29 protein-coding genes, 1 tRNA gene and 2 pseudogenes (2 of these 32 cut by a window edge) are annotated in these 57671 nt (G+C 63.5%); 18 read left to right on the forward strand and 14 right to left on the reverse strand.

Annotated elements, in window-relative coordinates; genetic code table 11:
* Positions 1–333, reverse strand: partial view of an aldehyde dehydrogenase gene (locus AADZ55_RS20575; protein ID WP_085326741.1) — the 5' portion only. The gene continues 1137 nt to the left of window position 1, outside the view; only the first 333 of its 1470 coding nucleotides appear in the window; the start codon lies at positions 331–333; its stop codon lies off the left edge, out of view.
* A 201-nt stretch (positions 334–534) separates the two neighbouring features.
* On the opposite strand from AADZ55_RS20575, the gene AADZ55_RS20580 reads away from it, so the two are divergent.
* From AADZ55_RS20580 to AADZ55_RS20620, 9 genes are all read left to right on the forward strand, one after another.
* Positions 535–1176 carry a TetR/AcrR family transcriptional regulator gene (locus AADZ55_RS20580; RefSeq protein ID WP_085326742.1) on the forward strand — a complete coding sequence of 214 codons (642 nt, stop codon included), beginning with the start codon at positions 535–537 and terminating at the stop codon, positions 1174–1176.
* Positions 1173–2378, forward strand: a complete 1206-nt coding sequence (locus AADZ55_RS20585; protein WP_085326743.1) for a cytochrome P450 — start codon at positions 1173–1175, stop codon at positions 2376–2378. Before AADZ55_RS20580 ends, AADZ55_RS20585 begins: the two co-directional genes overlap by 4 nt.
* A 3-nt stretch (positions 2379–2381) precedes the next feature.
* Positions 2382–3212 (forward strand): SDR family oxidoreductase, encoded by an 831-nt coding sequence (locus AADZ55_RS20590; RefSeq protein ID WP_085326744.1) that lies wholly within the window; start codon positions 2382–2384, stop codon positions 3210–3212.
* On the forward strand, positions 3209–4582 hold the full coding sequence (locus tag AADZ55_RS20595) for a cytochrome P450 (RefSeq protein WP_085326745.1): 1374 nt from the start codon (positions 3209–3211) through the stop codon (positions 4580–4582). Before AADZ55_RS20590 ends, AADZ55_RS20595 begins: the two co-directional genes overlap by 4 nt.
* Positions 4583–4584: 2 nt before the next feature.
* Positions 4585–4791: a ferredoxin gene (locus AADZ55_RS20600; protein ID WP_085326746.1), complete on the forward strand. Its 207-nt coding sequence runs from the start codon at positions 4585–4587 to the stop codon at positions 4789–4791.
* Between the two features lie 2 nt (positions 4792–4793).
* Entirely contained in the window at positions 4794–5351 is a 558-nt protein-coding gene (locus AADZ55_RS20605; RefSeq protein ID WP_085326747.1) for a nuclear transport factor 2 family protein, read from the forward strand.
* A gap of 98 nt (positions 5352–5449) precedes the next feature.
* The gene (locus tag AADZ55_RS20610) at positions 5450–6577 is read left to right on the forward strand and encodes an NDMA-dependent alcohol dehydrogenase (protein ID WP_085326748.1); all 1128 of its coding nucleotides are present in this window, start codon (positions 5450–5452) and stop codon (positions 6575–6577) included.
* Positions 6578–6653: 76 nt separating this feature from the next.
* A complete protein-coding gene (locus tag AADZ55_RS20615; RefSeq protein ID WP_085326749.1) occupies positions 6654–8663 on the forward strand; it encodes an FAD-dependent oxidoreductase in 2010 nt (669 codons plus the stop codon).
* Between the two features lie 20 nt (positions 8664–8683).
* Complete coding sequence (locus AADZ55_RS20620) at positions 8684–9103, forward strand: ketosteroid isomerase family protein (protein ID WP_085326750.1); 420 nt, start codon at positions 8684–8686, stop codon at positions 9101–9103.
* A gap of 6 nt (positions 9104–9109) precedes the next feature.
* Here the strand turns inward: AADZ55_RS20620 and AADZ55_RS20625 are convergent, their stop codons facing one another.
* Entirely contained in the window at positions 9110–10555 is a 1446-nt protein-coding gene (locus AADZ55_RS20625) for a hypothetical protein (RefSeq protein WP_085326751.1), read from the reverse strand.
* Between the two features lie 108 nt (positions 10556–10663).
* Between AADZ55_RS20625 and AADZ55_RS20630 the strand changes: the two genes are divergently transcribed.
* Positions 10664–11122 carry an HIT family protein gene (locus AADZ55_RS20630; protein ID WP_119185058.1) on the forward strand — a complete coding sequence of 153 codons (459 nt, stop codon included), beginning with the start codon at positions 10664–10666 and terminating at the stop codon, positions 11120–11122.
* On the opposite strand, the gene AADZ55_RS20635 is transcribed toward AADZ55_RS20630, so the two are convergent.
* The gene (locus tag AADZ55_RS20635; RefSeq protein ID WP_085326752.1) at positions 11094–12551 is read right to left on the reverse strand and encodes a sensor histidine kinase; all 1458 of its coding nucleotides are present in this window, start codon (positions 12549–12551) and stop codon (positions 11094–11096) included. The two genes, AADZ55_RS20630 and AADZ55_RS20635, sit on opposite strands and share 29 nt — an antisense overlap.
* A 40-nt stretch (positions 12552–12591) precedes the next feature.
* A complete protein-coding gene (phoP, locus tag AADZ55_RS20640) occupies positions 12592–13314 on the reverse strand; it encodes a two-component system response regulator PhoP (RefSeq protein WP_085326753.1) in 723 nt (240 codons plus the stop codon).
* Between the two features lie 159 nt (positions 13315–13473).
* On the opposite strand from phoP, the gene AADZ55_RS20645 reads away from it, so the two are divergent.
* Together AADZ55_RS20645 and AADZ55_RS20650 are read left to right on the forward strand one after the other, a co-directional pair.
* The gene (locus tag AADZ55_RS20645; protein ID WP_085326754.1) at positions 13474–14205 is read left to right on the forward strand and encodes a hypothetical protein; all 732 of its coding nucleotides are present in this window, start codon (positions 13474–13476) and stop codon (positions 14203–14205) included.
* Between the two features lie 27 nt (positions 14206–14232).
* Positions 14233–14307: transfer RNA gene (locus AADZ55_RS20650), tRNA-Thr, on the forward strand.
* An 80-nt stretch (positions 14308–14387) separates the two neighbouring features.
* Here the strand turns inward: AADZ55_RS20650 and AADZ55_RS20655 are convergent.
* The 8 genes and pseudogenes from AADZ55_RS20655 to AADZ55_RS20690 form a co-directional block, all read right to left on the reverse strand.
* A complete protein-coding gene (locus AADZ55_RS20655) occupies positions 14388–14510 on the reverse strand; it encodes a hypothetical protein (RefSeq protein WP_341286234.1) in 123 nt (40 codons plus the stop codon).
* A gap of 71 nt (positions 14511–14581) precedes the next feature.
* Positions 14582–15532 (reverse strand): 3-oxoacyl-[acyl-carrier-protein] synthase III C-terminal domain-containing protein, encoded by a 951-nt coding sequence (locus AADZ55_RS20660; RefSeq protein ID WP_085326755.1) that lies wholly within the window; start codon positions 15530–15532, stop codon positions 14582–14584.
* A gap of 30 nt (positions 15533–15562) precedes the next feature.
* Positions 15563–21655 (reverse strand): annotated as a pseudogene (locus AADZ55_RS20665) (type I polyketide synthase); the annotation flags it as partial.
* Entirely contained in the window at positions 21645–38117 is a 16473-nt protein-coding gene (locus tag AADZ55_RS20670) for a type I polyketide synthase (protein WP_341286236.1), read from the reverse strand. The pseudogene AADZ55_RS20665 and the gene AADZ55_RS20670, both read right to left, overlap by 11 nt.
* Before the next feature lie 34 nt (positions 38118–38151).
* A complete protein-coding gene (locus AADZ55_RS20675) occupies positions 38152–43761 on the reverse strand; it encodes a type I polyketide synthase (RefSeq protein WP_085327473.1) in 5610 nt (1869 codons plus the stop codon).
* A gap of 15 nt (positions 43762–43776) precedes the next feature.
* On the reverse strand, positions 43777–49299 hold the full coding sequence (locus tag AADZ55_RS20680) for a type I polyketide synthase (protein WP_423202408.1): 5523 nt from the start codon (positions 49297–49299) through the stop codon (positions 43777–43779).
* An 8-nt stretch (positions 49300–49307) separates the two neighbouring features.
* Entirely contained in the window at positions 49308–49595 is a 288-nt protein-coding gene (locus tag AADZ55_RS20685) for a hypothetical protein (RefSeq protein ID WP_085327472.1), read from the reverse strand.
* Between the two features lie 1166 nt (positions 49596–50761).
* On the reverse strand, positions 50762–52540 hold the full coding sequence (locus AADZ55_RS20690) for a PE domain-containing protein (RefSeq protein ID WP_085327471.1): 1779 nt from the start codon (positions 52538–52540) through the stop codon (positions 50762–50764).
* 239 nt (positions 52541–52779) lie between these two features.
* On the opposite strand from AADZ55_RS20690, the gene AADZ55_RS20695 reads away from it, so the two are divergent.
* Positions 52780–53088, forward strand: a complete 309-nt coding sequence (locus AADZ55_RS20695) for a hypothetical protein (RefSeq protein WP_085327476.1) — start codon at positions 52780–52782, stop codon at positions 53086–53088.
* 46 nt (positions 53089–53134) lie between these two features.
* Complete coding sequence (locus AADZ55_RS20700) at positions 53135–53890, forward strand: MBL fold metallo-hydrolase (RefSeq protein ID WP_165759470.1); 756 nt, start codon at positions 53135–53137, stop codon at positions 53888–53890.
* On the opposite strand, the gene AADZ55_RS20705 is transcribed toward AADZ55_RS20700, so the two are convergent.
* Positions 53887–54294, reverse strand: a complete 408-nt coding sequence (locus AADZ55_RS20705) for a hypothetical protein (protein ID WP_242670371.1) — start codon at positions 54292–54294, stop codon at positions 53887–53889. The two genes, AADZ55_RS20700 and AADZ55_RS20705, sit on opposite strands and share 4 nt — an antisense overlap.
* Positions 54295–54527: 233 nt before the next feature.
* Between AADZ55_RS20705 and AADZ55_RS20710 the strand changes: the two genes are divergently transcribed.
* On the forward strand, positions 54528–54911 hold the full coding sequence (locus AADZ55_RS20710; protein ID WP_085327469.1) for a hypothetical protein: 384 nt from the start codon (positions 54528–54530) through the stop codon (positions 54909–54911).
* A 137-nt stretch (positions 54912–55048) separates the two neighbouring features.
* On the forward strand, positions 55049–55312 hold the full coding sequence (locus AADZ55_RS20715) for a hypothetical protein (RefSeq protein WP_085327475.1): 264 nt from the start codon (positions 55049–55051) through the stop codon (positions 55310–55312).
* A gap of 5 nt (positions 55313–55317) precedes the next feature.
* On the opposite strand, the gene AADZ55_RS20720 is transcribed toward AADZ55_RS20715, so the two are convergent.
* The gene (locus AADZ55_RS20720; protein WP_207569179.1) at positions 55318–56187 is read right to left on the reverse strand and encodes an alpha/beta fold hydrolase; all 870 of its coding nucleotides are present in this window, start codon (positions 56185–56187) and stop codon (positions 55318–55320) included.
* 317 nt (positions 56188–56504) lie between these two features.
* Here AADZ55_RS20720 and AADZ55_RS20725 point away from each other — a divergent pair, with 317 nt between their 5' ends.
* On the forward strand, positions 56505–57173 hold the full coding sequence (locus AADZ55_RS20725; protein WP_207569178.1) for a hypothetical protein: 669 nt from the start codon (positions 56505–56507) through the stop codon (positions 57171–57173).
* A 209-nt stretch (positions 57174–57382) separates the two neighbouring features.
* Positions 57383–57671: pseudogene (locus tag AADZ55_RS20730) on the forward strand (MFS transporter); its annotated part runs 968 nt beyond the window's last position; the annotation flags it as partial.

Consider the following 57671-nt stretch of genomic DNA (forward strand, 5'->3'; position numbering starts at 1 on the left):
CGGGCCCTGAAGCGCAGCACTGGCGGTGAGCATCCGCGGCGCACCCACCTCCGAAATGGTCAGTTCCCGCAGTTCTTCAATGTGTTGTTGCAATCCGTCGCGCAACTGCCGCACGCACCGCACCCGAAGTTCGGTATTGCGGGACCAGTCGGTGTCGTCGAACGCCCGACGCGCGGCCTCGATGGCGCGACTCATGTCCTCGGCGTCGGCATTGGCGGCGACTCCCAGCACTTCCTCGGTGGCCGGATTGACCGTCGGAAACCTGCCCGCACGTCCATCCGCCAGCTTGCCGTCGATGAACAGCGCGCTAACACCGTTGGCCAGCAGCACCATCTACCGCTCCCAACCTATCCGAGGATCACGAATCGAATGGACACTTGTCTGATATTGCCTCATCGAGGCCGGCTCTGCAAGGTAGGTACGCGGCACCCGCCGATCCATGCGCGACCACATCCGGCCGAAAGAATGCCTTATTAGCTGCACGTATATCAGTGGAGCTTGCTTCGCATCGTCACCATCCGATAGCTTGGACATGTGTCCAGCGATGCACTGGTTGCGGCCCAGGCCCAGCGCCAGACCGGACTGCAAACCGGAGCAGCGCCACGTAACCGCCGCCAGGAGGAGACCTTCCGCAAGGTGCTGACTGCCGCCATGGCGACCCTGCGGGAGAAGTCGTACGCCGACCTGACGGTGCGCCTGGTGGCGGCCCGCGCCAAGGTGGCCCCGGCAACGGCCTACACGTACTTCTCGTCGAAAAACCATCTGATCGCCGAGGTCTACCTCGACCTGGTCCGCCAGGTCCCGTACTTCACCGACGTCAACGACCCGATGCCCGCCCGCGTGAAGAGCGTGCTGCGGCATCTGGCGCTGGTGGTTGCCGACGAGCCCGAAGTGGGCGCGGCGTGCACGGCGGCGTTGCTCGGTGGCGGCGCCGATACCGCGGTGCGTGGCGTGCGCGACCGAATCGGCGCCGAGATCCACCGCCGCATCACCTCGGCGATCGGGCCCGGCGCCGAGCCCGGCACCGTGTCCGCGCTCGAGATGGCGTTCTTCGGCGCGCTCGTGCAGGCCGGCAGCGGCGCCTTCACCTACCGCGAGATCGCCGACCGGCTCGGCTACGTGGTGGGCCTGATCCTGGCCGGAGCCGGGGATCCGCGTGGTGGTGGCAACCCATGACCGTCCACGTCGGTGATCCCCAACTGGTCCTAGACCCGTACGACTACGACTTCCACGAGGACCCGTACCCGTATTACAAACGGCTACGCGACGAGGCCCCGTTGTACCGCAACGAGAAACTGAATTTCTGGGCGGTTTCGCGCCACCACGACGTGCTGCAATGCTTCCGCGACAGTGCGGCGTTGTCGAATGTCTATGGCGTATCGCTGGATCCGTCCTCACGCACATCCGAGGCGTATCGGGTGATGTCGATGCTCGCCATGGACGACCCCGCACATCTGCGGATGCGAACGCTGGTGTCAAAGGGTTTTACCCCGCGGCGGATTCGCGAACTCGAGCCGCAGGTCCTCGAACTCGCCCGCATTCACCTGGATTCGGCCCTGCAGACCGAAAGCTTCGACTTCGTCGCAGAATTCGCCGGCAAGCTGCCGATGGATGTCATTTCGGAGCTGATGGGTGTGCCCAGCGCCGACCGGTCCCGCATCCGCGTGCTGGCCGATGGTGTGCTCCACCGCGAGGACGGCGTTGCCGACGTGCCACCGTCGGCAATGCAGGCATCGATCGAGCTAATGAGGTACTACGTCGATCTGATCGCAGAGTTCCGGAAATGTCCCGCGAACAATCTGACGTCGGCACTGCTGGAAGCCGAGCTCGACGGCGACCGGCTTACCGACCAGGAAATCATGGCGTTCCTGTTCCTCATGGTGATCGCCGGCAACGAGACCACCACCAAGCTACTGGCCAACGCCGTCTACTGGGGCGCCCACAACCCGGACCAGCTGGCCGGGGTATTCGCCGACCACTCCCGGATCCCGCTGTGGGTGGAGGAAACCCTGCGCTACGACACCTCCAGCCAGATTCTGGCCCGCACCGTCGCGCACGATCTCACGCTGTATGACACCACGATCCCCGAGGGCGCGGTGCTGTTGTTGCTGCCGGGATCGGCCAACCGTGACAACCGGGTGTTCGACCACCCCGACGAGTTTCGCATCGGCCGCGAAATCGGCTCCAAGCTAGTCAGTTTCGGCAGCGGCGCACACTTCTGCCTGGGAGCTCACCTGGCCCGGATGGAAGCCCGGGTGGCGCTGGGCGAGCTGCTGCGCCGGATCGGCGGCTACGAAATCGACGAAGACAATGCCGTGCGCGTTCATTCCAGCAACGTGCGCGGATTTGCCCATCTACCGATCACCGTGAAGGCATAGGCAATGCCACGCTTCGAACCGCATCCCGCCCGCCGGCCGGCGATCGTCGCCGGTGCATCGTCGGGCATCGGCGCGGCCACCGCATCCGAACTCGCCGGCCGCGGGTTTCCGGTCGCCTTGGGGGCCCGCCGCATTGACAAGCTGGCCGAGCTGGTCGACAAGATCCGTTCCGACGGTGGCGAGGCGGTGGCGTTTCACCTGGACGTCACCGATCCCGAGTCGGTGAAATCGTTTGTGGCGCAAGCGATCGATGCGCTCGGCGAGGTCGAGCTGCTGGTGTCCGGTGCCGGCGACATGCTCCCCGGACGGCTGCACGAGACCAGCACCGACGCCTTCGCGCAGCAGGTTCACACACATCTGGTCGGCGCCAACCGGCTGGCCACCGCGGTGCTGCCGGACATGGTGGCACGCCGGCGGGGCGACCTCATCTTCGTGGGCTCCGATGTGGCGCTGCGCCAACGCCCGCATATGGGTGCCTACGGCGCGGCGAAGGCCGGCCTGACCGCCATGGTCACCAACCTGCAGATGGAGTTGGAAGGCACCGGTGTTCGCGCATCGATCGTGCACCCGGGACCCACGCTGACCGGTATGGGCTGGCAGCTGTCCGCCGAACAGGTCGGCCCCATGCTGCAGGACTGGGCGAAGTGGGGTCAGGCCCGGCACAACTACTTCCTGCGCCCCCGCGACCTGGCGCGGGCCATCGCGTTCGTCGCCGAAACCCCGCGGGGTTCAGTCGTGGTGAACATGGAGATCCAGCCCGAGGCCCCGCTGATGGACGCACCGGCGGATCGTCAGGAACTTTCATTGCGCGAAGAGGGGATGCCGAAGCAATGAGTGTTGTTGCAGTTCCACGAGTGTCCGGTGGCCAAGACGAACACGGCCACCTCGAGGAGTTCCGCACTGATCCGATCGGGCTGATGCAACGGGTCCGCGACGAGTGCGGAGACGTCGGCACCTTCCAACTGGCCGGAAAGCACGTCGTGTTCCTGTCCGGCGCGCAAGCCAACGAGTTCTTCTTCCGGGCTGGCGACGACGACCTGGACCAGGCCGAGGCCTACCCGTTCATGACGCCGATCTTCGGCAAAGGCGTGGTTTTCGACGCCAGCCCCCAGCGCCGCAAGGAGATGCTGCACAATGCCGCGTTACGCGGCGAGCAGATGAAGGGCCACGCCGTCACCATCGAAGACCAGGTCCGGCGGATGATCGCCGACTGGGGCCAGGCCGGTGAGATCGATCTGCTGGACTTCTTCGCCGAGCTGACCATCTACACCTCCTCGGCCTGCCTGATCGGCAGGAAGTTCCGCGACCAACTCGACGGGCGATTCGCCAAGCTCTATCACGAGCTGGAACGCGGCACCGATCCGTTGGCCTACGTCGACCCGTATCTGCCGATCGAGAGCTTCCGCCGCCGTGACGAAGCCCGTAGCGGGCTGGTGGCGTTGGTCGGAGGCATCATGAACAACCGGATCGCCAACCCACCGCCGGACAAGAGCGACCGGGACATGCTCGACGTCCTGATCACCGTCAAGGACGAGGACGGCAATCCCCGGTTCTCGGCCGACGAGATCACCGGCATGTTCATCTCGATGATGTTCGCCGGGCATCACACCAGCTCGGGCACGGCTTCGTGGACGCTGATCGAGTTGATGCGCCATCGCGACACCTACGACGCGGTAATCCACGAGCTCGACGAGCTGTACGCCGACGGCCAGTCGGTGAGTTTCCATGCGCTGCGCCAGATTCCGCGGCTGGAGAATGTGCTGAAGGAGACGCTGCGGCTGCACCCGCCGCTGATCATCCTGATGCGGGTGGCAAAGGGCGAGTTCGAGGTGAAGAACCATCCGATCCACGCGGGCGATCTGGTGGCGGCCTCTCCGGCGATCTCCAACCGGATCCCCGAAGACTTTCCCGATCCCGACGAGTTCGTGCCCGAGCGCTACGAGGAGCCTCGTCAGGAAGACCTGATCAACCGTTGGACGTGGATTCCGTTCGGCGCCGGCCGGCATCGTTGCGTCGGCGCAGCGTTCGCGACCATGCAGATCAAGGCGATTTTCTCGGTGTTGTTGCGCGAGTATGAGTTTGAGATGGCGCAACCACCAGACAGCTATCGCAACGACCATTCCAAGATGGTGGTGCAGCTGGCCCAGCCCGCCCGCGTGCGCTACCGCCTTAGAAGAGGTACGGGCGGGAAGACGGGAGGCTGACGATGAGCTACCGGGTGCAGGTCGACCTGGATTTGTGCCAAGGACATGCGATGTGCGAGCTGGAGGCACCCGACTATTTCCGGGTGCCCAAGCGCGGCCGGGTGGAAATCCTGGACGCCGAGCCGCCCGAGGAAGCCCGCACCGAAATCAAGCGAGCCGTGTGGGCCTGTCCCACGCAGGCATTGTCCATCCGAGAAATGGGAGAGTAGCCGTGGCCGCATATCCTCGCGACGAACTCGAAGATGTGGTCAAGCGCTGGTTGGCGGCCAACCGTGCGGCGGAGCAGCGCGGCGACTGGACCTTGCTCGCCGATTTCTATACCGACGACGCCACCTACGGGTGGAACATCGGGCCCAAAGAGGACGTCATGTGCGTCGGGATCGACGAGATCCGCGACATTGCGCTGGGCCAGGAGATGGAAGGCCTGCAGGGCTGGCGCTACCCCTACCAGCGGGTCGTCATCGACGACAAGCAGGGCGAGGTGGTCGGGTTCTGGAAGCAGGTTGCCGGCCAAAACGGGGCGGCCCCGGACGACCACGAGTTCGAGGTGTACGGCATCGGCGGCAGCTGGTTCCGCTATGCCGGCGGCGGGAAATGGAACTGGCAGCGCGACTTCTTCGACTTCGGGCATGTGTCGGCGCTCTACCTGGAATTGATCAAGACAGGCCGGCTTTCCGCGGGCATGCGCAAGCGCATCGAACGTGGCATATCCGGCGACAAAGTGCCTGGCTACTACCCACTCGGCAAGGCACCGGTACCACTGTGGTAAGCGCCCCAACGGCGCTGACCTACACTCACCCCAACAGCGTTCCGACGGATGGCCGGGACCGCTCGTAGCCGAAGTTCAACCACGAAAGCAGGTTCACGGTGAAGACCAAAGGCGCACTGATCTGGGAGTTCAACCAGCCGTGGTCCGTCGAAGAAATCGAGATCGGCGACCCACGCAAGGACGAGGTCAAGATCCAGATGGAAGCGGCTGGCATGTGCCACTCCGACCATCACCTGGTGACCGGCGGCATCCCGATGGCGGGCTTTCCGGTTCTGGGCGGACACGAGGGCGCGGGCATCGTCGCCGAGGTCGGCCCGGGAGTCGACGACATCGCTCCGGGCGACCACGTGGTGCTGGCATTCATCCCGTCCTGCGGCAAGTGTCCGTCCTGCCAGGCCGGACTGCGCAATCTGTGCGACCTGGGCGCCGGGCTGCTCGCCGGGGAATCGGTGACGGACGGCTCGTTCCGGATTCAGGCCCGCGGCCAGAACGTCTACCCGATGACCCTGCTGGGGACGTTCTCGCCGTACATGGTGGTGCACCGCAGTTCGGTGGTGAAGATCGACCCGTCGGTGCCCTTCGAAGTCGCCTGCCTGGTCGGTTGCGGCGTCACCACCGGCTATGGTTCGGCGGTCCGCACGGCGGACATCCGGCCGGGTGACGACGTGGCCATCGTCGGCGTGGGTGGGGTCGGCATGGCGGCGCTGCAGGGCGCGGTCAGCGCCGGCGCCCGCTACATCTTCGCGGTGGAGCCGGTGGAATGGAAACGTGATCAGGCCCTGAAATTCGGTGCCACCCACGTCTACTCGGATATCAACGCCGCGCTGATGGGCATCGCCGAGGTCACCTACGGCCTGATGGCCCAGAAGGTGATCATCACTGTCGGCAAGCTGGATGGCGCTGAGGTCGACAACTACCTGACCATCACGGCCAAGGGCGGCACCTGCGTGTTGACGGCTATCGGCAGCCTGGTCGACACCCAGGTAACGTTGAACCTCGCGATGTTGACCCTGTTGCAGAAGAACATCCAGGGCACCATCTTCGGCGGCGGTAACCCGCACTACGACATTCCGAAGCTGTTGACGATGTACAAGGCCGGCAAGCTCAACCTCGACGACATGGTAACCACCCAGTACAAGCTCGAGCAGATCAACGACGGATACCAGGACATGCTGAACGGCAAGAACATTCGCGGCGTGATCCGGTATACGGACGACGACCGGTAGCCTCACCTGCACCGAGACTCTGGTGTCCCGAGTGGCCCGCTTTGCGCATCTATTGGCGCCGGGGCGAATCGGCGCCATGACGGTGCGCAACCGGGTGGTCATGTCTGCGATGGAGACGATGTATGGCACCCCGGACGGGCTGCCCTCGCAGCGCACCCGTGACTACTTCGCCGCGCGCGCGAAGGGCGGCGTGGGCCTGATCACGTTGGGCGCCACCGGAGTCGACCATCACCACCCCGAGACTCCCGGTGGCCTGCATCTGGCCACCGACGCCTGCGTCGAAGCGCATCGAGCCCTGGTGGAGGTGGTGCACGAGCACGGCGCCAAGATCCAGCCCCAAATCGTGCACGCCGGACCCGACGGCCTGGGACCGGAGATCTTCGGCGTGACGTCGTTGGGGCCGTCGGTAATTCCGTCCTATCTCACCGGACGTCCGTCGACCGAGATCAGTACGCAACAGCTGCATCAGGTGTTCGACTTGTTCAAGGCCGCGGTGCGACGCGCCCTCGAGGCCGGATACGACGGCATCGAGCTACACGCCGCACACGGCTACATGTTGCTGGGTTCTTTCCTTGCACCACAACGCAATCGGCGTACCGACGACTATCGCGGCGACACGACGCGCGGCCGGCTGCGGGTGGTGCTGGACGCGCTGGCCGCGATCCGGTCCGAGATCGGCGACGCGCTGCCCATCACGTTGCGCATCTCCGGGTACGAGCGCGTCGCCGGGGGACGGCCGATATACGAAACCGCCCGGGTGGCACCGGAACTCGTGGCAGCCGGCGTCGACGCTTTCCATGTTAGCGGGGGCGTGATCGATCGGCTGGTGACCGGCATGGTCAACGGCGCCGACGACGGCGACGAAGTCAACATCGGTGCGGCGGCGGCGGTCAAGCAGGTGGTTGACGTGCCGGTGATTGCCGTCGGCCGGATCCACGACCCGGCTAGGGCCGAACGGATCCTGGCCGACGGCCGCGCCGACTTTATCGCCATGGGACGTCCGCTGCTGGCCGACCCGAACCTGCCCCGCAAGCTGCAAGCCGGCCAGGCGCACCGGGTTCGCAGGTGCATCTCGTGTGAAAACTGCATCGACGCGATGGAGCAGCGCTTCTCGGTGGACTGCGCCGTCAATCCCCGCACCGGCCGGGAACGCGAACTTGCCGCATCTCGCGCTGACCGCGTCAAGCGTGTGGTGGTCGTCGGCGGTGGTCCGGCCGGGCTGGAGGCCGCCCGGGTGGCCGCCGAACGCGGGCACCAGGTCACGCTTTACGAACGGGGTGGCCAGCTGGGCGGGGCCCTGCGCTGGGCCTGCGTCCTGCATCCGGAAAACCAGCCGTTCCTGCGGTACCTACGACACGAGATCCGGCTCAGTCCAGTGGAAGTGAAATTGGGCCAAGTGATTTCGGCTGACGACGTCATCGAGATGGAGCCGGACGCGGTGGTGGTCGCCACCGGCGGCCGCGTCGCGGTGCCGGCGATCCCAGGCGCATACCTACCGCATGTGCATACCGGTCCCGCGTTAGGTGAGTTGCTCGGCGGGCAGACCGAATCCACGCATCCGGCCTGGCGGCGGCTGGGCGCGGGGGTGCTGGCCGGCTGGCGGCAGCGGCTGGTGGGCGCCGCCGCGATTCGGCTCGCCACGCGGGCGTGGATGCCGGTTGGGCGGCGAGTCGTCATCATCGGCGGTGACCTGGTCGCAGTCGAACTTGCCGAGTTTCTGGCGCGCCGGGGCCGACTGGTGGCGATACTCGAGGCCGGCAAGGACATCGCCCCCGAAGTGGGTAGCAAACGCAAGGCCGAACACATGGACCGGCTGGATCGGCTGGGCGTCACCGTCCATGTCCGCGCGGCCGTCGAGAAGATCACCCCCGACGCCGTGCTGTTCACGCCCGCCGCCGGAACCACCCGGGGACTGGCGGCCGACAGCGTCGTGATCGCCGGAATGGTCGAGCCCGATACCGCCCTGTTCGACGCCCTGGTGGCCGCCATGCCCGGCACCCAGGTGCACGCCGCCGGCGACTGCAGCGGACTGGGCCTGATCCGTAAGGCCACCGAAGACGGCGCCCGCGCCGCGTGTGCCATCTGAGTTAACGACAGGAGATACCCATGACCCAAAGGGCCCAAGCCCCGGCACTGACCGCGTCGCAGTCGTCGTGGCGGTGCGTGCAAGCCCACGACCGGGAGGGCTGGCTGGCGCTGATGGCCGACGACGTCGTCATCGAAGACCCGATCGGAAAATCCGTCACCAATCCCGACGGCAAAGGTGTGCGGGGCAAGGAGGCCGTCGGCGCCTTTTTCGATGCCAACATCGCGGCCAATCAGTTGACGATCAGCTGCGAGGAGACCTTCCCGTCCAGCTCGCCGGACGAGATCGCTCATATCCTGGTGCTGCACAGCAAGTTTGAGGGTGGATTCACCAGCACGGTTCGCGGCGTGTTCACGTATCGCGTGAACGAGGCCGGGCTGATCACCAACATGCGCGGGTTTTGGAACCTCGACATGATGACGTTCGGTAAGCAGGAGTGAAACCGCTCAACCGATCCGCCCGATTCCGGTGATATTGCCCTGCATGATCTTGTTGTCCATCAGCACCATGGTGGCGGTTTGGATCGGGTCGCTGAGGATGGTGGCCGATTTCGGTTGCTGCAGTACGACTTGCCCATTGTCGGGGTCTACGACAGCGAAGGAGAAGATGTCGGCCGGTGTGGCGTTGTCAAATCCAAACCGGCTGATGGTGTAGATCAGGCTATCGGCGGTGGATAGGTGCGGTAACGCGGCGCTGCGAATGTTGCTGTCCCACACGGTGTGACAGCCCGGGTTGTCGACGTCGACCCTGGTCATTCCGCCGACGAATGGCGCCGTCGGCGGCACGGCCGGCCCCGCGTCCGGAGGAACCGCCGGGTAGGGGTAGCCGTAGGTGCTGGCGATAATCATCGTGTTGCCGACCCCGATCGGTGAGTTCTCGCTACCGGGCCCGCCCTTTGTTAGGACCGGTTGCTGGCACACCAGGTTGCCGGTGCCGGATTCGTAGACCAGCGCGTGCACCTGGGGATCGGCGTTGTCGACGATGGTCAGGTAGTCGGCCCCGGTTGGACCGAAATAGGTTGGCGTGGAGCCGGTTCCCCAGCTCAGTTGTCCGGGCTTGCGGCCGGGGCCGCGGTCGTAGGCCTGGCGCCACAGGATCTGCGGGTTGCCGCCGCCGTCGAGGTTCAATTCGTAGAGGGCAAACGTGGTGGCCACGCCAACGCGATTGGTCGGTGCGGCCGAGATGCTGTTGGCTACCCGTTCGCCGGCGTTCAGGTGCGTGCTGGCGACGCCGCCGCCCACCTTGGCCACCCCCACCACACCGCTGCCGGTGGCGAACCAGACGTTGCCCGCATAGTCGGGGACCACGCCGACCGATTGGTCGCCGGGCGGGATCACCCCGGACAGGTCGATGGACTCGCCGATGGTCAGCCGCCAATGGCCGCGGCTGTCCGTGGTATGAGCGATGCGCAGCAGGTGGTTGGTTCCGTCGATCATCACCAGTTGGTTGTTGTTGTCCAGGTAGGCGTAGACACCGCCGAGCAGGCCGCCCTTGGCGACTTCCAGGCTGGCCAGCGGGACCACCCGGGGCAGGATGCCACCGGGATCGATCAGGTGGACTATCGGGATCTGAGTGAGATCGTTGGTACACAGCGCCAACACCAGGCCATCGGTACCCTGCGTGATCGTCGGACAGGCGGCCAGCAGCGGGTAGGCGAAGATCGGACCGAAGTTGGCGCCGGGTCCGGGAAGCGGTCCGGCGTCCGCGGACCCGGCGTCGTTGTGCATCGACGCCAGGCCGTGGGGCGCCAGGAACGGGTTGGGCGGGGCCAGCGGCCCGAACGCGGCGGCCGCCGAAGCGGCCGGGACGAGGAGCGCCGGGTGTAGCGACGCGGCACAAGCGGTCAGACATGCCACCGCAACGACCCACACTGCTGCAGGAAGAAAGCGCACGTCGGACCCCTCCCGTGAATTGGGTCATTGTGGATTGTGGCGAGTTCGCAGAACGACACGGCCACGCGGCGTTAACGATTTCGCTTCGCCGAGATTGCCGTGACGGCCATGCTGGTGGGGGCAGCCACAGCGGGCACGGCGATTTCGACGTCATATGCTCAACGCGTGTCGATCTTCACCAAGATCATCAACCGCGAACTACCCGGGCGCTTCGTCTACGAGGATGACGACGTCGTCGCATTCCTGACGATTGAGCCGATGACCCAGGGCCACACCCTGGTGGTGCCGCGCGCCGAAATCGATCACTGGCAAAACGCGGATCCGGCGGTATTTGGCCGCGTCATGTCGGTGAGCCAGCTGATCGGCAAGGCGGTGTGCCGGGCATTCCGAACCGAACGGGCCGGGATGATCATTGCCGGGCTGGAAGTGCCCCACCTGCACATCCACGTGTTTCCCACCCGCAGCCTGAGCGATTTCGGCTTTGCCAACGTCGACCGCAACCCGTCGCCGGAATCGCTGGACGAAGCGCAAGCCAAGATCAAGGCGGCCCTGGCGCAACTGGCGTGAGGCTCAGCTGCCCCACATCGCTGACCCGCGGCAACGAGACGCGAAAGCAGCAACCCTCCCCGAGCGCGGTCGTCACTGTGACAACGCCGCCGTGGGCCGCAACCAATGAGTTGACGATCGACAGCCCCAGTCCGGTCCCGCCGCTGGCTCGCGCCCGCGACGAGTCGGCGCGATAGAACCGCTCGAATACCCGCAGCGCATCCTGCTGACTCATGCCCGGACCGTCGTCGGCGACCTCAAGGATGGCGTCGTCGCCCTCGGTGCCGACTCGCACGGTGACGGCGGCGCTTTCCGGAGTGTGCTGTAAGGCATTGGCAACGAGATTGCGCAGCACCTGCCGAAGCCGCGGTTCGTCGCCGAGCACCTCCGGAGTGCCGGGGCCGTCAACGACTTCCAGGGCGATCGTGCGTTTGGGGTCCATCGCCCGCGCATCGTGCGCGGCATCACTGGCCAGCCCCAGCAGGTCCACGCGGCGCAGTTCCATCGGCCGATGCGCATCCAGCCGGGCCAGCAGCAACAAATCGTCAACCAACAGGCCCATCCGGCTCGCTTCGCTCTCAATCCGCGACAGCAGCATGCCCACGTCGCGGGCGGCGCCTTGGCGATACAGCTCCGCGAAGCCGCGGATGGTGGTCAGCGGGGTACGAAGTTCGTGGCTGGCGTCGGTGATGAACTGTCGCATCCGGTCCTCTGAATCACGGGCCTTTTCGGCGGAGGATTCCGAGGAGGCCACCGCCCGCTGAATCTGCGCGAGCATTCCGTTGAGCGCCAACGAAAGCCGGCCGACCTCTGTTCGCGGATGCCATTGCGGGACCCGGCGATCCAGCTGCCCGGCGGCGATCGCAGCGGCGGTCTGCTCGACTTCGGTCAGGGGGCGCAGGCTGCCGCGCACCGTCACGTAGCCGGCGATCCCGAGGACCACCAACAGCGCACCCCCGATGCCGACCTGTAACAACACCAGGGACCGGACCGTTTTCTGGATGTCGACCAGATCGATAGCGACGGTGGTCATGCCGCCATTGGATCCGCGCACCGTGACGGCGCGCCAAAGGATATTGTTTCCGGCGACCGATGGCAGCGTCGTCGGTTTCGGGCCGACGTCGTAGTTGGCGGGCATCGCGGGTTCGGCGTTGCCATCATTGACGGCCGTATACGATTGGCCGTCGGGGCTGATGACCCGCACGTAGAACCTCGATGGCGGCCGGTCGGGGTTGTGACCCGGGTAGGGGTCCGGCGGCAGCGGCAGCGTGGTCTGCACCCAGATGTTGGCTTCCTCGAGCAGAATCTTGTCGATGCGGCCGATCAGCCGGTGCTGCAGCATCGAGGTGACCGCGACCCCCGAGACGGCTAGTCCACTTGCCACCAGAATCAGGGTGGCCGCGACCAGGCGCACCCGCAGGGGCAACCGTCCTCGACGAGGTCTCGCCATTGCCACACCCTCCCCGGACTCTCGAGTTAGCGACTCACGCTCATCGAGGCTCCCGCAACACATAGCCCACCCCGCGCAAGGTGTGCAGCAGCCGCTTTTCCCCGGTGTCGATCTTGCGGCGCAGATACGACACATAGGACTCGACGACGTTGACGTCGCCGCCGAAGTCGTAGCGCCAGACGTGGTCGAGGATCTTCGGCTTGCTCAGCACGGTGCCCGCATTGATCACGAAGTAACGCAGCAAGGTGAATTCGGTGGGCGACAACGACACCGGCTGGCCCGCCTTCCATACCTCGTGGGTCTCCTCGTCGAGCTCGATATCGGCGAACGTCAGGCGAGCATTGCGGGGCTCCTTGTGGCCCTTGCCCGCGCGTCGCAGGATGACCCGCAGCCTGGCGACGACCTCCTCCAAGCTGAAGGGCTTCGTCACATAGTCGTCGCCGCCCAGGGTCAGACCCGCGATCTTGTCCTGCAGCGAGTCGCGAGCCGTCAGGAACAACGCCGGGGCATCAATGCCGTCGGCCCGCAGCCGGCGCAGCACCCCGAAGCCGTCCATCCCCGGCATCATCACGTCGAGGATCACCGCGTCCGGTCGGGCCTCGCGGGCCCGATCCAACGCCTGTGCCCCGTTGGTCGCGGTACAGACCTCGAAACCTTGGAACTTGAGGCTCACTGAGAGCAGTTCGACGATGTTGGCCTCGTCGTCGACCACGAGGACACGAGCCTCCGGTGTGGTGTTTTCGCCCGGGGTTCCCGCTGTCATGGGGTCAACCCTTTCCGCATGAGTTGAACGTTACCTGCACAGTCATTGTGTATTTCCTGAAAGCTCGGTGCCAGCAGTCTGCTAACAGTCTGCCAGGAAACGTCTAATGCGCTTGGACCCTCACCGTTTAACCGGGGGCGCCGTGAATACACTCGCAGCATGAACCTCGGCCAAACCCTCGTGGGCATTGCGACGTGGCCCGCACGAGTCGGGCTCGCCGCGGCCGACACCGGTTTGAATATGGCCGGCGCCGCGGTCGGCATGGCGAAGCACGCGCTGGGTGATGCCGCCGGCACGGGTGGGTCGAACACGATGGCCAACATGCTTGGACTCGACGACGCGTTGGCGCGCGCGAACCGGCTCACCAGGCTGTTGGACGACGACATGCCGCTGGGACGCGCCATCGCTTCCGACGGGCCGCTGGACCGCCTGCTGCGTCCGGGTGGGTTGGTCGACCTGGTGACGGCGCCCGGCGGTCTGCTCGACCGCTTGACCGCGGAGGGCGGCGGTCTGCAGCGGGCACTCCAACCGGGCGGGTTGGCCGATCGGCTGCTCGCCGAGGACGGGATGATCGAACGTTTACTGGCCGAGGACGGGGTGGCCGAGCGGCTGCTCTCCGACGGCGGACTGATCGACACGCTGACATCCAAGGACGGACCGCTCGAACAGCTCACCGACCTCGCCGACACGCTGGCTCGCCTGGCACCCGGGATGGAGGCGCTCGAGCCCGCGATCGCCACCCTGCAGGACGCCGTCACCGCACTCACCCTGGTAGTCAACCCGCTCAGCAACATCGCCGAGCGCATCCCGCTACCGGGGCGCCGTGTCCCGCGCCGCTCGTCGACGTCGCGGACGGTGCGGTCGCAACGCATCATCGACAGCGACGAGTGAGCGGTTAGGCTTGCACCGGTTTATCCGGCCTCCTTAGCTCAGTGGTAGAGCACTCGCCTTGTAAGCGAGCGGTCGTCAGTTCAATCCTGACAGGGGGCTCCACAAAAGCGCAGCCTTAGAGCGCTTTTCTCACCGTCCCGACAGCGATCAAGATGGCACCCTTCCCGTCATATGCCGTCAACTCAAGAAACCAAACCGACATGGCGAAAAAGCTCGCCCTCGAACACCGCGCCGTACCCCTGCGCCGTCACCGCGTAGGTCACGGTGATCGCAGTCAGGGTCAGACTGGCGTCATTTACCGCCAAAATCGTCCCCTGGGCGGCGCCACGCAGGGTGCCGCGTCAACTCTCCGGGGGGGGGGCACCATGTCGCCTCATCACACCACTTGAATCAGCAAACAAGTGAATCGCCATCCCGCTCCACCGCCAATCAACATCACAAACTGCCCCGACCTCAGCTGGCCAGTGTCGATTAGGTAAGCTAGACCGAGCATTTGGTCACAAGCACCGACGTGCCCGTTCTTCCGCAACTCCGACCAGCAAGTCTTCTCGAAGGGGATACCACTGGAACCGAGGAAAGTCTCTTCGAGTGAAAGTCGGTAAACCGCTGGAGGGCAGAAGTGCGAAATATCATCAACCGAAATTTTCGCATCGGCCAAAGTTGCGGCGATAGCGGCTTGCACAATACGCGACAGCGTCCCAACATATGGACCGTATCCAACTTCATCTAGTCCATGCTTAAATTCGAACTTCTCTAGCGATCCTTTATTTCGCATCAGAAATTCGAAATCGGTGAATGAAGTTCTATTGCTGGAGATCAGCCGCGCGAACCCTTCTTTCTTTGAAAGGATCACGGCCGCCGCGCCATCGCCCAAAACGGCGCCATTTTGGTAACGATCTACGAGAAGAATGCGCGAAGCCGCGCATACGAGACCTGCGTTTGCGCACGTTCCGCTTGACAGCAATCTAGCGACGACGTCGATTCCCGTAAGTCCACTATCGCTCGCGGCATCCAAGTCGAACGCGAGTGAATCTTCCTGCTTTAGGATGCGCTGGATGTAACATACGGGTGTCAAATGCTCCAGACAGACCGGCTCGGCGTACACGATTGGAGATAGCGTTTCATTGCGGTGGGTAGATCTTTCCAACGCTTGTTTAGCCGCCAATCCGCCCATGACATAGGAGGATTTATCCGATACGCAGACACTTTCGATGTCTACCTGCGTCTCTTTAGCTTCGTCCTTCAGATGCGGCTTGATGGTTTCAAATGGTACCCGGGGAGGGAGGAATGTCCCCACCGAATTTAGAAAAATGCCATCCAACAGCATCTTGCATTCAAACCCTTCTGTGAATTGTGTTCAGTCTAGCATGCTATTGTCTGTTAGCCAGTTCAAAATACGCAAGGCTACAGTAGCCGGCTCCAACGCAAGTGGGGATTCAACAGCGACCTCTAGGTTATCCCTAATTTGAGGAGCAAGGATTAGCGAGCGTTCTTCATTGAACTCGGATTCGGAGTGCAGGCTAAAGTCCAGATACCGCCCATAAGCGATTAGATCTTGCTCACTGCGGAGATGCGTGGAGATCGCTGCGATCGCAAACGGATCCTTGCTAATGCCCAGAGTGTCTGCGGTTACTATCGGCGTTATGGCCACCATTGCGGGTTGGCCTTTTGTTACGGCGGTCGACGTGGCGTCCATCAACTGAAGTACTTGTATTGCTGGTATACAAGTGATTCCGTGCCCGACGATCACGACCGGCCGACCGCACGAGTCGTTTAGCCGCAACGCGTCGATGATTGCTTTTCCAGATTCTTGCGCCGATACCGGTAGCATTGTTCCCGAGAACCCCGGCGCCAGTACTTCGACTACCTCAACACTTTCCGGTAGGCCATAGGCAAAACGCTTGTATTGCCCTTGGAATTCGGAAATGCATACCAAACGTAGCGTCGCATTTGTTGCCTGCCTTAGGACTGTCACCTGTGGATTTCTAAAGGATTCGAAATGAGGGGCAAGTGAAGAGCCCAGGCCGGATACCGCAATAATCACCTCCACGAGCGTCAAGCGTTGATCAGCGTCATAGACAGCCTTAAGCAGCTGGCCGATGGGTCCCAAAACAGCGGTGTCGCCGACGAGTTGAGTGTTGAGGTAGTGGGCGATTGCGCTGGGGGTGGGGTGGTCAAAAATGAGGGTTGCGGGCAGGGTAAGACCGGTGTGACGGGTGAGGCTGTTGCGCAATTCCAGGGCGCTTAGTGAGTCGACACCGAGGTCTTTGAACGCCAGGTCAGGATCGAGGGCGGTGGGGTCGGGGTGGGCAAGTACGGTGGCGGTGACACTGGTGGCCAGGGCGGTTAGGGTGGCGAGTTGTTGTTGCGGGGTTTGGCCGGCCAGTTGGGCGGTGAGGGTGTCGATGCTGGTGGTGGCCGCTTGCCGGCGGGCGGTGGTGAGTGCGGACAGGATCGGCGGTAGGGCACCTTGCCGGGCTTGGCGGGCCAGGGCGTGGGTGTTGAGGGGAGCGGGAATCAGGTGAGGTTGTTGGGAGGTGAGCGCGGCGTCGAATAGGGCGAGGCCGTGTTCGGTGGTGATCGGGATCAGGTTGCGGATCAGGCGGGCTTGATCCACAGCGTCGAGGTGGGCGGCTATCCCAGCGTTCTGCCAGTAGCCCCAGGCCAGACTGGTGGCGGGTAGGCGGTGGTCGCGGCGGTGATGGGCTAACGCATCGAGGAAGGCGTTCGCGGCGGCATAGTTGGCTTGGCCAGGGGCCCCTAATATTCCCGCCGCCGAGGAGAACACCACGAACGCCTCGAGGTCGGCATCGGTGGTTAGTTGATGCAGATGCCAAGCGGTGTCGGCCTTAGCGGTCAATACCGTGTCGAGTTGGTTCGGGGTCAGCTCAGTGAGCACTGCGTCGTCCAGGACTCCGGCGGTGTGGATGACCACCCGTAGCGGGTGTTGAGGCGGGATGCTGGCTAGGAGCGCAGCGAGTTGGGTGGGGTCGCTGGCGTCGCAAGCGGTAATGCTGACTTGGGCGCCGAGTTGGGCGAGTCGTTGGGAAAGCTGGTCGGCTCCCGGCGCGTGTAGGCCGCTGCGCGAGACCAGCAGCAGATGCCGCGCCCCGTACCGGGTGACCAAGTGTTCGGCGAACACCGCGCCCAACATGCCGGTGCCACCGGTGATCAACACCGTGCCTGCCGGATCGAATACCACGGGGGGTGAGGTGATCTCAGGTGGGGTGGGGGTGAGTCGGGGGGTGTGGGGGGTGCCGTCGCGTAGGGCGAGTTGGGGTTCGGTGGGTGGTGAGGTGGGGTTGGTCAGGGTGGTTAGGAGGTGGGTCAGGGTTTGGGTGGTGGTGGGGGTGGTGTCGATGTCGATGAGGGTGATGCGGTTGGGGTGTTCGTTTTGGGTGGTGTGGATCAGGGCGGCGGCGGCGGCCTGGGCTGGGTCGGGGGCCAGGTCATGGGGGCTGGTGGTGACGGCGTGGCGGGTCAGGACCACCAGACGGGCCTCGAGGGTGTCGGGGCGGGCCAGCCAGGTTTGCAGCCCGGTCAGGGTGTGCCGGGTCAGGGTATGCACCCGGTGCAGGAGATCACCGTCGGCTGGCTGGGTGGCGAGGTCCCAGACCACCAAGGATGGACAAGACGGCAACGCAGTCAAATCCGGGTAAACACAGCCTTGACCCAAATCCAAGCCAAGACCCTCGGGTTGAGAACCAATCAACGCCCAGGGCGCCAACACCCCCGCAGCGGGAAAACCATCGGCGGGTAGTGGGGGCCAGGTCACTTCGAATAGGCCCTCCCCCGTTTTGCTTGTTGGGGGTTGGAGTAAGTCGGTGTCGGGTAGTGCCCGCACGGTGATCGCGTCGATGGTGATCACCGGGGCGCCAGCGGGATCGGTGGCGTATAGCTCGAATGTGTGGGGTCCGATGGGGGTGAGTTGAACACGCAACCGGCTGGCGCCGGTCGCGTACAGGTTGACCCCAGCCAACTTACCCGGCAACTGTGGCCCTGAATTGGTGTTGGTGTCTGCTAGCGCGGCGGCCAAGGGGTGTAGGGCGGCGTCGAGTAGGGCGGGGTGGATACCGTAGCCGTCGGTGTCGACATCGGCGGGTAGGGCGACTTCGGCGCAGATAATGTCGGCATCGGTCGGGTCGTTGCCGAGACTGTGCAGTGCGCAGAACGCGCCGCTGTAGCGCAGGCCGTGGTGGGCAAGCTCCTCATAGAAGCCGTTGTGATCAACGGGAGTAAGGACCTGCCCTCCAGGTATGGCCCTGGCCGGCGGTGCGGTGGATGGCGGGTTGCTCAGTGTGCCGGTGGCGTGCAGCACCCAGGTGCTGCGCTGGTGTGGATGCTCACCGGTGCGGGCATGCACGCTAAAAGCCCGCCGACCGTCAGGGTCTGCGGCGGCCACACTGATCTGCAGATCGGTGGCGACATCGGCGGCAAGCACGAGCGGGGCCGCTAACACCAACTCGTCGATGACCGGGCAACCGGTGTGTTCACCGGCGTGCAGGACCAGGTCAATAAACCCCGTCGCCGGCAACACCACCGTATCGCCGACTTGATGGCCCGCCAGCCAGCGGTGAACACTGCCCGACAGTCGCCCACTGAGCACAATCTGGTCCTGATCAGCCAGTTCGGTGACCGCCCCCAACAAGGGATGCTCAGGCCGATCAAGCCCGGCAGCGCCGACATCCACCCGAGCGGCGGGGTCTACCCAGTAACGGCGGTGCTGGAAGGCATACGTGGGCAACCCCACCACCCGCGCCCCGGGATACAACGCCGCCCACGAAGGACTATGACCATGAACATGTAAACCCGCCAGCGCGCCGGCCACCATATCCACATCACAACGGTCCCGACGCAACGTCGTCACCACCGCCGACCCGACGCAGTCGGCCACCGTGTCGGTGATCGCGGCGGCCAGCACCGGATGCGGAGACAACTCCACAAACACCCGCTCACCCCCCGCCAACAACCCCGCCACACCGTCATAAAACCGCACCGGCTCCCGCAAATGCCGCGCCCAATAGCGAGCCGACGTGAGTTGCTCAATAGTGGCAAGTGACCCCGTCAAATTGGACACGATAGGCACACTGGGCGGACGAAAACTCAACCGATCGGCGATCGCCTCGAGCTCCGCCAACACCGGATCCATAGCCGGCGAATGAAAAGCATGACTAACCCTCAACAACGTGGCCTGAAAATTAGCCGCGCTGCAGTACTCACGCAAACCGTCGAGTTGTTCGGCAGGGCCCGCCACCACCACCGACGTGGGCCCATTAACCGCGGCAACCACCACCGCAGGGTGATCCCTCAGCAACGCCACCGCATCGGGCTCGGTCGCCGATATGGCCATCATCGCTCCAGGCACACAGCCCTGCATCAACCGGCCCCGCGCGCACACCAACACCGCAGCCTCTTCCAGCGAAAACACCCCAGCCACATATGCCGCGGTCAATTCCCCCACCGAATGACCCAGCAAATAGTCAGGACTCAGACCCGCCTGGGTCAACACCGCATGCATCGCCACACCGAAAGCAAACAATGCCGGCTGCGCGTAAGCAGTTTGCTGCAGCAACTCAGCGTTAACCGTACCCGGCTCAGCGAACACCACATCACGCAACGGAACGTCCAGATGACCGTCCACCACCGCGCACACCTCATCAAAAGCCGCAGCGAAACCACCATGACGGCGATAAAGCTCCGCACCCATGCCGGGATACTGCCCACCCTGACCCGGCAAAACAAACACCGTCTTACCCGCCTGACCCAGCCGGTAATGGTGACCAAACACACCCGGGTGAGATTGACCAACAGCCAACGCGCGCAACCCCGCCAAAAGGTCATCACGGGCATTGTCAGTGTCCACGGGCACGGTCACAGCCGCGCGGTAAGAATGATGAGCACGAGTGGTAGCCAAACTATAAGCCAGATCAGTCAAATCCACATCCGGACGATCAACCAAATACTGATACAACCGCTCAGCCTGAGCACCCAACGCCACAGAAGACCGCGCCGAGAGCGGCCAAACTAATAGGCAGTGGTCACCAAGGGGGGAATGGCCATTAGCAGGAGCAGCAGAAGCTTGCTGCACGATCAAATGCGCATTGGTGCCACTAATCCCAAAAGACGAAATCCCAGCCGTACGCGCACGACCAGTATCCGGCCACGGCATCGCTTCGGTGAGCAACCGCACCGCCCCCGCCGACCAATCAATATGCGGACTCGGCGCATCAACATGCAGCGTGGGAGGTAACACAGCGTGGTTAATGGCCTGAACCATTTTGATCAGCCCAGCCACCCCAGCCGCAGCCTGAGTATGCCCCATATTCGACTTCACCGAACCCAACCACACCGGTCGATCCTGCCCACGCCCACTGCCATAGGTAGCTAACAGAGCATGCGCCTCAATCGGATCACCCAATGTCGTGCCCGTACCATGAGCCTCCACCACATCCACATCAGCCACCCCCAACCCCGCGGCGGCCAACGCCGAACGGATAACACGTTCCTGAGCGGGCCCATTAGGCGCGGTCAACCCATTAGACGCACCATCCTGATTGACCGCGCTACCACGAATCACCGCCAACACCGAATGCCCAAGCCGCTGAGCATCACTCAGGCGCTCCAACACCACCACCCCAGCACCCTCCGCTAACACCGTGCCGTCAGCCGCGGCCGCGAATGACTTACACCGCCCATCGAAAGCTAGGCCGCGTTGCCGGGAAAACTCGGTGAAGATCATCGGGGTAGTCATGATCGTGACCCCACCAGCCAGGGCCAGACTGGACTCACCATTGCGCAAGGACTGACACGCCAGATGCGTAGCCACCAACGCCGACGAACACGCGGTATCGACCGTCACCGCCGGTCCTTCAAAACCGAACACATAAGCCACCCGCCCCGAGACCACACTGGTAGCCCCACCCGTCATCGCCAAACCCTCGCTACTGTCGGAACCGCTATCGCCGTAGTACTGCGCATAGGTTCCGGCGAACACTCCGGTGTTGGAGCCCGCTAAGGCGTTCGGGTCGATGCTGGCGTTTTCTAACGCTTCCCAACACACTTCCAACAACACCCGTTGTTGGGGGTCCATGGCGGTGGCTTCTCGGGCGGAGATCCCGAAAAACTCGGCGTCAAATGCGGCCATGTCCGCTAAAAACCCGCCGTGGTGGGCATAGGTCTTGCCCACCGCGTCAGGATCGGGGTCGAACAATTCCGCTAGACCCCAACCCCGATCGGCGGGAAACTCACTAGTCACATCGGCCCCGCTGGACACGACATCCCACAGCGCTTCGGCAGAGTCGATACCGCCGGGGAAACGACACGCCATTCCCACTACCGCAATCGGCTCATGAACTCGGGTAAGTAGAGCCTGGTTCTGTAGCTTCAATCGCTCAATTTGAGCTATAGCCGTTCGAAGGCCTTCCGTTGCCCTGTCAAGTTCAGTGGCCATTTTTGTATTCTCCCTCATGGTCGCCTAAAGCGATTAGAAGTTCATCAAGATTCATCGTAGCCACATGATTCTGTTTATCGTTGGCGTGCGCGGAATGGTCACTGTCCGCTATCTCGCGGAGCATGTTGAGAACACCGGATCGTATAAGTTGTTTTGCTGGGATTGTTTCGATGAGGCGGTGCATTTCAATCTCTTCCGGGTCCTGGACCCGACTAGTAATGCCGTTTCCAGACAACTCGACGTCTAGGTATTGGGCGATGGCGCTGGGGGTGGGGTGATCAAAGACCAAGGTGGCGGGTAGGGATAAGCCCGTGTCTCGCGTCAAAGTGTTGCGTAGTTCTAGAGCGCTTAGTGAGTCAATGCCGAGGTCTTTGAACGGTAGGTCGGGCTCGAGTGTGGCCGGGTCGGGGTGAGCCAACACCGCGGCGGTTGCGACAGTGACCAACTTGGTCAAGGTGGCCAGCTGTTGCTCCGGGGTTTGGTTGGCCAGTTGGGCGGTCAACGTCTCCACACTGCCGACGGTGGCGCGTCGGCGGGTGGTGGTTAACGAGGACAGGATTGCGGGTAAGGCGCCCTGACGGGCGTGGCGGGCTAATGCGTGAGTGTTCAACGGGGCGGGAACAAGGTTGGGTTGTCGGCAGGCCAGGGCAGCGTCGAACAAGGCCAGGCCGTGTTCGGTGGTGATCGGGATCAGGTGGTTGCGGGTGAAGCGGGCCTGGCTCACGGTATCGACGTGAGCTGCTATCCCAGGGGTTTGCCAGTAGCCCCAGGCCAGGCTGGTAGCGGGCAAGCCATGGTGGTGGCGGTGGTGGGCTAGTGCGTCGAGGAAAGCGTTGGCCGCCGCGTAGTTGGCTAGCCCGGGGGCACCTAGCACCGCGGCTGCCGCGGAGAACACAACGAAGGCGTCGAGCTTGATGTCGGCAGTTAGGTGATGTAGGTGCCAGGCGGTGTCGGCTTTCGCGGTTAACACCGTGTCGAGTTGCTCACCGGTGAGTTCGGTGACCACTGCGTCGTCGATGACGGCAGCGGTGTGGATTATCGCGCGTAGCGGGTGTTCGGTGGTGATGTTGGCCAACACTGCGGCGAGCGCAGTGGGGTTGCTGGTGTCGCAGGCGGTAATGCTGACTTGGGCGCCGAGTTGGGCGAGCCGTTGGTGAAGCTCGCCGGCTCCTGGGGCGTCTGGGCCACTGCGGGAGACCAGTACCAGATGCCGTACGCCGTAGTTGGTGACTACGTGCTCAGCAAAAACACCACCCAACATTCCGGTACCCCCGGTAATTAACACGGTGCCCTCGGGATCGAGCACGACGGGAGGCGAGATGGTGTCGGGCGCCGTAGGAGTCAGTCGGGGTCTGTAGCCGACACCCTGGCGGAGGGCCAGTTGAGGCTCGGTGTCGGCGCCCCGGGTTGGATTTGTCAGGGTGGTTAAGACGTTGGCTAGGGCGTGGCCGGTGGTTGGGGTGGTGTCAACATCGATCGTGGTGATGCGGCCTGGGTGTTCGTTTTGAGCGCTGTGCACGAGTGCCCAGGTTGCGGCGTGGGCAAGGTCGGGAGAGTGGTCATCGGGGCTGGTGGTGACCGCGTGCCGGGTCAGGATCACCAGATGGGTACGGGTGGTGTCGGGCCGGGTCAGCCAGGTTTGCAGCCCGCCGAGGGTATGACGGGTCAGGGCATGCACGTGCTGCAAAGGGCCGTCGGTATCGCCCTCGGCCGCCGGTGAGGTGAAATCTGGGCCTGGGGTGAGGTCCCAGATCACCAAGGGTGGGCAGGGCTGTATTGCGGCTAGATCGGTGTAGACCGTGCATTGGCTCGATTGACCCAAAGTGGAGGCAAGGTCGTCGGGGTGGGAGCTGACCAGCGCCCAAGGCGGTAACACTGCCGGAGTGGGGAATGTATCGGCGGGTAGTGCGGGCCAGGTCAGCTCGAACAACCCTTGGCGCGAGACGCCGGCGGGTTGGAGACTGCCAATCTCGGGTAGTGCCCGCACGGTGATCGCGTCGATGGTGATCACCGGCGCCCCGGCGGGATCTGCGGCATACAAGCTGAATGTGTCGGCGCCAGTCGCTGTGAGTTGGACGAGTAACCGACGAGCCGCGGTCGCGTGGAGGTTGACCCCGGTAATCACGAACGGCATCCGTGGGGTTGCCGCGGCAGGATCATCGGCGCCGGTGTCTGCTAGCGCGGCGGCCAAGGGATGTAGGGCGGCGTCGAGTAGGGCGGGGTGGATACCGTAGCCGTCGGTGTCGACATCGGCGGGTAGGGCGACTTCGGCGCAGATAATGTCGGCATCGGTCGGGTCGTTGCCGAGACTGTGCAGTGCGCAGAACGCGCCGCTGTAGCGCAGGCCGTGGTGGGCAAGCTCCTCATAGAAGCCGTTGTGATCAACGGGAGTAAGGACCTGCCCTCCAGGTATGGCCCTGGCCGGCGGTGCGGTGGATGGCGGGTTGCTCAGTGTGCCGGTGGCGTGCAGCACCCAGGTGCTGCGCTGGTGTGGATGCTCACCGGTGCGGGCATGCACGCTAAAAGCCCGCCGACCGTCAGGGTCTGCGGCGGCCACACTGATCTGCAGATCGGTGGCGACATCGGCGGCAAGCACGAGCGGGGCCGCTAACACCAACTCGTCGATGACCGGGCAACCGGTGTGTTCACCGGCGTGCAGGACCAGGTCAATAAACCCCGTCGCCGGCAACACCACCGTATCGCCGACTTGATGGCCCGCCAGCCAGCGGTGAACACTGCCCGACAGTCGCCCACTGAGCACAATCTGGTCCTGATCAGCCAGTTCGGTGACCGCCCCCAACAAGGGATGCTCAGGCCGATCAAGCCCGGCAGCGCCGACATCCACCCGAGCGGCGGGGTCTACCCAGTAACGGCGGTGCTGGAAGGCATACGTGGGCAACCCCACCACCCGCGCCCCGGGATACAACGCCGCCCACGAAGGACTATGACCATGAACATGTAAACCCGCCAGCGCGCCGGCCACCATATCCACATCACAACGGTCCCGACGCAACGTCGTCACCACCGCTGATTGGGTTGGCTGACCAGCATCCGCTAAAGCATCGGTTAGCGCCGGGGCCAGTACGGGGTGCGGCGACAATTCCACAAAAACGCGCTCACCCTGGGCCAACAGTCCCGCGACACAGCTATAGAAGTCGACTGGCTCGCGTAGGTTGCGATACCAGTAGTCGGCGTCCATGTTGGTGGTATCGAGGGGGTGCTTCGATACTGCGCTGGCCACGGTGGAATACAGCGGGATGCGTGCCGGTTGGGGGTTGAGGTCAGCCAATTCGTGAAGCAGGTGTTCACGCAGGCGCTCGACGTGAGCGGAGTGCGAGGCGTAGTCCACCGCTATGGACCGTATCTGGATGCCGTCACGCTCGCAGGCGCCGATGAACTGCTCCACCGCGGCGGTATCGCCGCTGATGATGGTGTGCGCCGGGCCGTTGATCGCCGCGATGCTGATCTGCGTGTTCCATTGCTGCAGCAGTGGGCGCAGTTCGTCGGGGCTGAGCAGGACCGAAGCCATGGTTCCGGTACCGGCCAGCCGCGCCAGTGCCGCACTGCGTAAGGCCACCACCTTGGCGGCCTCGGCGAGGGTCAACGCCCCGGCGATATACCCGGCGGCGATTTCCCCTTGGGAATGCCCGATCACCACGTCAGGCGCAATCCCGTAGCCGCGTAGCGTTTCGGCCAGCGCGATCATCACCGCGAATAAGGCAGGTTGGATAACCTCTACCCGATCAAGACCGGGCGCGTCGGGATTCTGACAAAGCACATCACGCACAGACCAACCCGTGAAAGGCCGCAACGCGGCATCACACTCATCAAGAGCGGCAGCAAAACCGGGGTGGTGACGATAAAGCTCAGCCCCCATCGCGGGATATTGACCACCCTGACCAGGGAAAACAAATACCGTCTTACCGGCCTGACCAGCCCGGCAATGGTGACGGGCCACGTATGGGTGGGGTTGGTCGGCGGCCAATGCCCGCAGCCCCGCCACAAGGTCTTGACCAGGGTTGGCGGTGTCCACAGACACCGTCACTGCCGCGCGGTAGGGATGATGAGTACGGGCGCTGGCCAAGCTGTAAGCCAGATCGGTGAGATCCAGATCCTCGTGGTGCATCAGGTACTCGCTAAGGCGACCCGCTTGAGCGCTCAACGCTGCGGGAGTATGCGCTGAAACCGGCCAAATCCGTAATAGGGGCTGGTCAGAAGGCGGTAGGGGTTCCGGCTTGGCGACACTTGTCAACGACTCTGGGGGGGCTTGCTGCACAATCAGGTGTGCGTTGGTGCCGCTGACTCCAAAGGCCGAAACTGCCCCGGTACGTAGGTGAGCCGTCTCCGGCCAGGGCATTGCCTCGGTGAGCAACCGCACGGTGCCGGCCGACCAGTCGATGTGGGGGCTGGGCTGGTCGATGTGCAGGGTGGCAGGTAAGACAGCGTGGTTGAGGGCTTGGATCATTTTGATCAGCCCAGCAGCGCCGGCCGCGTGTTGGGTGTGACCGATGTTGGATTTGATTGATCCCAGCCACAGGGGATGGTCTGAGTGACGGTGGGCGCCGTAGGTGGCGATCAGAGCGCCGGCCTCGATGGGGTCACCGAGGGTGGTGCCGGTGCCGTGGGCCTCCACCACATCGACGTGATCGAATTGCAGGCCGGCGTTGGCGAGCGCTTGGGTGATGACGCGTTGTTGAGCGGGCCCATTCGGGGCGCTCAGTCCGTTAGACGCACCATCTTGGTTGACCGCTGATCCTGCGATCACGGCGAGCACGGGATGGTGATTGCGGCGTGCGTCGCCCAGACGTTCCAACACCAGGACTGCGGCACCCTCGCCCCAGCCGGTACCGTCGGCGGCGGCGGCGAACGCTTTACACCGCCCATCGGCAGCCAACCCACGCTGCCGGGCGAACTCGATAAACGGCGTGGGTGTGGCCATGATCGTGACACCACCGGCAACAGCCAGACTGGATTCGCCGCTACGCAAGGACTGACACGCTAAATGGGTGGCAACCAACGACGACGAACACGCCGTATCCACCGTGATCGCTGGACCCTGCAACCCCAACACATAAGCCACCCGACCCGAGGCCACACTGGCGGAAGCGCCGGTTAACGCGTAACCCTCAACGCCGGAATGAGCAGTCACGTAGCTCTGCGCCCCGATCCCTACGAACACTCCGGTGTCAGAACCAGCCAATGCGCCCGGGTCGATCCCCGCGTTCTCCAACGCCTCCCAACACACCTCCAACAACACCCGCTGCTGAGGATCCATCGTGGTTGCTTCCCGCGCGGAGATCCCGAAAAACTCGGCATCAAAGCCGGCCACGTCCGCCACAAACCCGCCATAGCGGGTGTAGGTCTTGCCCACCGCGTCAGGATCAGGATCAAACAACCCCGCCACATCCCAACCGCGATCCAGCGGAAACCCACTCATCACATCGATGCCATTGCTGACCACGTCCCACAAACCCGCAGCGGACTCGATACCGCCAGGCAAACGACACGCCATCCCCACCACCGCCACCGGCTCATCCACACCGACCCGCGCCGGGGTAGCCGCCAGGGTCGGGCCGGCCACACCGCTAAGCAGGCCCACCAGATGCTGAGCGATCGCGGTAGGGGTGGGATGGTCAAACACCAGCGTCGCGGGCAACGTCAAACCGGTGTCCCGAGTCAAGGTGTTACGCAGCTCGAGCGCGCTCAGCGAATCGATACCGAGGTCCTTAAAGGGCAGGTCGGGATCCAACTCAGCCGGGTCAGGATGAGCCAACACAGCGGCCGTCACGTTGGTCACCAACCCGATCAGCGTCGCCAACTGCTGCCGCGGGGCTTGCTTGGCTAGCTGTGCGGCGAGGTGGGAGATTTCTGCGGTGGCGGAAGTTCCGGCTGTCTGAGGTTGGGTTGTGCCCAACTCTGCCAGTAGGGCATGGACACGGCCGGTGGTGGTGAATACGTCTCGGAATTGATTCCAGTCGACATCGGCAATCGTAATCAGGGTGTCGTCTACGTCCAGGGATTGTTGTAGTGCGGCAAAAGCGATATCGGGAGATATTTGATTAAGCCCGATACGGCTGAAATAACCCACAACTTCTTGTGCTGTTGTTCTGTCATCCGCCCAGGCCCCCCATGCTGGAGCTATAGCGTGGCAACCGCGGCCGCGCAACCGCGTTGCGAGTGCGTCGATATGAGCATTAGCGGCTGCGTATGCACCTTGACGGGTACCGCCCCAAGTTGCCGCCGCTGAAGAGAACATAATGAAGGTCTGTGGTGGCTGATCTTCCAGAAGGGATATCAAATTTTCCGCGCCAAGCACTTTAGCGGCGTAAGTTTTGGTGAATTCTTCAATCGTTGTTTCAGCGGTGGCGACCAGCCCTATATGCGCCGCGGCGTGCACGACCGTGTGGATTGGTCCATGTTCTGTGCGTGTTTCGGCCACAACGACCGCTAAAGCGTCCCGATCTGTCACATCGACCGATATCGACGTTGTGGCTATTCCGGCGGAGTTGAGTTCTTTTTCCAACTCGGCTACCCGCGGGTGTTCCGCAGCGGTACGACTGAGTAGGACAAGATGGCTGGCTCCGGCCTGTGCTAGCCATCGGGCAATGTGTTGACCCAGATGGCCTGTGACGCCGGTAACAAGAGCAGTCCCCGATATTTTCCAAGTACACATGCGATCGGGCGGTAGCGACGCTTTCTGGAGTCGTCGGGCGCTCACACCATGCGCGCGTATCGCGAGTTGGTCTTCCGATTGCTGGCAGGTCAATATCGCTTGCAGGCGGTTGAAATCTTGTGGCGTTGGACTCACCGGCAGATCAACAAGCCCGCCCCACCAGGCGGGATGTTCGAGGCAGACCGACTGCCCTAGCCCCCAAACAGCCGACTGACTCGGCGTTAAAATATCGTCTGGGCTAACTTGGACCCCGCCTTGGGTAATTACCCACAACGGCAAATCAAGCCGGGAATCGCCATAGGCTTGCACAATATGAAGCGTCGACAATAGACCCGTTGATATTCCAGGAAAGTCTCGATGCGTCCACTCTTGTAGTGCCATGAAAGAAACAACACCATCGCACCGATTTCGGGCGGCTTCGTCAGACAGTAGGGTCGCTAGAGAATTCCTGTCGAACCCCCGCGGGTCAATGGCTAACACTGCGACAGCATCCGCGGATCGTGCGGCAAAGCCAGCAACCCACACATCGTCAGATTGCTCAGGAAGGGTTAAAACCAGCCATCGCTGGCGAGTCTGCGGGAACGTATTCGGAGTAGCATTTCGCCAGCCGACCCGATAACGCAGTTTGCTAACTACCGACCTGTCCCCTAGATCTTTACGCCACTCACGCAAAGCTCGCACCACAGGCCCCAACGACACCGTGCTTTGGGCATCGTCGATCCCCAATACCCGCGCGACCGTGTCCACTGCGTCGTCATTGACGGCATCCCACAACGCACCTTCAGCAGGATCGCTGACAGTAGCAGGGGTGGGAGTGGGCGCTGCCAACCAGTAATGGCGGCGTTGGAAGGCATATGTGGGCAACCCCACCGTGGTAGCCCCGGGATATAACGCTCCCCACGAGGGGCTGTGGCCATGGGTGTGCAGATCCGCGATCACGGCAGACACCATGTCCAGATCGGATCGGTCCCGACGCAACGTCGTCACCACCGCTGATTGGGTTGGCTGACCAGCATCCGCTAAAGCATCGGTTAGCGCCGGGGCCAGTACGGGGTGCGGCGACAATTCCACAAAAACGCGCTCACCCTGGGCCAACAGTCCCGCGACACAGCTATAGAAGTCGACTGGCTCGCGTAGGTTGCGATACCAGTAGTCGGCGTCCATGTTGGTGGTATCGAGGGGGTGCTTCGATACTGCGCTGGCCACGGTGGAATACAGCGGGATGCGTGCCGGTTGGGGGTTGAGGTCAGCCAATTCGTGAAGCAGGTGTTCACGCAGGCGCTCGACGTGAGCGGAGTGCGAGGCGTAGTCCACCGCTATGGACCGTATCTGGATGCCGTCACGCTCGCAGGCGCCGATGAACTGCTCCACCGCGGCGGTATCGCCGCTGATGATGGTGTGCGCCGGGCCGTTGATCGCCGCGATGCTGATCTGCGTGTTCCATTGCTGCAGCAGTGGGCGCAGTTCGTCGGGGCTGAGCAGGACCGAAGCCATGGTTCCGGTACCGGCCAGCCGCGCCAGTGCCGCACTGCGTAAGGCCACCACCTTGGCGGCCTCGGCGAGGGTCAACGCCCCGGCGATATACCCGGCGGCGATTTCCCCTTGGGAATGCCCGATCACCACGTCAGGCGCAATCCCGTAGCCGCGTAGCGTTTCGGCCAGCGCGATCATCACCGCGAATAAGGCAGGTTGGATAACCTCTACCCGATCAAGACCGGGCGCGTCGGGATTCTGACAAAGCACATCACGCACAGACCAACCCGTGAAAGGCCGCAACGCGGCATCACACTCATCAAGAGCGGCAGCAAAACCGGGGTGGTGACGATAAAGCTCAGCCCCCATCGCGGGATATTGACCACCCTGACCAGGGAAAACAAATACCGTCTTACCGGCCTGACCAGCCCGGCAATAATGCTGGGACACAAAACGATGGGCCCGACCGGCAGCTAACGCAGTCAATCCCCTCAACAGATCATGATAGGCATCATCAGTACTACCCGGCACAGTTAAAGCCGCACGGTAGGGATGATGAGTTCGAGTGGTCGCCAAACTATAAGCCAGATCAGTCAAATCAAGGCCAGGATGACCAAGCAAATACTCATGCAACCGATGAGCTTGAGCACTCAACGCCGCAGAAGACCGCGCCGAAAGCGGCCAAACTTGCAATACGCATTGGGCACCATGGGAGGATTGGTGAGCAGCTGGGGTAGGGCTGGGAGAAGCTTGCTGCACAATCAGATGCGCGTTGGTGCCGCTAACCCCAAACGAGGAAACCGCCGCGGTACGAAGATGATCAGTGTCTGGCCAAGGCATCGTTTCGGTCAGCAACCGCACAGTTCCCGCCGACCAATCCACCTGCGGGGTAGGCGCGTCCACATGCAGCGTCTTCGGCAAGACTCCATGACGCATGGCCTGAATCACTTTGATCAGTCCGGCAGCCCCAGCCGCGGCTTGCGTGTGGCCAATATTGGATTTCACCGATCCCAGCCACAGGGGATGCTCGGGATCGCGGTGGGTGCCGTAAGTGGCAATCAACGCACCAGCCTCGATCGGATCACCCAAAGTAGTGCCGGTGCCGTGGGCTTCGACAACATCGACCTGATCCAGGGCAATACCCGCATTAGCGGCCGCTTGACCGATAACACGTTGCTGAGCGGGCCCGTTAGGAGCGGTCAACCCATTAGACGCACCATCCTGATTAACCGCCGAGCCAGCGATCACCGCCAACACCGGATGGTGATTGCGGCGGGCATCGCTTAGACGCTCCAACACCACCACCGCCGCGCCCTCGCCCCAGCCGGTACCGTCGGCGGCGGCGGCGAACGCTTTACACCGCCCATCGGCAGCCAACCCACGCTGCCGGGCGAACTCGATAAACGGCGCGGGTGTGGCCATGATCGTGACACCACCGGCAACAGCCAGACTGGATTCGCCGCTACGCAAGGACTGACACGCTAAATGGGTGGCCACCAACGACGACGAACACGCCGTATCCACCGTGATCGCTGGACCCTGCAACCCCAACACATAAGCCACCCGACCCGAGGCCACACTGGTAGCCCCACCAGTCAGGGCAAAACCCTCACTACTGTCTGAACCACTATCCCCGTAGCGCTGGGCATAAGCCCCGACGAACACCCCGGTGTTAGAACCTTCCAAAGTGGTCGGGTCAATCCCCGCGTGTTCCAACGCTTCCCAACACACCTCCAGCAACACCCGCTGCTGAGGATCCATCGCCGCTGCTTCGCGCGCCGAAATCCCGAAAAACTCGGCATCAAACTCCGCAGCGCTAGATATGAACCCGCCGTAACGGGTGTAGGTCTTACCCACCGCGTCAGGATCCGGGTCAAACAACCCCGCCACATCCCAACCCCGATCGGTGGGAAACCCACTCATCACATCGGCCGCACCGCTTACCAGTTCCCACAAACCCGCAGCCGACTCGATACCACCAGGCAAACGACACGCCATCCCCACCACCGCCACCGGCTCCTCCACACCGGCCTCCGCGGGACTAACTACAAGAGTGGGAGTGGCCACACCGCTGAGCCGGCTCACCAGATGGTGGGCGATTGCAGTGGGAGTGGGATGGTCGAAGACCAGGGTCGCGGGCAAGGTCAGACCGGTATGACGAGCCAGACTGTTGCGCAGTTCCAGTGCACTCAGCGAGTCGATGCCCAGGTCTTTAAAGGGCAGATCGGCATCCAATGCGGCCGAGTCGGGATGAGCCAACACAGCGGCAGTGATATCGGTCACCAAGCCGGTTAAGGTAGCCAGTTGCTGTTGCGAAGTTTGGTTAGCCAACCGTGCGGTCACCGTTTCGGTGGTAGTGGTGGTGGCTTGCCTACGGGTGGTGGTTAATGCGGACAAGATCGTAGGTAAGGCGTTCTGGCGGGCGTAGCCGGCCAGAACCTGGGTGTTGAGGGGGGCGGGGACCAGGCAGGGTTGTTGGCATGCCAGGGCAGCGTCGAACATTGCCTGGCCGTGTTCGGTGCTGATCGGAATCATGCTGTTGCGGGTCAGGCGGGCCTGATCCACCGCGTCGAGGTGAGCGGTCATCGCGCTGGTGGTTTGCCAGTAGCCCCATGCCAAGCTGGTGGCCGGTAAGTGATTGCGGTGGCGCTGTTGGGCCAGCGCGTCCAGGAACGCGTTGGCGGCGGCGTAGTTGGCCTGGCCAGGAGCCCCCAGGACGCCTGCCACCGAGGAGAACACCACAAACGCATCCAGATCGGCGTCGGCGGTGAGTTGATGCAGATGCCAAGCGGTGTCGGCTTTGGCGGTCAACACCGTGTCAAGTTGCTCATGGGTCAGCTCAGTGGTCACAGCGTCGTCAAGGACGCCAGCAGTGTGGACGACAGCCCTTAACGGGTGCTGGGTGGGGATGCTGGCCAGCACCGCGGATAGCTCATCGGGGTCGCTGATGTCACAGGCGGTGATCGTGACCTGGGCGCCGAGTTCGGTTAACCGCTGATAAAGTTCGTCAGCTCCAGGGGCGTCTAGGCCACGGCGAGACACCAGTAATAGGTGCCGAGCACCGTAATGTGCGACCAAAAGTTCAGCGAAAACCCCACCCAACATCCCGGTACCACCGGTAATTAACACTGTGCCGTCGGCATCGAGCACCGCGGGAGGAAGCAGCACGATTTTGCCGGTATGGCGGGCTTGGCTCATGTGCCGCAAAGCTTGGGTGGCCTGCAGCAGGCCGTAGCTGGTAGTGGGTAGTGGCTGCAAAACACCGGCGCTGATCATCTCGATCAAGGTGGCCCATAGTTGACTAATCCGATCCGGTGTTTCACTGGACAGGTCGTAGGTGCGGTAGACCACGCCGGGGTGGGCGGCAGCGACATCGTCTGGCACCCGGATATCCGTTTTGCCGATCTCGATAAGGCGCCCACCGTGGCTGAGCAGCCGCAACGAGTTATCCACGAAGTCACCGGCAAGGCTGTTCAAAACCAGGTCCATGCCCCCGCCACTGGTCGCCTGGTTGAAAACATCAACGAAATCAAGGGTGCGCGAGGAAGCGATGTGGCGGCCAGAAACACCCAATGCTTCCAGGACGTGGTGTTTGCTGGGGTGGGCGGTGGCATACACCTCAGCGCCGAAGTGCGTGGCGATCTGGATAGCAGCTTGACCCACACCGCCAGCGCCGGCGTGGATGAGTACCCGCCGGCCCGCAGCCAATCCGCCCAGTTCAACCAGGGCGCCATACGCGGTCAAGAATGCCACGGGAATTGAGGCAGCCGCAGCAAACGACCACCCGGCGGGGATCGGAACAACCAGGCGGTGATCGGTCACAGCGGTGGCGGCAAAAGCGTTGTTCGGGAACAACCCCATGACCGCATCGCCGCGACGAAGGGTGGTCACATCTGGGCCGGTGTCGATGATGATGCCGGCGGCTTCGCCGCCGAGCCCTTCCTCAGCGATGGCGCCTAACGCCACGACCACATCGCGGAAGTTGAGCCCGGCAGCACGGACGGCCACGCGGATCTGTCCAGGGCCTAGCACGGTATGGGGCTGTGTGGGCAGCAGCGCCAGGTTGGCCAAGTCACCCCGACCCGTAGTGGCCAACTCCCAGTTCGGGGCCGCTGGTGGTGTTAGGACCTGGGTGGGGGTGAGTCGGGGGGTGTGGGGGGTGCCGTCGCGTAGGGCGAGTTGGGGTTCGGTGGGTGGTGAGGTGGGGTTGGTCAGGGTGGTTAGGAGGTGGGTCAGGGTTTGGGTGGTGGTGGGGGTGGTGTCGATGTCGATGAGGGTGATGCGGTTGGGGTGTTCGTTTTGGGTGGTGTGGATCAGGGCGGCGGCGGCGGCCTGGGCTGGGTCGGGGGCCAGGTCATGGGGGCTGGTGGTGACGGCGTGGCGGGTCAGGACCACCAGACGGGCCTCGAGGGTGTCGGGGCGGGCCAGCCAGGTTTGCAGCCCGGTCAGGGTGTGCCGGGTCAGGGTATGCACCCGGTGCAGGAGATCACCGTCGGCTGGCTGGGTGGCGAGGTCCCAGACCACCAAGGATGGACAAGACGGCAACGCAGTCAAATCCGGGTAAACACAGCCTTGACCCAAATCCAAGCCAAGACCCTCGGGTTGAGAACCAATCAACGCCCAGGGCGCCAACACCCCCGCAGCGGGAAAACCATCGGCGGGTAGTGGGGGCCAGGTCACTTCGAATAGGCCCTCCCCCGTTTTGCTTGTTGGGGGTTGGAGTAGGTCGGTGTCGGGTAGTGCCCGCACGGTGATCGCGTCGATGGTGATCACCGGGGCGCCAGCGGGATCGGTGGCGTATAGCTCGAATGTGTGGGGTCCGATGGGGGTGAGTTGAACACGCAACCGGCTGGCGCCGGTCGCGTACAGGTTGACCCCAGCGACCACAAACGGCAACTGTGGCCCTGAATTGGTGTTGGTGTCTGCTAGCGCGGCGGCCAAGGGGTGTAGGGCGGCGTCGAGTAGGGCGGGGTGGATACCGTAGCCGTCGGTGTCGACATCGGCGGGTAGGGCGACTTCGGCGCAGATAATGTCGGCATCGGTCGGGTCGTTGCCGAGACTGTGCAGTGCGCAGAACGCGCCGCTGTAGCGCAGGCCGTGGTGGGCAAGCTCCTCATAGAAGCCGTTGTGATCAACGGGAGTAAGGACCTGCCCTCCAGGTATGGCCCTGGCCGGCGGTGCGGTGGATGGCGGGTTGCTCAGTGTGCCGGTGGCGTGCAGCACCCAGGTGCTGCGCTGGTGTGGATGCTCACCGGTGCGGGCATGCACGCTAAAAGCCCGCCGACCGTCAGGGTCTGCGGCGGCCACACTGATCTGCAGATCGGTGGCGACATCGGCGGCAAGCACGAGCGGGGCCGCTAACACCAACTCGTCGATGACCGGGCAACCGGTGTGTTCACCGGCGTGCAGGACCAGGTCAATAAACCCCGTCGCCGGCAACACCACCGTATCGCCGACTTGATGGCCCGCCAGCCAGCGGTGAACACTGCCCGACAGTCGCCCACTGAGCACAATCTGGTCCTGATCAGCCAGTTCGGTGACCGCCCCCAACAAGGGATGCTCAGGCCGATCAAGCCCGGCAGCGCCGACATCCACCCGAGCGGCGGGGTCTACCCAGTAACGGCGGTGCTGGAAGGCATACGTGGGCAACCCCACCACCCGCGCCCCGGGATACAACGCCGCCCACGAAGGACTATGACCATGAACATGTAAACCCGCCAGCGCGCCGGCCACCATATCCACATCACAACGGTCCCGACGCAACGTCGTCACCACCGCCGACCCGACGCAGTCGGCCACCGTGTCGGTGATCGCGGCGGCCAGCACCGGATGCGGAGACAACTCCACAAACACCCGCTCACCCCCCGCCAACAACCCCGCCACACCGTCATAAAACCGCACCGGCTCCCGCAAATGCCGCGCCCAATAGCGAGCCGACGTGAGTTGCTCAATAGTGGCAAGTGACCCCGTCAAATTGGACACGATAGGCACACTGGGCGGACGAAAACTCAACCGATCGGCGATCGCCTCGAGCTCCGCCAACACCGGATCCATAGCCGGCGAATGAAAAGCATGACTAACCCTCAACAACGTGGCCTGAAAATTAGCCGCGCTGCAGTACTCACGCAAACCGTCGAGTTGTTCGGCAGGGCCCGCCACCACCACCGACGTGGGCCCATTAACCGCGGCAACCACCACCGCAGGGTGATCCCTCAGCAACGCCACCGCATCGGGCTCGGTCGCCGATATGGCCATCATCGCTCCAGGCACACAGCCCTGCATCAACCGGCCCCGCGCGCACACCAACACCGCAGCCTCTTCCAGCGAAAACACCCCAGCCACATATGCCGCGGTCAATTCCCCCACCGAATGACCCAGCAAATAGTCAGGACTCAGACCCGCCTGGGTCAACACCGCATGCATCGCCACACCGAAAGCAAACAATGCCGGCTGCGCGTAAGCAGTTTGCTGCAGCAACTCAGCGTTAACCGTACCCGGCTCAGCGAACACCACATCACGCAACGGAACGTCCAGATGACCGTCCACCACCGCGCACACCTCATCAAAAGCCGCAGCGAAACCACCATGACGGCGATAAAGCTCCGCACCCATGCCGGGATACTGCCCACCCTGACCCGGCAAAACAAACACCGTCTTACCCGCCTGACCCAGCCGGTAATGGTGACCAAACACACCCGGGTGAGATTGACCAACAGCCAACGCGCGCAACCCCGCCAAAAGGTCATCACGGGCATTGTCAGTGTCCACGGGCACGGTCACAGCCGCGCGGTAAGAATGATGAGCACGAGTGGTAGCCAAACTATAAGCCAGATCAGTCAAATCCACATCCGGACGATCAACCAAATACTGATACAACCGCTCAGCCTGAGCACCCAACGCCACAGAAGACCGCGCCGAGAGCGGCCAAACTAATAGGCAGTGGTCACCAAGGGGGGAATGGCCATTAGCAGGAGCAGCAGAAGCTTGCTGCACGATCAAATGCGCATTGGTGCCACTAATCCCAAAAGACGAAATCCCAGCCGTACGCGCACGACCAGTATCCGGCCACGGCATCGCTTCGGTGAGCAACCGCACCGCCCCCGCCGACCAATCAATATGCGGACTCGGCGCATCAACATGCAGCGTGGGAGGTAACACAGCGTGGTTAATGGCCTGAACCATTTTGATCAGCCCAGCCACCCCAGCCGCAGCCTGAGTATGCCCCATATTCGACTTCACCGAACCCAACCACACCGGTCGATCCTGCCCACGCCCACTGCCATAGGTAGCTAACAGAGCATGCGCCTCAATCGGATCACCCAATGTCGTGCCCGTACCATGAGCCTCCACCACATCCACATCAGCCACCCCCAACCCCGCGGCGGCCAACGCCGAACGGATAACACGTTCCTGAGCGGGCCCATTAGGCGCGGTCAACCCATTAGACGCACCATCCTGATTGACCGCGCTACCACGAATCACCGCCAACACCGAATGCCCAAGCCGCTGAGCATCACTCAGGCGCTCCAACAGCACCAGCCCAGCACCCTCGCCAAAACCGGCTCCATCGGCGCCGGCGGCAAACGCTTTACACCGCCCATCCACCGATAGCCCCCGCTGACGAGCGAACTCAGTAAAAACATCCGGTGTGGCCATGACCGTAACCCCGCCGGCCAAAGCCATCGAACACTCACCACCACGCAGGGACTGGCAAGCCTGATGGATGGCGACCAACGACGACGAACACGCGGTATCGACCGTCACCGCCGGTCCTTCAAAACCGAAGACAAAGGCAACTCGCCCCGAGACCACACTGGTCACATTGTCGATGCCCACCCCGTAGCCCGATGTCATCGTGCCGGCAAAGACTCCGGTTTGGCTGCCCCGCAACGATTGTGGATCAATCCCGGCCGATTCGAATGTCTCCCAAGCGATCTCCAATATCAGCCGCTGCTGAGGATCCATCCCCAACGCTTCACGCGGCGAGATCCCGAAAAAGCCGGCATCGAAATCCGCCACCCCGCCCATAAACCCACCCGCACGGGCATACACACACCCCACCCGATCCGGATCACTAAGCCGCCCAAAATCCCAGCCACGATCCGACGGAAACTCCGACACCACGTCGCGACCCTCAGACACCATCTCCCACAAGCCATCCGGCGAATCCACCCCACCCGGGAATCGACACGCCATCCCCACCACCGCCACCGGCTCAAACGCCCTGCGCTCAAGCTCGCGAACACGCTTGTTTGACTTGCGGAGGTCATTGGCGGCCTTCTGCAAATACTTGCGGAGACGTTCTTCATTTTCCATGAGAATTTGCTCTCTAACCGTATCAATGGAATGATTATTGGCTTGTTGCGCCGAATTCTTCGTCCAGAATTTCGAATAGTTCATCATCGGATCGGAATTGCAGGTCGCCATGGGCATCTGAAATCTCTTCAGGAACACCTGCGAGGAATGCCTGCAGGTTTGCGCTTAATAGGCGCACGCGATCTTCGATCTGACTTCTTTTCTGCTCATCCATTCCGACTGCGGCGAGTATGGACTCAATCTTCTCGATTCCCTCGTCAATGCCATAAGCCGATTCACCGGTGGTTGTATTGATGAAATTGGTATGCAGGTACTGGGCGAGTGCGATGGGGTTGGGGTGGTCGAAGATGAGGGTGGTGGGCAATTTGAGGCCGGTGGCTTGGGTGAGGCGGTTGCGTAGTTCGACGGCGCCCAGGGAGTCCAGTCCGATTTCGTTGAAGGCTTGGGTGGGGTCGATGGCATCCGGACCGGGGTAGTTGAGGGCGGCGGCGACTTGAGAGCGGACTTCGCTTAGCAGCAGCGCATCCCACTCGGTTTGAGGCTTTTCGTTGAGACGTTGGGCCAGTGTGGCGGCGGCGCGGGCGCGTTTGGCGGGTGTGCGAACCAGCCCACCCAATAGTGGGGGAAGCATCCCGGCGTGGGCTTGGGCGCGCAGTGCGTCGGTGTCTAGAGGTGCAGGCACCAGGACAGGTTCAGCGCGATTGCAGGCCAGGTCGAATAGTCGCAGGCCTTCGTCGGTGGCTATCGCCGTCAGGCCCATGCGTCGCATGCGGGCGTGATCGATCTCGTCAAGTTGGCCAGTCAGGCCGCTGCTTTGATCCCACAGCCCCCAGGCCAGCGAGACGGCCGCCAGCCCGTGGTGGTGTCGGTGTTGTGCTAAGGCGTCCAGGAAAGCGTTGGCGGCGGCGTAGTTGGCTTGCCCGGGGCTACCGAGCACCCCCGCGGCCGAGGAGAACAGCACAAACGCCGACAGGTCCATGTCTTGGGTGAGCTCATGCAGCAACAGCGCGGCGTCAAGCTTGGGCCGCAGCACCTGTTCGACCTGCTCACGGCCCAAAGCGTCAATCACCCCGTCGGCGAGCACCCCGGCGGCATGGATCACCGCACCCAGCGGATGCTCGGCCGGGATCGTTTGCAGCAACGCGGACAGCTCGTCGGAGTCAGCGGTGTCACAAGCCGCGAACTCGACCCGGCAACCATGCCCGGCCAGTTCAACGCGCAGCTCCTCGGCGCCGTCAGCAGCCGTACCGCGGCGGCTGACCAGCAACAGATGCTCGCAGTGGTGGTGGGTAGCCAGATGGCGCGCCAGCGCCATGCCTAACGCGCCGGTGCCCCCGCTGATCAATACCGTCGCCTGCGGATCAAACACCGGCACCGCATCGGGTTCGGGCGAGTGTGCCGGCGCCTGCACCAACCGCGGGGCCAGCACCACCCCGCCACGGATGGCCAGCCGCGGTTCGTTGCGCAACGACAATGCCGCCATCAAAGCCCGGCGGGCAGCCGGGCTGTCATCAAGGTCAATGTGGGTGAACCGGCCGGGATGCTCCCCGACCGCACTGCGCAGCAAGCCATCGATGGGCGCGGCGGCCAACTCGGGTGTTTCGTCGCCCGCTACGGCCAGCGCGGCATGGGTGACAAACACCAGCCGGGTGCCGAGCAGCTCCGGTTGACCCAGCCAGGCCTGCACCAGCCCCAGGGTGTGATACAAGCCCGCCCGCGCGGCCTTACCTAGCGCACCGGGTTGATTGTCCGTGGTGACCGCCGCGGCGGTGAGCACAATCTCAGGGACATCACCACCTGCGCGGATCGAGTCGACCAACGCGGCCACACTCGGGTAGTGCCCTACACCGTCTGCGACGATCCCGTCGAGGTCTAACGGTGCACCGCCTTCAAGCAGTGCCAGCTGTGCGGGCGGCGCCTCGTCGGCGGGGATGGGTGTCCAATCCACGACGTGCAAGGGTTCCTGCCGGGTCGCGCCGCGGGCCAGTTGAGTGGTATCGATCGGACGCACCACGAGTGAGTCGACACCAAGCATCGGCGCCCCGCTTTGGTCGACCGCGCGCAGCTGCAGCCCGGTATCGGTGGGGTGTAGGGCTACTCGCAGCACCGAGGGCCCGCGCCCGGGCAGCCATACCCCATTCCAGGCGAACGGCAACGATACGTGGCCCGGTCGATGCTGCTCACTGTGCAGCTCGGGGGCCGCGTGCAGGGCGGCGTCGAACAAGGCCGGGTGCAATCCGAAGTTAGCGGCTTCATCGATTTGGTCGCCATCCAAGGCGATTTCGGCAAACCACTCATCACCGCGGCGCCAGATCGCCTGCACGCCCTGGAAGGCCGGACCGTAGTGAAACCCGGCTTCGGCCAAACGGTCATACAGCGAGTCGGCCGGCAGCGCCACCGCACCCTCGGGCGGCCACGCCATCGACAACTGCGCGAACCCCGCGCCATCGCCGCGATCGCCGGGGGCAAGCACACCGGTGGCGTGCCGAACCCACTGACCCTGTTCAGCGGAATGATCGGCGACATTTTCAGGGCGGGAGTAGATGCTAAGTTGGCGCCGGCGTTGCTCGTCGGACCCGCCCAGCAGAAGCTGCAGCTGCATCGCTGTGTGTTCGGGGATCGGCAGGGGCGCTTCCAGCACCAGTTCCTCGAGGTAATCCAGCCCGGCGTGACTGCCAGCTGCCAACGCCATCTCCACAAAAGCGGTGCCGGGCAACAACACCGATTCGAAGACCGCGTGATCGGCCAACCACGCATGGGTCTGCACCGAGAGCCGTCCGCTAAACAACCAGCCCCGCTCATCACCGAGGCCCACACCGGCCCCCAGGAAAGGATGACCCACGTCCACAAGCCCCACCGCCGACAACCCTCCGACACCGGCGATCCGCACGACTGGCCAATACCGCCGCCGCTGAAAGGCATACGTCGGCAACCCCACCCGCCGCGGCCGATGGGCAGCAAATACCGCCGCCCAGTCCACCGCCACCCCATGCACGTAGGCCTCGGCCAGTGAGGTGATAAACCGCTGCCAGTCGCCTTCGTCGCGGCGCAGCGAGCCCAGCACCGCCACCGACGCGCGATCCTCGCAGTGGGCTTCGGCGGTTTCGCCGATCGCCGCCGTCAGCACCGGATGGGGACCCATCTCAATGAAGGTGCATGCACCCTCTTCCAGCAGGGCGGCGGTGGTGTGCTCGAACTGCACGGGCTGGCGCAGATTGCGATACCAATAGCCGCCATCAAGGGTGTCGGTGTCGATCTGGGTGCCGGTAACCGTGGAATAAAACGGGATATCACCGCCCCGGGGGTTAATCGACGACAGTTCGCCGATCAGCCGGTCTTGGACGGCTTCGACGTGGCTGGAATGCGAGGCGTAGTCCACCGGGATCAGCCGCGCGAAAACGCCTTCGCCCGCACAATCGGTGACGAACTCTTGTAGTGCGGCTGGGTCTCCGGCGATCACCGTAGAGGTCGGACTGTTGTGAGCGGCCACCGAAATCCGTCCATCCCAGCGGGTGAGCCGATCAACGACCTGGACGACCGGTAACGCAACCGAGGCCATCCCGCCGGTGCCGGCCAGCTCGGCAATGGCCTGGCTGCGCACGGCCACCACGCGGGCGGCATCAGCCAAGCTCAACCCACCAGCCACGTAGGCGGCGGCGATCTCACCCTGGGAATGGCCAATCACCATGTCGGGCCGCACCCCGCAGGAGCGCCACAACGCCGCCATCGAGACCATCACGGCAAACAACGCCGGTTGGACCACATCGACACGGGTCAGCGCGGATTCGGCCACCTCGCCGCGCAACACCGTATCCAGCGACCAATCCACATGCGGGGCCAGCGCATCAGCGCAGGCCTTCATCTGTGCGGCAAACACCGGTGCGGAATCCAACAACTCCACGGCCATGGCTTGCCACTGTCCACCCTGGCCGGGGAACACGAAGGTCGTCTTACCCCCAAGCACCCGACCAGCCACCACCCCGGCGCCCGGCTGCCCGCCGGCCAACGCCGCCAAACCCGCCACCAAGTCGTTGCGATCGGCACCAATCACCGCGCCGCGGTACTCCAACCCACTACGACAAGTGGCCAACGAAAACCCCACATCAGTCACAGCCAGGCCGGGGTGATCGACCAGATAAGCACCCAACCGGCCAGCCTGGGCAGCCAATGCCTGAGCCGACTTACCCGACACCACCCACGGCACCACCGGCCACGCCATCGCGGCACCCGAATCACCACCGTGAGCCGGCACCGACTCAGCAGGCGCTTCCTCCAAGATCACATGCGCATTAGTCCCTGAGATCCCGAACGAAGACACCCCCGCCCGCCGCGGCCGCCCATCCTGCACCGACCAGTCCCGCTGCTCGGTCAACAACTCCACCGCACCCGAAGCCCAATCCACATGCGGACTAGGCGCATCCACATGCAACGACCGAGGCATCACCCGATGGCGCATGGCCTGCACCATCTTGATCACCCCGGCCACCCCGGCGGCGGCCTGAGTGTGCCCCATATTCGACTTGACCGAACCCAACCACAACGGGCGATCGGCAGACCGACCCTGCCCATAAGTGGCCAACAGCGCTTGGGCCTCAATCGGATCACCCAACGTGGTGCCCGTCCCATGAGCCTCGACCACATCCACCTCAGCGGCATGCACCCCAGCATTAGCCAACGCCGCCCGAATCACCCGCTGCTGAGAAGGCCCATTAGGCGCAGTCAGCCCGTTAGAAGCCCCGTCCTGATTCACCGCCGAACCACGCACCACCGCCAACACCGAATGACCCAACCGGCGAGCATCCGAGAGCCGCTCCACCACGACCACACCAACACCCTCACCCCACCCGGTGCCATCAGCAGCCGCAGCAAACGACTTACACCGACCATCAACAGCCAACCCCCGCTGCCGAGAAAACTCCACAAACGTCGCCGGGGTCGCCATCACCGTCACCCCACCAGCCAACGCCAAATCACACTCGCCCGAACGCAACGACTGCACTGCCAAATGCAACGCCACCAACGACGACGAACACGCCGTATCCACCGACACCGCCGGCCCCTGCAAACCCAACACATACGCCACCCGACCCGAGACCACACTGCCAGCGCTGCCGCTACCCAAATACCCTTCGACCTCGGATGCCCCACTGCCGCCGAACAATCGCGCGGCATAGTCGTGATACATCACTCCGGTAAACACGCCAGTACCTGAACCCGCTAACCCCAACGGATCAATCCCAGCGTGCTCCAACGCCTCCCACGACACCTCCAACAACAATCGCTGCTGAGGATCCATCGCCAACGCCTCACGCGGACTGATCCCGAAGAACTCCGCATCAAAATCAGCGGCCTCATACAAAAACCCACCCGAACGGGTATAAGACTTCCCCACCGCATCCGGATCAGGATCAAACAACCCCTCCACATCCCAACCCCGATCGGTCGGGAAACCCGACACCACATCCCGACCGCCAAGCACCGCGTCCCACAACACATCCCCAGAAATCAACCCACCCGGGTAACGACACCCCATCCCCACAATCGCCACCGGCTCGAATGACGCAGTAAGAAGCTTATTCAACCGATCGTTCTCGATGAGCGTGCGTCGAAGCGCTTCTGCAACTTTGTCGACCTGCGTGTTCATTGCTTCCTCTGGCCCTTAACCTTGTTGGGCTGCGAACTTAGTTAGAGCCACGTTGACGAGATCGTCGAGGCTCATATCTGCAAGGTCGGAGGCCCTTTCGCGCTCGCCAAGCTCGTCAGGGTTATCCATTTTTAGCTTTTGCAATAGGTCCACGATCTTGGCTTGTGCAAGCCGTTTAGCTGGAATCGACATCACAAGATCTTGCACCTGTCTGACATAGTCATCATTCCCGCCGCTGATGGGCTCCGATCCACTTAGCTGATACCCCAAATAGCTGGCGACGTCGCGGGGGGTGGGGTAGTCGAACACCAGGGTGGGCGTCAAGGACAGTCCGGTCGCTGCTTTCAACCGATTCCGTAGGTCTACTGCGGTCAATGAATCGAACCCGAGGCCTTGGAACGCTTGGTCGGGACTGATTTCACCAGACTTGGTGTGTCCCAGGACGATAGCGATCTGTGTGCATACCAACTCGGTCAACATCTCGCGCTGTTGCTCAGGGGTTAGGCCATGCAGATGTTGGGCCAGCGCTGACCGGGACGCTGTGCTGCCGGCCTCGACCGCGCGTCGCCGCGGACTACCGATCAACTCATTGAACAACGGCGGCAACCCAGCATTAAAGCTCGGGTTATGCAGCGCATGACGGTCAAACCGCGCCGCAACCACCGCGGGATGGTCGGCAACCAGTGCGGCATCAAACATCTCGATTGCCTGTTCAGCGGTCAGGGCCACCATCCCGGTGCGATTCATCCGGGCCACGTCACGACTACTGAGATGCCCGGTCATCGTGCTGGACTGTTCCCACAATCCCCACGCCAACGACGTCGCCGTCAACCCATCAGCACGACGCTGGAAAGCCAAAGCGTCCAAGAACGCATTCGCCGCTGCGTAATTGCCCTGCCCTGGAGCACCCACCGTACCCGCGATCGACGAGAACAACACAAACGCCGAAACACCCAAATCACGGGTCAACTCATGCAGATTCCAGGCCGCATCCACCTTGGCCCGCAACACCGTATCCACCCGCTGCGGAGTCAAGGAAGTGATCACCGCATCGTCAAGCACCCCTGCAGCGTGAATCACCCCCGTCAACGGATACTGCTGCGGTAGTCGAGTTAACAACGCGGTCACCGCATCACGATCAGCCACATCACAGGCAACCACCTCAACCTGCACACCGCGGGCAGACAACTCAGCCGCCAGCTCCGCGCTACCACCAGCGCGACCACCACTGCGACTGGCCAAAACCACATGCCGGACCCCGTAGTGATCGACCACGTGACGAGCCAACCAACCACCGGCCATACCCGTCCCACCGGTAATCAACACCGTGCCCGACGGATCCAACACCGACGACGGGTCCACACCACCACCATCGGCCACATCCAACACGGGGGCTACTGCCGATAACCGGGCCGCATATACCGCATGAGAACGCACCACCAATTGCGGTTCCCCGCTCTGAGTCAACGCAACCAGGTCCAACCCGTCTATGCCTGAACCCTCAGAACCAGTGACGATTTGACCGTCAACGATCGAAGCAGCGGCATCCAGATCAATGAGGACTACCCGGCCGGGATCCTCATTTTGCGCTGAACGCACCATTCCCCAGACCGCTGCCCCAGCCAGATCGGTGACTCGTTCACCAACCAACCCAACCGCACCCCGGGTCAGCACCACCAACACCCCGGCTCGATCAACAGTCAACCAAGACTGCAACACAGCCAACAGCTGATGCGTCACCTCGTGCACCGCGGCCACTACATCGCTGTGAGTAGCAGGCACCTCCCACACCACCACATCAGCCTGAACCCCGACAGCGGGATCAGTCTCGGATTCGGGATCGGTGCTGGATTGATCGCGCCAAGCCGCTATGTGCCCAGCCCGCCCGTCAGGCACGGTGATAGGTGCCCAAGTAAGCTCCATCAAACCCGAATCATTCTGAATACCAGCAGCACTGAGCGCGGCTTGAAGTTGTTCAGAACTTGCCGGACGGGTGAGCAGCGACCCGGTAAACACCAGCGTCCCGCTGGTATCGCTGAGCTGGACATCAACAACATTGCCCTGAGTACGACCCAAATGCACCCGCAACCGGGTAGCTCCCACACCATGCAAACTGACCTGCTGCCACATGAACGGCAACTGCACGCCCTCATCACGGCTAGCTACACCGTCAGCGTCGGTGGTCAGCACCCAGGCATGCAATGCGGCGTCCAACAAAGCCGGATGAATGCCCATCCCCGCTATATCAAGGTCTTCGGACACAGCAATCTCGGCGAACACGTCCTCGCCGCGTTTCCATACCGCAGTCAAACCCTGAAACGCCGAACCGTATTGATAACCCAGAGCCGCCAGCCGGTCATACCCACCAGCGATATCCACCACCTCAGCACCCACCGGCGGCCATGTCGGCAAATCAGAAAACAGCAGCGATGGTTCAGCAGTCCCGACGGTCAGGACGCCTTTGGCATGCAGCACCCATTCCGAATCCGATTGACCGTTACGGGAATACACCGCCACTGTCCGGTTGCCTGATCCACCAGCGCCGCTTACCATCACCTGCACGGGCACGCCGCGGTCGGTGATTGCCAACGGCGCCATCAAGGTCAGTTCCTGGAGCACTGGGCAGTTGACTTCATCACCGGCACGAATGGCCAATTCCACGAACCCAGTTCCGGGGAACAACATCGCCCCAGCAATGCGGTGATCGGCCAACCACGGTTGAGCGCGAGGGGCCAGCAGGCCGGTGAGGATCACTCCCCCGGAATCGGGTTGTGTGATCACCGCACCCAACAACGCATGCTCGACAGCGGCCAACCCGACGTTGCCGACATCGCCTGCTCTTGAGGTGCTGTCAAGCCAGAACCGACGCCGCTGGAATGCGTAGGTGGGCAGTGTGACTCGCTGAGCGGTGGTGTGGTCGAACACGGCGGCCCAATCCACTGCGGCGCCAGCGGTGAACAAGACAGCTGCGGCATGGATAACCAAGCTGCCTTCTGCGCGTTGCTTGCCTAAGACCGGGACTACTACAACATCTTCGGGCGAGGCAAGGGTCTGATCGATAGACGTGCTCAGCCCTCCGCTGGGCCCGGCCTCAATGAACCGCGTCGCCCCCATCGACTCCAACAAGCGCACACTGTCGGCGAAACGCACCGGCTGACGCACATGATCCACCCAGTACTGCGGTGAACCATATTCTGGTCCACCCAATGCCGCGGTAATGTTGGACACCACCGGGATCGTGGGTTCACCCACCGTGATATCCGAAATGGCTGAAGCGAACTCATCGAGGATCGGTTCCATTAACGATGAATGGAACGCATGAGAAACCGCCAACTGACGCACCCGCCGGTCACGCTCACGGAAGTCCTCGACGATCGGTGCTACTGCGTCCTGAGCGCCGGAAACCACCACTGATCCCGGGGCGTTGATTGCAGCGATACCCACACCATCGACCAGCAGTGGTGTCACCTCGTCTTCAGTGGCCGCCACCGCGAACATCACCCCACCAGCGGGTAATGACTGCATCGTCCGGCCCCGCGCAGCCACCACCATCGCGGCATCAGATAGCGAAAGCACTTGCGCGGCATAGGCAGCGGCAATTTCGCCCACAGAGTGACCGAGCACGAAGTCGGGGCGGATCCCCCAGTGCCTCAATAGCTGCAATATAGCCACTTCCACGGCGAACAACGCCGGCTGGGCGAACTCTGTGCTGTTAAGCAGGGCCTGGTTCTCACCCCACAACACCGACTGCAAGGACACCCGCAGATGCTGATCTAGTTCGCCAACCACAGCATCGAAAGCCTCAGCGAACGCCGGGAACTGAGCATGCAACTGCTGGCCCATCCCCAGCCACTGCGCACCCTGCCCCGGGAACACCAGCGCGGTCTTACCGGCGGCGCCGGCATGTCTGGTCAGCACCACCCCACCGGGGCGCCCCTCAGCCAGATCCGCCAACCCCGCCAAAAGCTCGTCCCGACCGGCACCAACAATTACCGCCCGATGCTCGAACACCGACCGCTGCGATAAAGACAACCCGACATCAAGCACACCAAGGTCACCATCAGCGCCCAGGTATTCAGCTAACCGCCCAGCCTGGGCAGCCAATGCCTGAGCCGACTTACCCGACACCACCCACGGCACCACCGGCCACGCCACCGCGGCACCCGAATCACCACCGTGAGCCGGCACCGACTCAGCAGGCGCTTCCTCCAAGATCACATGCGCATTAGTCCCTGAGATCCCGAACGAAGACACCCCCGCCCGCCGCGGCCGCCCATCCTGCACCGACCAGTCCCGCTGCTCGGTCAACAACTCCACCGCACCCGAAGCCCAATCCACACGCGGAGAAGGCGTATCCACATGCAACGACCGAGGCATCACCCGATGGCGCATGGCCTGCACCATCTTGATCACCCCGGCCACCCCGGCGGCGGCCTGAGTGTGCCCCATATTCGACTTGACCGAACCCAACCACAGCGGCCGATCCTGCGGGTGCCTACTGCCGTAGGTGGCCAAAAGAGCGTTGGCCTCAATCGGATCACCCTTCGGGGTGCCGGTGCCATGAGCCTCCACCACGTCCACATCGGCCACCCCCAACCCGGCGGCGGCCAACGCCGAACGGATAACGCGCTCCTGAGCGCGCCCGTTGGGCGCGGTCAGCTTTTTAGACGCCCCGTCTTGATTGATCGCGCTGCCACGAATCACCGCCAACACCGAATGCCCAAGCCGGCGGGCATCGGATAGCCGCTCCAACAACACCAAACCGGCACCCTCGGCAAAGCCTGTTCCGTCAGCGGCGGCGGCAAACGACTTGCACCGCCCATCCGCGGACAATCCCCGCTTCCGGGAAAACTCCACAAGAGTGGTGGGGGTGGCCATCACCATGACACCGCCCGCCAGGGCCATCGAACACTCACCACCACGCAGAGATTGACAAGCCTGATGGATGGCCACCAACGACGACGAACACGCCGTATCCACCGACACCGCCGGGCCTTCCAAGCCGAACACAAAGGCAACCCGCCCCGACACCACACTGGCTTCGGTACCAACGGCCAGGAAACCCTCGGCCTGATCCCCGCCAATTTCCTCGTAATGCGAGGTCATCACGCCGGCGAAGACGCCGGTTTGGCTGCCCCGCAACAATTGTGGATCAATTCCGGCTGATTCGAATGTCTCCCAGGCGATCTCCAACATCAGCCGCTGCTGGGGATCCATCCCCAGCGCTTCACGCGGCGAGATCCCGAAAAACCCGGCATCGAAATCCGCTACCCGGTCCAGAAACCCACCCGCGCGGGCATACACACACCCCATCCGATCCGGATCAGGATCATAAAGCCGCCCAAGGCCCCAGCCACGGTCCGAAGGAAACTCCGACACCACGTCGCGACCCTCAGACACCATCTCCCACAAACCATCCGGCGAATCCACCCCACCCGGGAACCGGCACGCCATCCCCACCACCGCCACCGGCTCAACCGCCGCGCGCGAAATATGCCCCACGCTTCCTGTTGTCACCCCGGCGCCGGGCGGGCCCACAAGCTGTGTCATACGGTCGACGACGTAGCCGCGGCATCACCCGCGGTACAACTGACGCCGGGCTCTGCCACACCAACACCAAAACGGCCCGGCCCTTTGACACCTAGGGCGAACACCACTGCATGCTCGCTACCCGAAGTGCTCAACCCGACCGCATTCCGCACCGGATCAGCCGCCCGCCCCACTGCCGTAATCAACAGCGCCGCACCAGCATGCGCAGCCCCCGGCCGAGCTGTCGGCGCTGCCAGCACAATGCTCGCCGCCGCCGAGCCTTCCGGAACTACTCGCATAGCCACGACAGACACTCCTCCCGACGCATGTACCCGACCATTGAAAGCAAGCGCTCGGGAACCAGCGGACTAAACCGAGTGCGCAACGCACCGGAACGTAAACACAAATTCCACGGAGTATATCCCGTAGCAATTGTTGGCGGAGGTTACGATGGCGTAGGGGAAAGCTACGATGCCGTAGGTTTCTGGCGCCATCGATTCGCCGGGCCGGCTGCCTCCCGCGACCTGCGACGCTGACCAACGGCCATGGCGACGCAGTTGCTGCGCTGCACGCGGCGATCACCACGGGATCCGAGCGAAGACAGAACAGCGAATCGTTCGAACTCCTCCAATGAGGTCTCAGCGGTGCTACGTCGCGGCAGTCCAACCTCGCTTGGTAGGTTCACGCACGAAGTTGCGACCTGCGCCAGCCGAGGACAACAATGCTCGCTAAACACGCTGCGCGCCAAGTACTATCGATAGCCTATGCCCGCACGGTGCCAGGTCCTCGCGTGTACCGATGCCGGCGAAGCTACCGTTTCTCCCGCCCGCGGTCCGGTCTAGACTGCGACAGACAGTGGCAACTCAATTGGACGGCTTCCAACTGCCTTGCAAGCGAGCGGCCTTCAGTTCAATCCTGACAGGGCGCGCTAGCTCGCCGAGACGGCACAGAGATCGAGATCTCTGACTGAAATCTCGATCTTCGCAGCGGATTGAGCACGAAAACCAAAGTGACATATACACATCAGCCGAAAATTTCAGAAGACCGTAAGAAGGCGAGCGCAGGCATAGCCCGCATCGACCGCAGGACGACTAGGGTCTGAGCGCCTTCACGATAATGTGGGACCACAATTACCCGTTCATTCACCGAGAATAGCTGGAAAGCAACCGATTCCGGGTGAAGAGCGGAACGGTGCTACTAATATCACTTTCCCACAACGCAATTCGCAGTATGAACGGCTCGCTGCCACACGTTGTGGATGCCGGCCCATTCGCCGCCAACGCCGACACGGCCGAATGAGCCGAGACGCCACGGGGAGGCAATCTCCAGCCACCCGCTGCGGAACAGGCCGCTGCATTCTTGCGAATCATTGGTCGATGACTGCATGAAAGGGCAGCGAAGTCGTACACGCCAGCGGCCCCCGGGTACGGCCGGCGCGGGCAACCGGCCTAGCTCAGCATCGGTGCCGCGGTCATGGGATCAGGCTGGGCAGCCCGGTCGAGAAGGCCCCCAAGCTGGAGCCATGCACCGCGTCAACCAAGTCCTGGGTCACCGCGAACGGGAATTGGACCGTCGCCGCGCCAACCTGGTCGACACCGTCGCGAATCGCGTTCACGACCGTTGCCGGATCGCCGGTGAACAGCGACTCCCAAATGTCGTAGGCCGCATATTGCGGCGCCGTGATCAGGTTGCGCACGTCGACGAAGAGCGCGGTCGGCAAATTCGCCGGCCCGACGGGTATCCCGTCCCAACTGACCAGCGTCCAGCCGCCCGTGGGATTGCCCTGCACCACGGCGGTGCCCGTGTTGGGCAGCGGGTGGGTGAGCAGCAGCAACGGGTTGGGGTTGTCGACGTTCATCATCGTCCCGACCCCGATCGTGAATGCGCTTGAGTACGCCACCGATGTGATGTTGCCGTCCGCGGCCACGACCGGATTCGCCAAGGCACCGTCGTAAATCGTTTGAACCGCGCCGGTAAAGGCCCGGTTGAAGACGATTCCGTTGACGTCGGTGGAGCCCGGGGCCAGCATCGGCACGATGGGAAGACCGAGCGTCCACGCGACCGGTCCGACCAGGTAGAGCAGGCCCGCCGGGCTGATCTGCGGTAGATCCTCGAAAATGCCGGCATTGATCTCGTTGAGCCCCGGCAGTACCTGCGCGGTCAGCCCCGTCAGGGCTTCCAAATGCGCGGCGGTCTGCTGCGTCCTGATCAACTGCGATTCGAAGATCCCGGCGAAGGGGCCCTGCGGCGCGAGCGCGTTGGCGATGGCCTGCGCCTGTTGCTGGCCCAGCGCGGTGAGTCCAGGGCCGGGCACCGCCGTGTCGATCAAGCCTGCAACGTTGCCCGGCGTCTGCCCGTGTCGCACGAAGTCGATGACGATCGACTGCCCATTGCCGCCGGTACCGATCGAGGCCGTGGCGCCGGTACCAATGAACCATCCGCCACGACCGACGGCCCCATCGACCCCGCCAATGCCGCCGGGCCCACCCAGGCCGCCGTTGCCGAACAACAACGCCTGGCCGCCGGTGCCGCCGTTACCGCCGACATCGCCCGCGCCGCCCATCCCGCCGTTGCCCATCAACCAGCCGCCGGTGCCACCCATGCCGCCCGCCCCGCCGGCAAAACCAGCGCCACCGATGCCACCATTGCCGATCAACCCGGCACTCCCGCCGGTGCCGCCCACCGCTGAGGAACCGCCGGTTGGCGTATAGCCGGCGCCGCCGTCACCGAGCAGGAATCCGCCGGCGCCGCCGGTGGGGGCGACGGCCGTTCCGGTGACACCGTTGCCGATCAGATCGCGCCCGAACAGCACGTTTGTCGGCGCATTGATAATCGGGTTGAGCACCTCGCCGAACGGGCTCTCAAGCCATGCCTGACCGGCCGTGTGTATCGGGCCATAAACCGACGTTTGGAACCCGTGGGCAACCGACGCATTCACCGCGCCCAGCGACCCCTGTAGGGATGTGACGAAGGTCGCCTCGGTACCCGCATACGATGCCGCCGCCGAGCTCAATCCGCGCACAAACTGCTCGTGATAGGTCGTCACCTGCGCCGCCGCCGCCTGATACTGCTGGGCATGGGCGCCGAACAGCGCCGCAACGGCCCCCGACACCTCATCGGCGGCCGCCGCTGCCACCTCGGTCGTCGGAATGGCTGCGGCCACGTTGCTGGCATGCACTGCCGAACCGATCCGCGCTACATCCGCCGCGGCCGCCTCCAACATGTCGCGCGCCACGAGCACAAATGACATCGCCTACCCCCCGGGTGTTGTCGCGTACTAGCCATGATGGAACGCACCGCCAGAAACCGATGCCGGTATCGACAAATCCGCCCCAGAAAGGCATTGTGCGCCAACCGCGTCCACCGCAGCCTCTATGCAGCACACCATCACACCCGGCACAATTTTGGGATCGGTAGCTACCCCCGCGGTCAGTACTGGATTGCATGGGCTACGCCAACGGGGCGGCACCTGGTGGAAGGGAAGCAACCATGAACCGCGTTTCACGGTTCGCAACGACTGTGGTGGCTTCGGCCGGTTTGGGTCTAGCCGCTTTGGGGCTGGGCTCGGGTATCGCCCACGCCGACGATCCCCGGCACTGGTGCCCAGGGGACGACCCGCGCGGTGAACCCGGCGGCGCCTTTGTCACCAGTCCGCCAAATTGGGACTGGCATGTCTGCCACACCTACTACATCGTCCCGGCCGGGCAGGGCAACGTTTCTGCGGGCATCTGGGCGGATGCTCCGCCGCCGCCTCCGCCGGTGGTGTGCTGGTCCCTGTTTATCCCGAGGCCGTGTTGACCGGTGGCGGCCGCGGGGCGGCCAGCCTCCATAGCGCAGGATGAGCATGCGATCGGGGCTCCAGCTGCTGCCGGTGACCGACCGCGTCTGGTGTTTCCGGCAGCGCAGCTACGTCTGCTGTTCGTATGCGGTCCTGGACGCCGCCGGCGTCGTGCTGGTCGATGCCGGCATGACGTCGGACGCGGCACCGGTGCTCAACGGGCTCGCGCTGCTGGATCGCGCGCCGGCGGACGTGCACACCATCCTGCTGACGCACTGGCACAACGACCATGCCGCGGGAGCGGCGCGGCTGAAGACGCTCTCGGGCGCATCGGTGCACTACCACGAACGCGAACGGCCCTACTTTACGAGACGGACCGCGCGCGGCGGCTTGCTCGGCTGGCTGTCCGGCCAAGTGCCAGAGCGCGGCCCGCTGGTGCTGTTCCGCGGGCTGCTGAGCGCCGCCACGTCGACGGCCATAGCGGCGGACGTGCTGGTGCGCGACGGCGACCTAGTGCTGGGGCAATTCCGGGTCGTGGCGACGCCGGGGCACACGCCGGGCCATGTGGCCTATTTCCACGAGCCCACTGGCGTGCTGTTCGCCGGGGACGCCCTCGCGGTCGTCGGCGGCAAGCTGCGCTTCATGGCGCGACCCGTCACCCTCGATCTCGAAACAGCGCGCGCTTCCATGGCCGCTCTCGTTGAGCTCCCCGTCCGGTATGTCTGCCCCGGCCACCGCAGGCCACTCACCGAGGGCGTCGACGAGCAGCTGCGGTCGCTTGAGAAGCGCATGCTCAAGACGGCGTGGCCGCTGCTGGGTTAGCTCGACCCGCGCACCGTTTCCGCGGGCGAAGTGTCGTCGGACCTAAAACGTGGGTCCACCGCCGCCATCCTCAGAACCGCCTTGGCCAAGGGGTAGTCGCCATCCGTGCGTTCTTCGATATACCGCCGGATCCGTTCGTTGGCGAACAACGCGACCCCAGCCTGCTCCATGTACTGGCGCATCTCCTCCACGTCGAGCAGGATCAGCTCGTCCTCTCCGCGCCAGCCGAACGCGATCTGCAACACCCGGGCGGAGAGACCAAAGTGCTCTCCGAGCGCGATCAGCTCGGCATAGTTGGGGAAGTCGTCAGCTTCCTTGCGCCGTGAGTACGTCGCCTTCGCCAGCCCGAGCGCAGCCGCGATTTCCCCGTCTGGAACATCCCGGTTCAGCAGCCACTCAACCACGCGACCAAGATCCTTACCGGCCCGAGTTAGTCTCGGCATTCCGCAAATTTAGTCGTTGGCCCAGAAGCAGTCAAACAAGACTCACTGTTAGATCTACAGCCACCATTCCGCAACTGGTGATCCTACTTAGGATACAGATTTCATTTTTGGAACCGATGCGTTAGAGTACGTCCCACTGCCCCCGAATCGGCACGCAAGACCGCCAACGAACCCTCGGCTAACTCGGAGACGCCATGACGCACCACCTGCCGACCGACAACCACCCGCAGCCGTCGCGACGGCGCGCCACCCCCGGGCTGCGGATTGCCGTCGCGATCGGCACCGCGATGGGAGCCACCGTTTTTGCAGCCGGAACCGCCCAGGCCGACCCCACCGAGACCAGCGCGTCCTACCAGCTCGGCTACACCAGGGCCGTCAAGGACGGCCAGCTCACGGCCAGCCGAGCGCGCGCGGAGGGGCTTTCGCCGGAATTCATCGTCGTCTCCACCCGGATCCCCGCGCTGTGCGCCAAGGAGTCGGCATCCGTGCAGTCGTTTCCGGGCTTCAACGGCCCCGACTTCATGCGGGGCTGCGCCGACGGCATGAAAACCCTGGTGGAGTCCGGCGTCGTGCGCTGACACGCCGACCCTTTCGGGCACGGCGCGGAAACTACTCTGCCGCTAGCTGGGCCGATGGGCATGCCGGCCTGAACTCGGCCGCAATCCCCGAGGCGATTGTGCCGCCCAACCGTCAAAAGAGCGCCTACGATGCCGAGGTGGCCACCCAAGAAGATCTCGACGACGCTCTACAAAGTCTCAGCACCCGCATCGCGGCCCTAGAGTCATCACAGGGTGAGTTGAGCACGATGGCCGAGGCGATAAGGGCCTTCGGCGACACCCAACGCATGCTTGCCGACGTGCTGCGGCACTACGGCACCGCAATGAGAGACACGGCCGAGGACACCAACCAACGCATCCGCGCACTCGAAGCATCCACCGCCGAGCTCAAGACGCTTCTTGCGCAGAAGCTCGGTAGCTGACCCCGTCATCCGGCATCGACATGCCGCGCTAGAAAATCCAGCACAGCCGCGGCAAAAATGTCGTTGCGATCGCCGGCGACCATATGGCCGGCGCCGCCTACGTCGGTGAACTCAACCTGCGGAAACCGCAACAGAAACTGATCCGCGCTCTCCTGGCGGACCAGATCACTCATGCGCCCGCGAACGAGAAGCATCGGCACGCCGTCACGCAGGATCGCCGCGACGGCCGCGTGCATCCGGTCGGCATCGGTGACCTCGATGGGGGGAAACGCCGCGGTACCACTGATGAACTGCGGATCCCAGTGCCAATACCAGCGATCACCGCGGCGGCGCAGGTTGGTGACCAAGCCATCCAGATCAGCGGGCCGGGGCCGATGCGGGTTGTACTCGGCGATCATGTCAGCGACCTCGTCCAGCGAGCCGAACCCCGATTCCACCCGTTCGGCCATGAACGCGTGGATCCTGGTCGCCCCGGATGGGTCCATGTTCGGCACGATGTCCACCAGAACCACCGCGCTGGCAACGCCCGGCGCCAGCTCCCCCGCCAGAAGCATCGTGGTGAACCCACCCAGGGAGGCGCCCACCAACGCCGGCCGCGCAGGCAGGTTGCCCAGCACTTCTAGGACATCGCCGGCGAAGCTGGCCACCCGATAGTCGCCATCGCTCGACCAGTCGGATTCGCCATGACCGCGCAAGTCGATCGTGACCGCTTGCCAGCCACGCTCAGCGACGGCGGCAGCGGCCCGGCCCCATGAGCGTCGGGTCTGCCCACCGCCGTGCAAGAACACCACGGCGCGCGCTCGAGGATCTCCCAACCGGTCCGCGACGATACGGACGCCGCCCGGCCCGTGGACCGAGAAGGATTCAGGTGCCATGGATATCAGGCGCCATCGAGGTCCATCAGGAAATCCTAAAACCAACTGACGGCGGACCGGCGCCAGCTCGGGGGTGGCCGCCGCGATAGCCGCGCACTCCGAGTCGAACGTGGGCCGGTCGACGCTCGTCCAAACGCATGCAGAAGCTAGCGTTGCATCGCGACAGATATCGATATATCGTTTTGCATCGCCGAGCTGTTCACCCGCGCTCCGCGGTCAAGACGAGAGGTGCAATCAAAATGGATCTCGACCGGATCCCCCATCCGCTGAGGTTGGCCAGAGGCTCCCATCAGCCAGGATCAGGCAAGGGGTGTGCAATGAACGCCATCTCCTACATCAACGGCGACGCGCAGATCACCGACTTCCCCCGGTGCTCCGCCCGCCCGCTGGCCGCGTTGGTCCAATCGTGCAACGACCTGCTGGCCGGCCCCAGTGGGTACCTCTCGCCCGAGGACAGCGTGCTCGTCCTCGAACTCGGCTGGCAGACCGTGGGAACTGCAGACGTTTCGAACGCCGTGATCCACGCCTGGGTGGGCGAGTTGCTGACCAGCCCGACTTGGGGGCTTGTTCGATTCGCCACACTCACGACGATCAAAGCGATCCTCGACATCGCCGAGTTGCACCGCAACGCCGCATCGAGCGACATGGCGCCCTGGGCGGCTTGGGGTGCCGCTGGCCAGGCCGCACACGCCGCCGCACGCACAATCAACCCGGCTTTGAACCCCTCCGGACTGCATGCCATCCAAACCGCATACCAGTCAACCGCCCTCGCGGATACCCATTACCGGGCAGCGCTTGACGCCGTGACCGCTAGCGCCCTGCGCGCCTACGCAATGGCAGCCAACGGTACCGCGGCCACTCGCGTCGTGGAACTGAGCCGCCACGCGATCCACTCATGGCGTCGCCTGGCCGGAGCTGACCGATCCAGCGACATCGGCCCGGCACTGGTCGACGACGGCCCACAACGCATACCCGTGCCGGCGTGAGGCGCACCCGTAAGCGCGACGCACTCGCAGCCACCGGCTGGCGCCGGGTTCTTCAGGTTCACTTCAACTTCGCTGGTTAGCGTCTCAACGTGCGCGGATGGATTGCAGACAGCGAATGAGCGACCCAACGTCCGTTGCGTTCTTTACGCATGACGGCCTGGTCGTCGGCGGTTCCGGCCCCTACGGCAGGCGACCCGGTCGGTAGCGCGGTGCACGCCCATGTCGAACGCCACGAGGTACTTCCGCGGCGAACGTCGCAAGCGCTGGACCTACTGAACTTCTCGTTGGGCGGTGTCCGTGAGGGGCTAGGCCCCTACCTCTCGATATACCTTCTGCTGACTCATCATTGGGACCAGGCCTCGATCGGGTTCGTCTTGATGGTGTTCACGGCCACCGGAATCATCGCTCAAACCCCGATTGGCGCCTTGGTCGATAGAACACCCGCAAAGCGAGCGATGCTTGTCACCGGCGCAGTGGCAATCACCGTTGCCGCGGTGG

The sequence above is a fragment of the Mycobacterium decipiens genome, from assembly GCF_963853665.1.
Taxonomy (GTDB): domain Bacteria; phylum Actinomycetota; class Actinomycetes; order Mycobacteriales; family Mycobacteriaceae; genus Mycobacterium; species Mycobacterium decipiens.

Bases quoted from the DNA above. Each gene is read 5' to 3' on its own strand.
- AADZ55_RS20585 (WP_085326743.1), top strand. From the start codon at position 1,173: ATGACCGTCCACGTCGGTGATCCCCAACTGGTCCTAGACCCGTACGAC.
- AADZ55_RS20590 (WP_085326744.1), top strand. From the start codon at position 2,382: ATGCCACGCTTCGAACCGCATCCCGCCCGCCGGCCGGCGATCGTCGCC.
- AADZ55_RS20595 (WP_085326745.1), top strand. From the start codon at position 3,209: ATGAGTGTTGTTGCAGTTCCACGAGTGTCCGGTGGCCAAGACGAACAC.
- AADZ55_RS20600 (WP_085326746.1), top strand. From the start codon at position 4,585: ATGAGCTACCGGGTGCAGGTCGACCTGGATTTGTGCCAAGGACATGCG.
- AADZ55_RS20615 (WP_085326749.1), top strand. From the start codon at position 6,654: ATGACGGTGCGCAACCGGGTGGTCATGTCTGCGATGGAGACGATGTAT.
- AADZ55_RS20620 (WP_085326750.1), top strand. From the start codon at position 8,684: ATGACCCAAAGGGCCCAAGCCCCGGCACTGACCGCGTCGCAGTCGTCG.
- AADZ55_RS20630 (WP_119185058.1), top strand. From the start codon at position 10,664: ATGCTGGTGGGGGCAGCCACAGCGGGCACGGCGATTTCGACGTCATAT.
- AADZ55_RS20635 (WP_085326752.1), bottom strand. From the start codon at position 12,551: ATGGCGAGACCTCGTCGAGGACGGTTGCCCCTGCGGGTGCGCCTGGTC.
- phoP (WP_085326753.1), bottom strand. From the start codon at position 13,314: ATGACAGCGGGAACCCCGGGCGAAAACACCACACCGGAGGCTCGTGTC.
- AADZ55_RS20645 (WP_085326754.1), top strand. From the start codon at position 13,474: ATGAACCTCGGCCAAACCCTCGTGGGCATTGCGACGTGGCCCGCACGA.
- AADZ55_RS20660 (WP_085326755.1), bottom strand. From the start codon at position 15,532: ATGCTGTTGGATGGCATTTTTCTAAATTCGGTGGGGACATTCCTCCCT.
- AADZ55_RS20670 (WP_341286236.1), bottom strand. From the start codon at position 38,117: ATGGAAAATGAAGAACGTCTCCGCAAGTATTTGCAGAAGGCCGCCAAT.
- AADZ55_RS20675 (WP_085327473.1), bottom strand. From the start codon at position 43,761: ATGAACACGCAGGTCGACAAAGTTGCAGAAGCGCTTCGACGCACGCTC.
- AADZ55_RS20690 (WP_085327471.1), bottom strand. From the start codon at position 52,540: ATGTCATTTGTGCTCGTGGCGCGCGACATGTTGGAGGCGGCCGCGGCG.
- AADZ55_RS20695 (WP_085327476.1), top strand. From the start codon at position 52,780: ATGAACCGCGTTTCACGGTTCGCAACGACTGTGGTGGCTTCGGCCGGT.
- AADZ55_RS20700 (WP_165759470.1), top strand. From the start codon at position 53,135: ATGCGATCGGGGCTCCAGCTGCTGCCGGTGACCGACCGCGTCTGGTGT.
- AADZ55_RS20710 (WP_085327469.1), top strand. From the start codon at position 54,528: ATGACGCACCACCTGCCGACCGACAACCACCCGCAGCCGTCGCGACGG.
- AADZ55_RS20720 (WP_207569179.1), bottom strand. From the start codon at position 56,187: ATGGCACCTGAATCCTTCTCGGTCCACGGGCCGGGCGGCGTCCGTATC.
- AADZ55_RS20725 (WP_207569178.1), top strand. From the start codon at position 56,505: ATGAACGCCATCTCCTACATCAACGGCGACGCGCAGATCACCGACTTC.